The organism is Microbacterium sp. W1-4-2 (assembly GCF_058349885.2).
This window is the reverse complement of record NZ_JBYRJC020000001.1, coordinates 745905-799984: the sequence shown is the minus strand read 5'-3', so window position 1 is coordinate 799984 and position 54080 is coordinate 745905. Positions and strand designations below refer to the sequence as shown.

The following is a 54080-nucleotide window of genomic DNA, read 5'->3' as shown; positions in this document are numbered from 1 at the left end:
ATGTTCGTGGTGCGAAACGCCGGTCAGGTGGTCTCGAACTCGGCGCTGGGCAGCATTGAATTCGCCGTGGCGGTCCTGGACGTGCCGCTGCTGGTCGTGCTGAGCCACGAAGCCTGCGGGGCCGTCCGCGCCGCGATCGACAGCACCCGGGAGGACGCCCCCGAGCTGCCCGCGCAGATCTGGCGGCTGATCGCCCCGATCGTGCCCACCGTGCACCGGATCGCCCGCGCGGCGCACACCGCTCCCGCCGCCGCCGATGCCGACGAGGTCGGCCGCGAGCACCTGCGCGAGACGGTCGCCGAGCTGTTGCAGGCATCCCCGATCGTCTCCGACGCCGTCGCCTCGGGCCGCCTGGGCATCGTCGGGGCGATCTACCGCCTGGGCGAGGGCACCACCGTCCCGCACGTCGTCGAAGGCCCCATCTCGATCCCCGGGCTGTGAGCCCCACCCCGTCCGCGTTCAGGAGGAACGACGAAGTGACTGACATCGAATACCGCATCGAGCACGACACCATGGGCGAGGTCCGGGTGCCGGCATCCGCCCTGTACGGCGCGCAGACGCAGCGTGCGGTGGAGAACTTCCCGATCTCGGGCAAGGGGCTCGAGTCGACGCAGATCGCGGCCCTGGCGCGCATCAAGAAGGCCGCCGCGCTGGCGAACAAGAGCCTGGGCGTGCTCGACGCCGGCATCGCCGATGCGATCGCCGCCGCCGCCGACGAGGTCATCACCGGCGCGCACGATGACCAATTCCCCGTCGACACGTATCAGACCGGTTCGGGCACGAGCTCGAACATGAACATGAACGAGGTGCTGGCCACTCTCGCGACGCAGCGTCTGGGTGCCGCCGTGCACCCGAACGACCATGTGAACGCGTCGCAGTCGTCGAACGACGTCTTCCCGACCTCGGTGCACATCGCCGTCACCCAGGCGCTCATCGACGATCTGATCCCGGCCCTCGACCACCTCGCGGTCGCCTTCGAGGCGAAGGCCGAGCTGTGGAAGGATGCCGTCAAGTCCGGCCGGACGCACCTCATGGACGCGACCCCGGTGACGCTGGGGCAGGAGTTCGGCGGTTACGCCCGCCAGATGCGGCTGGGCATCGAGCGCGTGCGCGCCGCCCTCCCCCGCGTCGGCGAGATCCCGCTGGGCGGAACCGCGGTCGGCACCGGCATCAACACGCCGCTCGGATTCCCACAGAAGGTCATCGAGCTGCTCGCGGCCGAGACCGAGCTGCCGATCGTCGAAGCCAAGGATCACTTCGAGGCGCAGGCGAACCGCGACGGCCTGGTCGAGGCATCCGGCGCCCTGCGCACGATCGCCGTCTCGCTGACGAAGATCAACAACGACCTGCGCTGGATGGGTTCGGGCCCCAACACCGGCCTGGGCGAACTGCACATCCCCGACCTGCAGCCCGGGTCGTCGATCATGCCCGGCAAGGTCAACCCGGTGATCCCCGAGGCGACCCTCATGGTGTGCGCGCGCGTGATCGGCAACGACGCGACGGTCGCGTGGGCCGGCGCCTCGGGCGCGTTCGAGCTCAACGTCGCGATCCCGGTCATGGGCACCGCCCTGCTGGAGTCGATCCGGCTGCTGGCCAACGCGATCCGCGTCCTGGCCGACAAGACCGTCGACGGCCTCGAGGCGAACATCGAGCGCGCCGCCGCCTTCGCCGGCATGTCGCCGTCGATCGTCACCCCGCTGAACAAGATCATCGGGTACGAGGCGGCGGCCAAGATCGCCAAGCACGCGATCGCCAAGGGCATCACGGTGCGCGAGGCCGTCGTCGACCTCGGCTACGTCGAGCGCGGCGAAATCACCGAGGATCAGCTGGACGCCAAGCTCGACGTGCTGTCGATGACGCACGCCGGCTGAGGCGTCCCGCAGGCAGCCAGGCGATAATGGCGTGGTGCATCGTGCGCATCGCCCCGTCTCAGCGCGCACCCGGATCCTGGGTGCGATCCTCGCCGTCGCCGTCGTCGGCCTCGCCGTCGTCGGCGGCGTGACGTTCGTGGTGCAGCGCGAGCGCGTGATCGCGAGCGTCGACCAGCGCCTGAAGACCCAGGTGGCAGCGCTGCGCACCGTGGCCGCGACCGGCGGCGGCGCGCCGAGCGATGCCGGATCCGGGTCCGCGGCGACGGTGACCGAAGAGCTCGACCCGACCGACTTCACGTCGGTCTCGGCCTACCTGCGCGCCGCGGTGGCGCGCCTGGTGCCCGCGCAGAATGAGGCGGCCGTGGCGATCGTGGACGGACGGGCCCGGTACCGCCCGTCCACGCTCAGCGGCTTCGACATCTCGCGGCAGAAGGCTCTCATCACGCGCGCGTGGGACGAGGCCGAGAAGGCGAAGACCTCGGTCATGGGCACGGCCGGCACGGCGGAGGGCGCGCTGAGGTACATCGCCGTGCCGATCACGATGCCGGGCGACGCCACGAACGGCGTGTATCTGCGGGCGGTGAATCTCGACGACGAGCTGCAGCCGGTGACCGCCTCGATCCTCACCTACGCGGTCGCGGCGCTGATCATGGTCGCCGCGATCGGCGGCGTGGGCTGGTTCGTCGCAGGACGTCTGCTCTCGCCGATCCGGCATCTGCGCGAGACCGCCGACGCCATCACCCTCGCCGACTTCGGCGCGCGGCTGCCCGCCGACGGCGACGACGACATCTCCGACCTCACGCGCACGGTCAACTCCATGCTCGACCGGCTCGAGGGCTCGGTCGACGTGCAGCGGCAGCTGCTGGACGACGTGCGCCATGAGTTGAAGACGCCGATCACGATCGTGCGCGGTCACCTGGAGCTGATGGATGCCACGGACCCGGACGATGTGGCCAGCACACGCGCCCTCGGCATCGCCGAGCTCGACCGGATGACCCGTCTCGTGCAGGACATCGATCTGCTGGCGGCCGTCGAGGGCGGCGAGCAGTTCGAGATGCGCGAGGTCTCGATCGCCGACCTCACCCGCCGTCTCGGCGAACTGGTCGCCGTGATCCCCGGGCATGGCTGGGATGTCGAGGCCACCGCCGACGTTCGCATCAACGGCGATCCGGACCGGCTGCTGCAGGCGTGGCTGCAGCTGGCCGACAACGCGTCCAAGTACACGCCCCCGGGCGCCCCCGTGCACGTGGGCAGCGTCGCAACCGTCGACGAGGTCCGGCTGTGGGTGCGCGACCACGGGCCCGGCATCCCGGCGGCCGCCCGCCGTCGCATCTTCCGCCGATTCGACCGCGCCGGCGGCAAGCGTTCCGTGGGCGGCTCGGGCCTCGGCCTTGCCATCGTGGACGCGATCGTGAAAGCGCACGGGGGCAGCTGCGAGGTCGGTGACACCCCGGGCGGCGGGGCGACGTTCACGATCCGCGTCCCGGTGCAGACCGGCTCCGCCGCACTCCCCCGCCCCGTTCGCGCGGGCGACGTCCTTCTGCAGAGAGAGGCCGCTGAATGACCCGGATCCTGATCGCCGAGGACGAGCCCTCGATCTCTGCGTTCGTGCAGCGGGGACTGAAGTCCGCCGGCTACGACACCGTGATCGCCGAGGAGGGCGATCGCGCTCTCGAGCTCGCGCTCAGCGGCGACGTCGACCTCGTCCTGCTCGACATCGGCCTGCCTGTGATGGACGGCTTCGAGGTGCTGCGGGCGGTGCGCGCCGCCGGTTCCGCCGTCCCGGTGATCATGCTCACGGCCCGGACCAGCACCCGCGACACCGTGGAGGGGCTCGAAGGCGGCGCGAACGACTACGTCCCGAAGCCCTTCACGTTCGAAGAGCTGCTCGCGCGCGTACGCCGCCGCCTGACCGACTCCGCTCCACGGCCTTCGTACGCCCTCTCCCGCGACGACGTCGAGCTCGACCTGCTGGCGCGGCGCATCAGCGTCGGCGGGCGCGAGGTCGATCTCTCAGCGCGCGAGTTCACCCTGGCCGAGCAGTTCCTGCGCCACCCCGGCGAAGTGCTCACCCGCGAGTGGCTGCTCAGCGAGGTGTGGGGCATGAACTTCGACCCGGGCTCGAACGTCGTCGACGTATACGTCCGGTATCTGCGCGGCAAGCTCGGGCACGATCGGATCACCACCGTGCGCGGCGTCGGCTACCGCTGGGAGTGATGCAGAAAGCCCCCGGCGTCGGGGAAACACCGGGGGCTGGGATCGGGTGGGCGCTGGGGTCGCCCACCCGTTCAATCGCCGCTGTCTGGGGAACGGGACGATTGTTTCTGCCATCCGTCCCAGGTACGGGGATGAACCTGGTCGGACGTCTCGACCGCCTTTCGGGCGGAATCCTGTAACTGCCGGCTCGCGCGCCGCAGCTGCACGCTCATCTCGGAGCGCCACTGCTGGGCACGGCGCAGCAGGTCCTGCGCGTTGTCGTCGGCGCTCTGGCCGATCTGACCCTTTCGGGCACCCTGGTCGTTCTGGCCCTGGTCGTTCTGGCCCTGGCCGTTCTGGCCCTGGTCGTTCTGGCCCTGGCCGTTCCCGCTCTGTCCGCCACGACGCGCGTCGTCGCCGGCGGAGCCGGCACGCCGCCCGGTCTGGCTCGGTGTCGATGAACCGCCCGTGGCGTTCCTCGCCGCGGAGGCCGACGGGCGTGCCACAGGCCGCTGCGCGGGCTGCTCTGAGATCTCCTGGGCGTCGGGGGCGGGGACCGTGACCGGACCTGTCCTGGTCTCGCCGGCCGTCGAGGCCGCTGCGGTGGGCAGCGTGTGTCCGGGCACCACGATCGCCGCGTCCGCCAGCGGCGTGCCCGCGCGGTCGGCCAGCGCCGCGGCGCTGGTGATGCCGATCACGGACGCGACCGCCACGGTCACTGCGACAGCGGCGCCGCCGCCGGCGACGAGTGCCGCTCGAGCGTCCACATCCCACCTCTCCGGCGCACGACGATCGTGCGCTCCTCTATGGTGCCCCCTTTCGCACCGGGCACGGCATCGAGGGGGTGAGACTCTTCTCATGCGGTGGCGGGCATACGGGCGGCCGTGCGGTCTCATGACGCCCTCAGGACAGCTCCTCGCCCTCCAGCAGATCCGTCACCAGCGCGGCGATCTGGGACCGCTCCGACCGCGTCAGGGTCACATGCGCGAACAGGTCGTGGCCCTTCAGGGTCTCGATGACCGACGCGACGCCGTCGTGCCGGCCCACCCGCAGGTTGTCGCGCTGGCCGACGTCGTGCGTGAGCACCACGCGCGAGTTCTGCCCGATGCGGCTGAGCACGGTCAGCAGCACATTGCGCTCCAGGGACTGCGCCTCGTCGACGACGACGAATGCATCGTGCAGGGACCGGCCGCGGATGTGGGTCAGCGGCAGCACTTCGAGGATGCCGCGGGCCATGACCTCTTCGATGACGTTCGCCGACACGACCGAGCCGAGGGTGTCGTACACGGCCTGGCCCCACGGGTTCATCTTCTCCTGCTGGTCGCCGGGCAGGTAGCCGAGCTCCTGGCCGCCGACGGCGAACAGGGGCCGGAACACGATGATGCGCCGCTGCTGCTGCCGCTCCAGCACGGCCTCCAGCCCCGCACACAGGGCCAGGGCCGACTTGCCGGTGCCCGCCCGGCCGCCGAGCGAGACGATGCCCACGTCGGGGTCCAGCAGCAGATCGATCGCTATCCGCTGTTCGGCACTGCGCCCGTGCAGCCCGAACGCCTCACGGTCGCCGCGGACGAGCCGGTACTCGCCGTCGCCGGTGACCCGGCCGAGCGCCGAGCCGCGCTCGGAGTGGATGACCAGCCCGGTGTTCACCGGCAGCCCCTTCACGTCGTCGCCGACGCCGATCTCGGTCTCGTACAGGTCGCTCATCTCGTCGCCCGAGATGTCCAGCTCGGCGATACCGGTCCAGCCGGAGTCCACCGCCTGCTCGGCAAGGTACTCTTCTGCGCTGATCCCCAAAGACGCGGCCTTGACCCGCATCGGCAGATCCTTCGAAACGACCGTGACGCGCTGACCGTCGTCCATCAGGTGCATCGCCACGGAGAGGATGCGCGTGTCGTTGTCGCCCAGGCGAAGCCCAGCGGGCAGGACCGAGGCATCCGTGTTCGACAGCTCGACCCGAAGCGTCCCCCCGTGACCGACCGGCACCGGGAAGTCCAGCCGGCCGTGCTCGATCCGCAGCTCGTCGAGGTGCCGCAGCGCCCGGCGAGCGAAGTACCCGAGCTCGGGATCGTGCCGCTTGCCCTCGAGCTCGGTGATCACCACGACGGGGATCACGACGGAATGCTCGGCGAACCGGAAGAACGCCCGCGGATCGCTCAGCAGCACCGACGTGTCCAGCACGTAGGTGCGCAGATCCTGATCGAGGTCCTCGATCATCGCGTCGACGTCGTCCGGCTCCAGCCCGACCGTGGCCCGGTTCTGCTGTGATGCCCGTGTGGTCATGACCCGCTCCCCCATCCGGGACCGAAGTCCCAGGAGTCCCGTGTCGGCCGTGGGCCACGAGTCGCGATCCGATTGGCCGACCCGATCGGGCGACTTGCCCGATGCCATGACCGTATGACGCGCAGGCGCGCACGCGCGCGCTCGACACGCGAAACAGCGGGTTAACGGACCCGGACCGATCCGGTCACCAGGACCCCGCCGCCGCGAACCCGGCGAGCGCGTCGCCGAGCAGCATCAGCGTGTCCTCGCCGGTGCCCGCATGCACCGCGAGGCGGATGAGCCCGGCGCGCGCGGTGAACGCGACACCGCGATTGACCAGGGCCGCCGCCAGCGACGCGGCGCCGGCCGGCGACGGCGCCAGCGCGACGATGCCGGCGCGCCGGGTGCGGTCGGCGGGCGTGACGACCGGCACGCCGTAGCGTTCGGCCAGGAACAGGACCTCGTCTGCGCGGTCGCCCACGGCCCGGGCGATCCCGGCGACCCCGGCGGCCTGCACCTCGCCCAGCGCTGTGGCCAGGCGCCCGGCCGCGAGCTGATCGGGCGCGGTCACCCCGTACGCGCGGGCAGTCGGCGCGGGAGCGGGCACGCCGTCCAGCGGCAGACCGCCGTCGACGCCGGCGAAGCCCGACAGCACCGGTTCGATGCGGGCCCGGGCGCGATCGCCGAACCGCGCCCACCCGGTGCCGCGACCGGCCCGCAGCCACTTGTACCCGTTGCCGCAGACGACGTCGGCCGCCGCGTAGTCGGCGTCCACGACGCCGAACGCCTGGATCGCGTCGACGATCAGCAGCCGATCCCCGATGACGTCGCGCAGCCCGGACAGGTCGGCGAGGTAGCCGGTGCGGAAGTCGACGAGGCTCACGGCCACGGCCGTGGTCTCGTCGGTGAGCGCGGCGGCGACCGCGTCGACGCCGACCTGGCCGCCCTCGGGCTCGAACCACTGCACCCCGAGGTCCGCCCGCAGCGCGGCTGCCCGCGCCGCGGTCACCGACAGGCTCGGGAACTCGGCGCGCGAGACCAGAACCCGACCGCTGAGCCCGTACATGGCCTGCATCAGGCCGTACGACGTCGACGGCTGCAGGACGACCTCGTCCGCCGCGCAGCCCAGCAGCGTCGCCAGCCGTCCACGCGCCTCGTCGGCGCGAGACGAGACCAGATCGATGCTCGCCCGCCGGCCGGTGCCGAACAGTTCGGTGTCACCGTGCGTCTCGGAGCGCACCGCCCCCGACAGCGGCCCGAATGCCGCCCAGTCGAGATACCCCGGCTCGATGTCGAACGACGCCAGGTACGACTCAAGATCGGTCACGACGTCATTCTGGCACGCGGCCCCGACCTCGGTTCCGCCGGCGTTCTGCCCGGCTCAACCCCCGAAGCGCCGATCTCGGTCGGCGAAGTCGCGGATCGCGCGCAGGAAGTCGACCTCGCGCAGGTCGGGTCCGAGCGCTTCGACGAAGTAGAACTCGCTGTGCGCGGACTGCCAGAGCAGGAAGTCGCTCAGCCGCTGCTCGCCCGAGGTGCGGATCACCAGATCCGGATCGGGCTGGCCGCCGGTGTACAGGTGCTCGCCGATCTGCTCCGGGGTCAGGCTCGCCGCCAGCTCTTCGAGCGTCCCGCCGCGCTCGTCGTGCTGCTGGATGATGCTGCGCACCGCGTCGACGATCTCGCCGCGGCCGCCGTATCCGACCGCGAGGTTGACGTGCAGTCCGGTGTTCTCGCGCGTGCGCTCCTGTGCGTCGGCGAGCACACGGGCCAGGTCCGGCGGCAGCCCCTCGGTGCGCCCGACGTGCTGGACCCGCCAGTCGCGGGCATGCGACAGGCTGTCGGCGAGCTCGGCGATGATCTCGATGAGGTCGGAGATCTCGGCGGCGGTGCGCTTTCGGATGTTGTCGAGCGAGAGCAGGTAGAGCGAGACCACGCGCACGCCGATGTCGTCGCACCATTCCAGGAACTCGCGCATCTTCGCGGCGCCCGCGCGATGGCCCTCCGCGGCCGAGGGATACCCGAGCTGCCGCGCCCAGCGCCGGTTCCCGTCGATCATCATCGCGACGTGTGCAGGCACCGAGGCCGGGTCGATATGGCGCCGCAGCCGTCCGATGTACAGCCGATAGAGCGGGCCTTGGCCCCGGACCGACCGCGCAGACGTCACCCTCCAAAGGTACCGCGCGACGGCTATGTTCCGACGGCGGCATGCGACCACGCCTAGGCTCGTGAAGGTGAGCCGCCCACCCCGCCCCGAACAGACCCCGGCTTCGGCCGCGCCCGGCACGGGTGCCGCGATGCCCCAGCTCCCCCTGCTGGACGCTGCGGCCGTGGACGCGCAGACCGAGATCAAGCCGACGTGGCGCGGATGGATCCACGCCGCCACCTTCCCGGTCGCCGTCGCGGCGGGCATCGTGCTGATCGTGCTGGCCCACGGCACCCCGGCGAAGTGGTCGGCCGCCGTGTTCATGGCCACCTCGCTGCTGCTGTTCGGCAACTCGGCGCTGTATCACCGCTTCTCGTGGCGCCCGACCACCAAGGCCGTACTCAAGCGCATCGACCACGCGAACATCCTGCTGCTGATCGCCGGCACGTACACGCCGCTGTCGGTCCTGGCCCTGCCCACCGCGCAGACCGTCACGATCCTGTCGATCGTGTGGGGCGGGGCCGTGCTCGGCATCGTGTTCCGGGTGTTCTGGATCAACGCGCCGCGCTGGCTCTACGTCGCGCTCTACCTCGCGCTCGGCTGGGCGGCGGTCATGTACATCGTGCCCTTGTTCCACGCGAACACGGCGATGATGACGCTCGTGGTGATCGGCGGCCTGCTGTACACGATCGGGGCGGTCGTCTACGCGCTCAAGCGCCCGAACCCCTGGCCCGGCGCGTTCGGGTTCCACGAGATCTTCCACGTGTGCACCGTGCTCGCATTCCTGTGCCACTGGACCGCGTCGCTGCTGATCGCCCTGCATCCCGTCTTCCACGTGGGCTGACGGCGGGCACGGGGACCGAGGCCGACCAGGCCGACAGGCCTGACCCCGAACCACCGGGTCGGATCACCGGGTTCCGCGGTCGTCGCCCGACGCGTCCACGTCCTCGTCGTCGACGTCGGTGGCCGCCACGGCGGCATCGCCTTCGCGCTGCTGCGCGTCCAGCTCCTCCTGCACCTGCGCTCGATACCGGGCGCGACGGATGCGGCGCATCATGTCCCACAGCAGGAACGCGACCGCCACGGCCAGCAGCGCGATCGCGACGAACCCCCACACACCGGGATTGACCGTATCGGCCGGCGGGCCGGTCGGCGTGGGGCTGGGCGTGGCGGCGGCGAGAGCCCTCCCGGCGAAGACCCCGAAGGCGGCGATCGCAGCGTGCATTTTTCCTCATTCCGCGCGGAGCGCATAGCCTGGAATCCCAGCCTATTCCCCCGACGGAGCCGTGATGACAACGCAGCAGATGCTCGACGAGCGCTACGGCCGGGGCGGCTCCGCCCGCCGGCGGCTGTGGACATGGATCGTGATCGGGGCGGTGGCCGTGGTCGCCGTCGGCCTGCTGTCGTGGGGCACGATCGCCAACACCGTGAACGCCGCGGACGCCACCGCCACCGCCTACCAGGTCGTCGACGCGCACACTGTGACCGTCGACTTCCAGGTCACCGCGCCCGTGGGCGCGAAGACGGTCTGCGTGCTCGAGGCCGACGACTCCGACCACGGCATCGTCGGCTGGCTCGTGGTGGAGCTGCCGGCCTCCACCGGCCACACGCACGCGTACACCAAGGCCGTACCCACGGTCGGCGAGGCCACCACCGGTTTGGTGAACTCGTGCTGGGTGGCATAGGGTTTCGACCAGAGACAGACGCCCTGGCCGGTGCCGGGGCGTTTTGCCATATCCCCGCAGACCCCTCAACAGAAGGAGAGACGACGTGTCTGAAGATGCTCCGGTGACCTTCCTCACGCAGGAGGCCCACGACCGTCTCGCTGCCGAGCTCGAGCAGCTCTCGACCACCGGTCGGGAGGAGATCGCGAAGCGCATCGAGGCGGCGCGCGAAGAGGGCGACCTGAAGGAGAACGGCGGCTACCACGCCGCAAAGGACGAGCAGGGCAAGCAGGAGGCGCGCATCCGCACGCTGCAGGACCTGCTCAAGCACGCCGTCGTCGGCGAGGCTCCCGAGAGCAACGGCGTCGTGGAGTCGGGGACGGTCGTGACCGCGATCGTCGCCGGCGGCGAAGAGGTGTTCCTGCTGGGCAGCCGCGAGATCGCCGCGAACAGCGAACTCGACGTGTACAGCGAGGCGTCGCCCCTGGGCACCGCGATCCTGGGCCTGAAGGAGGGCGAGAAGACCTCGTACACGGCCCCCAACGGGCGTGACATCGCCGTCGAGGTCGTGAAGGTCGAGACCTACTCGGGCCAATGACCCGCAGCCGGGTCCGGCCCGTCAGTCCTCGACGACCGTCGGGTCGAACCCGGCCGACCGCAGGGTCTCGATCACCCGCGCCCGGTGCTCCGCGCCGCGGGTCTCGACGCTCAGCTGCAGCACCACTTCGCTGATCTGCATGCCCTGGCCGTGCCGGGTGTGCAGCACCTCGACGACGTTCGCGCCCGCCTGGGCGAGCAGCTCTGAGACCTGCGCGAGCTGACCGGGGCGGTCGGGCAGCCCGATCCGCAACGACATGTAGCGGCCGGATGCCGCGAGCCCGTGTGCGACGACGCGCTGCAGCAGCAGCGGGTCGATGTTGCCGCCGGACAGGATCACCGCGGTCGTGCCGGTCGCCTGCACCTTGCCCTCGAGGATCGCGGCGACCCCGACCGCGCCCGCAGGCTCCACGACCTGCTTCGCACGCTCGAGCAGCACCAGCAGGGCGCGTGCGATGTCGTCCTCGGTGACCGTGACGACCTCGTCGACGACGTCCCGGATGATCTCGAACGGGATGTCGCCGGGCCGGGCGACGGCGATGCCGTCGGCGATCGTGGGCGTGGTTGCCACCTGCACCGGATGCCCGGCCTGCAGCGAGGCCGGGTATGCGGCCGAATTGGCCGCCTGCACGCCGATCACCCGCACGGTGCGACCGGCGGCCGCGGCGCGCGCCTTCACGGCCGCTCCCACGCCGGCGATCAGACCGCCCCCGCCGATGCCCACGATGACGGTGTCGAGGTCGGGCAGCGCGTCCCACAGCTCGAGGCCGAGGGTCCCCTGGCCGACGATGACGTCGCGGTGGTCGAACGGGTGGATCAGCACCGCCCCGGTGCGCTCGGCGAACTCGGCCGCCAAGCGCAGCGGCGTCTCGACGGTGGCCCCTTCGAGCACGACGTCGGCGCCGTAGCCGCGGGTGGCCAGGAGCTTGGGCACCGGTACGCCCAGCGGCATGAAGATCGTCGCGGGGATGCCGAGCTGCTGTGCGGCAAGGGCGACGCCCTGTGCGTGGTTGCCCGCCGAGGCCGCTACGACGCCGCGCGCCCGCTCGCCTTCGGTGAGCCGGGAAAGACGGTAGCTCGCGCCGCGGATCTTGAACGAGCCGGTGCGCTGCAGGTTCTCGAGCTTGAGGTGCACGGGCACGCCCAGAAGGTCGGTCAGGTGCAGGGACTGATCGATGGGGGTGCGCGTGATGACGCCACGCAGCGTCGCCGCCGCGTCTTCGAACTCGGCGAGCGTGGGTGCGGTCATGCGCGCCCCTTCCTGGTGCGGGGCACCGTGTTCCAGATGAGATCGGCGGCGGCGAAGTCGCCGTCGTCCTGCCAGCCGCGGCGGCTGAGATACACCGCCACGACGTTGACGAAAGCGGCCAGCGGCACGGCGAACAGCGCCCCGGGGATGCCGGCGATCATGGCTCCCCCGGCGACCACGAGGACGACCGCCAGCGGGTGGACCTTGACGGCCGAGCCCATCAGCAGCGGCTGCAGGATGTGGCCTTCGAGCTGCTGCACGCCCAGGACGACCACAAGCATCCACAGCGCGATCCACCAGCCGTTGTAGACGAGGGCGAGGAAGACGGCCACGGCGCCGGTGACGACCGCCCCGACGATCGGCACGAACGAGCCGAGGAACACCAGCACGGCGACGGGCGCCGCCAGCGGCACTCCCAGCAGGAACGCGCCCAGGCCGATGCCGATCGCGTCGATCGTGGCGACCAGCAGCTGGGTGCGCGCGTAGTTGACGACCGTGCGCCATCCGGCCCGGGCCGCGCCGTCGACGGCCGGCCGTGCCGTGCGCGGGAACAGTCGCGTGGTCCACCGCCAGATGCCGCCGCCGTCGGCGAGCAGGGTCAGCAGGATGAACAGGCTCAGCACGCCGCCGGTGGCGATATGGCCGACCGTGCTGCCGATCGCGAGGGCCCCGGTCCACAAGAGCTCCGCCTGCTGCTGCAGGATCGACCAGGCGCCCGCCAGCAGCGAGTCGATCTGCGCCTCGGTGACCTGCAGGGGGCCGTGGACGAGATAGTCGCGCAGCTGCGCGACCGCCTCGACGGTGCGTCCGCGCACCGAGGCCCACTGCTGGGTGATCTGCCAGATGGCCAGCCAGAGCAGGCCAGCCACGATCGCGATCGTGCCGATCACCGAGATGACGATGGCCAGCCATCGCGGCATGCGCCGCCGCAGCATCCAGGAGAACACCGGCCACAGCAGTGCGGTGATCAGGATCGCCACCATCAGCGGGATGACGAGCATCTTCAGCTGGATGATGAGCCAGATGCCGAGACCGACCGCCCCGGCGATGACCAGGAACCGCCAGGAGAAGGCCGTGGCGACACGCAGGCCACGTGGAACGGTCGAGGTGATGTCGGTGCTCACCGTGCGGTGTCTCAGGGCGTCCAGGAACGAGCCGCGGGGCTTGTCGTCGGAGTCTGCCACCCGCTCAGTCTACGGGCCGCCTCTCCTCGTCCCCGCCGGTGCGACGACGGTCCAGCTAGAACGAGCCGCCGATCCTGTGCAGCCGTTCGATGCGGTCCGGGATCGGCGGGTGCGTCGAGAACAGGCGCTCCAGCGCGTTCGGGCGCAGCGGGTCGGCGATCCACAGGTGCGCCATCGAGGTGTTCGCCTTCTGCAGCGGCCGTGCGTGCTCGCCGATCTTGGCCAGGGCCGACGCCAGTCCGTCGGGATCGCGCGTGGTCAGGGCGCTGGTCGCGTCGGCCAGATACTCCCGCTGACGCGAGATCGCGGCCTGGACGACGCCGGCGAGCAGAGGAGCCACGATCGCGGCCACGATGCCGAAGAGCAGGAAGACGATCTGCGCTTGCCCGCCCCCGTTGCTGTTCGAGCGACGGCCGCCGCCGAAGAAGGTCAGCCGCAGCATGATGTCGGCGAGGATCCCGACGGCCACGACGAGGCCGAACACGATCATCGACACGCGGATGTCATAGTTGCGGATGTGGCCGAGCTCATGGGCCAGCACACCCTCCAGCTCGCGGTCTGTCATCGTCTCGAACAGACCCGTGGTCACCGTGATCGCGGCGTGCTCGGGGTCGCGGCCGGTGGCGAACGCGTTCGGCGCCGGATCCTCCACGACGTACAGCTGCGGCATCGGCGTGCCGGTCGTGATGCAGAGGTTCTCGACGATCCGGTAGTACCGGGGCGCGCTCTGCCGGTCCACCGCGAACGCGCCCGACAGAGCGAGCGCCTGCCGGTCGGCGAAGAAGTACTGCACCGTCGCGTACCCGCCCGCGAACACCAGGATGAACGCGGTGATCCACCAGTTGTTCGCGGCGAGCCACCCCGCCAGCAGCCCCAGCGCCCCGAGGATCAGCACGAACAGGGTCAGGATGAACCACGTGTTGCGCTTGTTGCGCGCAATGGCGGAGTACACCTAGCCCTCCGTCACCGGCCCGGCCCGCATCAGAATTGGACTCTGGGCGGCTCCGCGATCGCCGCGCCGTCCACGACCTCGAAGAACTCGCGCTCGTTGAAGCCGAGGTTGCGGGCGAACAGGTTGTTCGGGAAGACCTTGATCTTCGTGTTCAGCTCGCGCACACCGCCGTTGTAGAAGCGACGGGATGCCTGGATCTTGTCTTCGGTGTCGACGATCTGCTGCTGCAGGTGCAGGAAGTTCTGGCTCGCCTGCAGCTGCGGGTAGGCTTCGGCGACCGCGAACAGCGACTTCAGCGCCTGCTGCATGTGGCCCTCGGCGACCCCCGCATCGGCGGGACCGCCGGCGTTCAGCGTCTCGGCCCGCGCCTGGGTGACGTTCTCGAACACCGCCTTCTCGTGTGCGGCGTATCCCTTGACCGCCTCGATGAGGTTCGGCAGCAGGTCGGCGCGACGCTTGAGCTGCACCGTGATGTCGCTCCACGCCTCGTCGACGCGCACACCCAGCTGCACGAGCGAGTTGTACGTGGCCCACAGGTAGATCCCGATGATCAGGATCAGCGCGACCACGACGATGACAGGGATCAGCCATTCCATTGATGCAGTCTCCGTTTCGGTGTGTCCCCATCCTAACCGCGGGGGTACAGGGCCCCTGCGGCGGTCGGTCGTTCTCTCAGCGCTTACTCACCGAGCACACGACGGAGGTACGCGTTGCCGAATCGGCGCTCGGGATCGAGGCGGTCGCGCAGCGCGACGAAGTCGTCGAAGCGCGGGTACCGTTCACGCAGGGCCGTGGCATCCAGCGTGTGCATCTTGCCCCAGTGCGGGCGCCCGCCGTGCGCGAGCATGATCTCCTCCACCGCCGCGAAGTACTCGGTGGGATCCTCGCGCCAGTAACGGTGCACGGCGATGTAGCCCGAGGCGCGGCCGTGCGCGGTCGACATCCACAGGTCGTCGGCGGCGGCGAAGCGCACCTCGACCGGGAACGAGATGCGCCAGCCCCGCTCGTCGATGAGGGCGCGCAACGCGTCGAAAGCGGCGCGGACGGACTCGGCCGGCAGCGCGTACTCCATCTCGCGGAAGCGCACTCCCCGGTTCTGCGTGAACACCCGGTTCGACCAGTCCGTGTACTCGCGGTTGCCCGTCAGACGCACGGCGAGGCGCGAGAACGACGGGATGATCGCGGGGATCGCCGTCCCGGTCGCGCACACGGCCCGGTAGACGCCGTTGGACAGCAGCTCTTCGTCGATCCACTTGCCGACCGCCGGCAGCGGGTGGCGCGGGGCGTCGTCGGGCAGGCGGGTGTCGGTCTTGGTGAGCCCGACGTCGGTGTGCGGGAACCAGTAGAACTCGAAGTGGTCGGCCTCGGCCGCGCGCTGCGCGAGCGCGTCGAGCGTCGCCTCGAGCGGCCCGGGCTGGTCGATCGCGTGCATGATGAACGCCGGCACGCACTGCAGCGTGAGCTCGACCAGGATTCCCAGAGCGCCCAGGCCCAGTGCCACCGCCGGCAGCAGCTCGGCGTTCTGCTCCTCGTCGACGGTGAGCAGCTCGCCGTCGGCGGTGACCAGGACGACGCCCACCACCTGGGTCGCGATGCCGCCGAAGCGCGCGCCGGTGCCGTGCGTGCCGGTCGAGACGGCGCCCGCGAGTGTCTGACGGTCGATGTCGCCGAGGTTCTGCATCGCGAGTCCGTACGGACGCAGGAGCGCCGGGATGCTGTGCAGCGGCGTTCCGGCGCGCAGCGTCACCCGCTGCCGCTCGCGGTCGACGCGCACGACGCCGGTCAGCTCGCGCAGGTCGAGCATCACGCCCGGGGCCACGGCGATCCCGGTGAAGCTGTGCCCAGATCCGACGGCCTTGACGGCAAGGCCGCGGCGGTCGGCCGCCTGCACGGCCCGCCGCACCGCCTCGATGCTGGCGGGGAACTCGATGCGCTGCGGACGCACGCGGGCCGATCTGCCCCAGTTGCGCCATTCGCCGCCCGGTCGTGTCACAGGAACGCCTTCCCTTCGCCGCGGTACGTCGGCGTCTCGCCGACGACCTGACCCGATTCGACCAGGCGGTACGTGTCGATCCGCTCGGCCAGCTCGCCGCTCTTGGCGTGCCGGAACCACACCCGGTCCCCCACCGCGAGACCCCGGGCCGCCTCGCCCTGCAACGGTGTCTGCACTTCGCCCGCGCCCTCGCGTGCCAGGGTGCGCAGCCCAGCGGGCCACACCGGCAGAGGCTGACGCGAGGCCACCGGCGGGCCGGAGGCGATCCACCCGCCGCCGAGGACGGTGGCGATGTCGTCCGCGGGCTTGCGGACGACATCGAGGGCGAACGCCGCGGCCGGGGCGGGATCGAAGACGCGGTACCGGTCGAACAGGTGCCCGGCCAGCAGCCCGCTGCCGGCGGTGACCTCGGTGACGGACTGGTCGGATGCCGTGAGCTCGAGCGAGCCCGTTCCCCCGCCGTTCACGAACTCGAGCGGCGCGATCTCGCGCAGGGCGTCGACGATCGCGGCGCGGCGCTCGACGAGCTCGTGTCCGGATCGGCGCTGCATCCAGCGGATGACCGGGTCGCCGGCGCCCTCGTGATCGGGCTGGCCGGCGATCTGCGCCTCGTACATCATGAGCCCGACCAGGCGGAAGCCCGGTCGGTCCGCGATCGCGCGGGCGAGGGCCGCCACCTCGGCGACGTCGTGCACGGGCGATCGCCGCACGCCCACGTGGCCGAGCCCCGGCGCGCGCCACGACGCGTCGGCGTCGATGCACACTCGGATCTCGGACCGGCTGCCGCGGGCGGCGATCGCGTCGACCAGGTCGAGGTGGTCGGTCGCGTCCACCATGAGCGTGATGCGCCGTGCCGCGTCCGGGTCGGCGGCCAGCCGCGCGAGAGCCGCACGATCGGCGCTCGGATAGCCGACGACGACGTCGGTGTGTCCCGTGCCCGCGAGCCACAGCGCTTCGGGAAGCGTGAAGGCGAGGATGCCGCGATAACCCGGTATCGCGAGCACGGCGTCGACGATTTCGCGCACGCGCACGGACTTGCTGGCCACGCGGATCGGCACGCCGCCCGCGCGCACGGCCAGGTCCAGCGCGTTGTAGCGCAGCGCGCCGAGGTGAACGGCGCCGACGGGTCCGGACACGTCGGCGACGGCATCCGTCATCGACTGCCAGAACGCAGCCGGGTGCAGCCACGGACGATCCGGGGCAGCCTGCTGGGGGGCGAGCAGGTCGAGGCTCATCGGTTCGGGCTCCTTCGCGCGTCGACTCACCTTCAGCCTACGCGAACGTTGCGTCCGGTCCGCACGCGATCGGCCCGACGGGAGCACCCGGTGCCGGTGCGTCGCGTCCTGCCACCCGTGCCGCCCGCGCGACAGGGGGTTGACGCGCCCGGCCCGTCGGCGGCACAGTCTCGCCATGCGCCTGAACCGGGTCACGCCCCGAGAGGACGAGGGATTCACGCGGGTGGCCTGCGGAACAGGCTACCGCTTGCAGCGCGCCGACGGACGGCCCGTGCCGACGGCGGCCCGGTCCCGCGCCGAGAGTCTCGTGCTTCCGCCGGCGTGGACGCAGGTCTGGATCAGTGCAGATCCCCGCGGGCACATCCAGGCCGTCGGCGTCGATGCGGCCGGCCGGCAGCAGTACGTCTACCACCCGGACTGGGTCCGGCACCGCGACCGCGACAAGTACGCCCGGTCGCTGGCGCTCGCCGCCGACCTGCCGGGCGCGCGAGCACGGGTCACCCGCGCGCTCCGCGGCGAGGGCCTCGGGCGCGGGCGCGTCCTGGCCGCCGCCTTCCGCCTTCTCGACGACAGCGCGGTGCGCATCGGCTCGGAGGAATACCTGAACCGCTACGGCACCCGGGGCCTGACGACCCTGCGCTGCCAGGACCTGGTGCTGGACGACACGTCGATCACGCTGCAGTTCGTCGGCAAGGGCGGTGCGCGCATCCAGCGCCGGCTCGAGGACCCCGACGTGGCCGCCGTGGTCGAAGAACTCGCGCGGTCGCGACCGCGCGGCCGCCTGTTCGCCTTCCAGCGGGACGGCCACCGCGTCCCGCTGCGCGCCGCCGATGTGAACGAGTACATCCAGCAGAACACGTCCGACGACATCACGGCGAAGGACTTCCGTACGCTCCACGGCACCATCGTCGCGGCCCGGTCCCTGGCCCGCACGGGTCCGGCGGGCACGGCGCGTGATCGCCGGCTGGCCCAGCGGGAGGCGGTGGCGGAGGCCGCCCGGTTCCTCGGGAACACGCCGACGGTCGCACGACGCAGCTACATCGATCCGCGGGTCTTCACGCGCTACGAACAGGGCGAGACCCTGGATCTGCGCCGGTCGGCCGAGGGTGCGCTGCGCAGTCTGCTGGGGTGACGCGGCCGGCCGTACGCCACGTCGGCGCCGTGGTCAACCCCGTCGGCCGCGACGGACCGGTCGTCGATGCTGGTCTACAGGCGACGACGAGAGGAGCACGATCATGAGCGACCCGCAGGGCGACGAGGCCGCACGCGAGCCCCACGAGACCGAGACGATCCCCGAGGAGGACATCGAGGCGAGCGACGCGCGTCTGCAACCCGACACGCAGGGCGACGATCCCGAGGACGCGTGGCTGGGCGAGGACGGCCAGGGCGATCTCGCCCCGGAGGACGAGCCCCGCCACGACGAGGACGACGGCCCCGACGATCTGCGGGTGCAGGTCGAGGACCTGCCTTGAGCCTGCCTCAGCGTTCCATGTCCCGGCCGGGCTCGTCCGCGGCGGGCTCGTCCGAAAGGGCGGGCTCGTCGGAGTAGTCGGGCCGGGGCGGCTGGGTGGGCTGCATCGTCCCCTCGCCGCCCTGGCGCCCGCCGTAGGGACGGCCGTGGTCGGCGAACTCGTCGCGGGCGAACACGAACGTCCAGTCCCCCAGGGTGAACCGGGCGCCGGTGCGCAGGACCTCTCCGTCCTGGCCGCCCACGGTCGTCATCGGCTGCAGTCGCGCATTGGTCTCGCCGGGCGCGTAGGGAAGATAGACGAACTCGTCGTTCTCGTCGTGGCGGATCTCGGCCGCGAGCGTCTCGATGCCCTCCACGCGGATCTCGCTGTCGGCGCCGGAGCCGATGCGGAACGCACCGCCCTCCAGCACATGCTCCCGGTGCGATCCGTCGGGCCCGGTGATGATCAGATGCGGCCGTCCCGCACCCCAGCTCGCGTGCGTCGTCGTGGGCTTCGTCATCTCACATCACCCCCGCCACGACCGCCTCGTAGGAGAGGTGCTCGCCCGGATAGGACCACATCGGTGTGATGTGGATGCTGGGAGACCGGAACTCTTCGACATGGTCCATCACGAACAGCCACGCCGCCGCGAGATCGGGGACGACGAGGCTGTAGCTCACGTGCTTCTCGAGGACCGGGCTCTTGGCCTGTGGATCAGTCATGACACCAGGGCACTCCTGTGTCGCGTCGACGGCCAGGGGGTTGACAACCGCGGAGCAGCCCTGCGCCCGTTGTCAACCCGCTCGGCCGGGCGTCGGCACCGGACTACCGTGGTCGGTCCGTCGCCGCAGCATGGCGGCCGAAGTCGAGGAGGCAGAGGATGAGGAACAAGAGGACGAAGCATCCTGAATCCGACGCGCCGGAGGGTGACGCGCGCACCCACAAGACGCCGAGCGAGGCTCAGCAGCGGACGTACGGCGCCGAATCCGCCCCGGATGACACGACCTCGGACATCATCGCGCGCGGTGCCGCGAAGGACCAGCACGACGCGGAGGTGTCTGAGCGCAAGCAGCGCGGCGGTCCGGGGAAGACGCCATGACGGACGGAGCGAACCTCGATTACGAGAAGCCCGACCGGTCGGGCCGGCACGCCCAGACCCCACGCCCTGACATGGTCGGCCCCGACGCGCAGAAGGACCCTGCGGGCGAGCGGTCCGAGACCGAAGAGGACGACGAGGCCGCGGAGGACCGCGAGGAGGGCGACGGCGAGGACGTCGACGGCGCCGGATGACGGGGCGGTCCGGCCGCTGGGGAGGACCAGTCGGATCGCCCCTGGCTCAGGCGTCTTCGCGATCCGGGTTCTCGAGCCGGAAGAAGTTCGAGTCGGATCCGTCGGTGTGGGTCTGCTGGAAGAGGAAGTTGAGCCCCCGCTGCTCGAACGTGTCGAACCAGTCCTCCCACGAGACCGTGCGCACCCGTTCGGATCCCCCGCCGAAGTCGAACGTCAGCACGCCCAGGTGCCCGGAGTGCTCGGTGTTCTCGATCGTGGCGGGCTCGGCATCCCGATGCTCGGCCCACTTGCGGATCACATCGTGATCGACGGTGACCAGGGTGCGCCCGTCGCGCTCCTGCGTCTGGTCGGTCGATGAGATCACCTGCGCACCGTCCACCGACTTCGAGGTGCCGGGGCCGCGGCGGATGCCACCGCCGCCGGTCGTGTCCTTGGCCATTGTCACTCCCTTCCCGAACGAGCGCGCTCGTCGCCGGATCTGTCGGCGCGGTTGTCGCTCGTGCTCTCGCGCGACTCGAGTCCGATCGCCTCGTGGAGCTCCTTCTGTCCCTCCGGCTCGCCCTCGTCGCCCAGCAGGTCGCTGAGCGCATCGGCGATCCCGTTCAGCTTGTGCTGGAGGGCCTGGTCCGAGCGTGTCTGGCTGTTCTGCAGCAGCGCAACCATGAGGAAGGTCACCACGCTCGTGACCGTGTTGATGATCAGCTGCCAGGTGTCGATGCTGCCGAACACGAAGATCGACGGCGCCCACACGACGACGAGCACGACGCACAGGCAGAAGAACAACGCCCTGCTGACCACGCGCGAGGCGTACTCGGCGAATCGGTCGAACAGCCCCACCCGCTTCGACACCTCGTCCGGCAGGACGGGACGCGATTTCGCCTCCGACCTCGATTCGCCCACGGCGGCCGTCCCCTTCTCACTCACAGCACCCTCCCCCCGGTCACGGGCAGGATGGCCGCCGAGACGTACGAGGCGTCGTCGGACGCCAGATAGACGTAGGCGCCGGCCAGTTCCGCGGGCTGGCCGGCGCGTCCCAGGGGCGTGTCCCGACCGAACGAGGCCAGTTGATCCCCGTCCCACCCGGTCGCGGGGATCAGCGGCGTCCAGATCGGCCCGGGCGCCACGCCGTTGACGCGGATCCCGCGGGGGCCGAGCTCCTGGGCGAGCCCGCGGACGAACGCGACCTGCGCGGCCTTCGTCATGGCGTAGTCGATCAGTGGCGGCGCCGGCTGGAACGCCTCGATCGAGGTCGTCACGATGATCGAGGCGCCGGCGCGCAGTTTCGGCACGGCGGCGCGCGCCGTGAACATCAGGCCGTACAGGTTCGTGCGCATGACGCGGTCGAAGCCGTCCGTGGGAAGGTTCTCGAGGCCGTTCCGGTCCTTCTGGTAGCCGGCGTTGAGCACCAGGATCTCCAGGCCCCCCAGATTCGTGATCGTGCGGTCCACGATCTGGGTGGCGAAGGACTCGTCGCGCACATCCCCCGGCAGGCTCAGGCCGTCGCGTCCGGCCGCGTGGATGAACCGGAGCGTGTCGTCCGCGTCTTCCTGCTCCTCGGGCATGTGCACGATCGCGACGTCCGCGCCCTCGCGTGCGAACGCGATCGCGGCCGCGCGTCCGATGCCCGAGTCGCCGCCCGTGATCAGGGCGCGCTTTCCGGCCAGGCGGTCATGGCCTCGATAGCTCTGCTCGCCGTGGTCGGGACGTGGATGCTGCAGCCCGAGCTTTCCGGGCTGCTCCTGCGACTGCGGGGGGAACGCCGGCCCCTGCTCGTCGGTTGTCGACCCCTGGCTGCTCTCGGGCATGTCCCCTCCTCGGCTCGGTCTGCCTGGCTTGCGACGTTAGAGGGAACGGCTGCCCGTGCGGACCCCCTTGACATCGCCGCCGTCGTCGGTGCATCTCAGCCGGAACTCCGGCCCTGACGCCCGATGCGCTCGACGAGCGCCGTGGTCGAATACCGCGGAAAATAGCCGAGCGTCCGGACCTCTCCGCCGTAGGCCGTCACCACCGCGGTCTCATCGAGCATCTCGGGTGTGTAGTCCCCGCCCTTCACGTACAGCGCCGGGCGCAGCAGCGACAGCAGCCGCGCCGGCGAGCTCTCTGCGAATGGGATGACGAAGTCGACGGGGGCGAGGGCGGCCAGCACCCGGGCGCGGTCCTCGACGGGGTTGACCGGGCGCGACGGGCCCTTCAGCCCGCGCACCGACGCGTCGTCGTTGATCGCCACGACCAGCACATCCCCCAGCGACTTGGCCTGTTCGAGATAGGCGGCGTGGCCCGGGTGCAGAATGTCGAAGCATCCGTTCGTGAACACGACGCGCGCGCCGTGGGCGACCGCGTCGTGCAGCAGATCGCGAAGCCGGACGGCGTCGCTCACGATGCGCGCGTCGTGCGGCGAGCGATAGACGAGATCGTCGAGCCCGCACACCGTCGTGCCCTCGTGCGCGACGGCCACATCGGCGGCGCATTGCGCGAAGTCGGCGGCGTCCTGCGGCGCGCAGCCGACCGCCTCGGCGACCGTCAGCGCGGCCGCGAACGTGTCGCCGGCACCGGCGGTGCGCGCCTCGGGGGCGCGACCCCGGGGAGCCGTGCGCGCTTGGACGCCCTGCCGGTCGGCCATGACGGCGCCGTCGGCGTCGAGGGTGACCGCCACGTGACGGGCGGCGACCGCCCGCAGCACCCCGGCGGCCAGGGCGCCGGCCGCGGCGATGCGGTCCCCTGCGAGGGGCCTGCCGAGCAGGGCCTCGACCTCGGCGGCGTCGGGCGTGACGAGATCGGGGGCCACGGCCCGCCACCGTGCGAGGCGGTGGGCGTCGACCACGACGCGGGCGCGGATCCGGCGCCGCGCCATGCCCGCGACGAAAGCGTCGCTGAGGCACGGCTCGGTCGTGTCGCTGACGACGACCGTCCCGTCCTCTCCGAGCGCGGCCAGCTCGTCCAGCCAGCCCCGCTCGGCGTCGGGCGAGGCAGGCCCCTGCGGCGCGACGTCGGCACGCAGCAGGATCTGGCCGTTGCCGACCATGCGGGTCTTGCAGGCGGTGACGCCGGTCGCCGTCAGCTCGACGCCCGAGGTGTCGACGCCGTGCTCGGCCAGCAGCCGCATGAGGGACCGACCCGCGGCGTCGTCCGCCGCCGTCGCCAGCAGCCGTACGCGCGCCCCCAGGGCGCTGAGGTTCGCGGCCGCGTTCGCCGCACCCCCCGGCTGCTCGTCGGTGCGGGCGATGTCCACGACCGGGACGGGGGCCTCGCGGCTCACCCGCCGGACGCTGCCCTGCACCCAGCGATCCAGCACGAGGCCGCCCACGACCGTCACCCGCGGGCGCACCGATCGGATGGTGCGGATGATCTGCTCGATGTCTGCTGCCATACCTCTCGGGTACCCATCCGGACCGCCGCTGACACCTGGTTCCGTGCCCCCATTCCGTTGCGCAGCGCCCGTTTCACCTGGCGACGTCCGGGGAAAGGAGGAGCAGACGACGGAGGATGCATGACCTGCACGCGTTTCGAGGACGTCCGCACGATCGTCGTGCTGCGCGGCGGCGGCATCGGCGACCTCGTCGGAACCCTTCCGGCGCTGCAGGCACTGCACGACGCCTACCCGTCCGCCGCGATCACGCTGCTGGGCACGTCGGCGCACCGTGCGCTGCTGCACGGGCGCCCGGGCCCCGTGGACGAGGTCGAGGCGCTGCCCCAGGTACCCGGCGTGAACGACGGCGGTGCCGCCGCACCGGACGGCGACGACGTCGTCGGCGGGGTACGGGCGCAGGGTGTTGATCTGGCGTGTCAGCTGCACGGCGGCGGCCGCTTCTCCAACCCGTTCCTGCTCGGTCTCGGCGCCCGACACACGGTCGGCCTGCGCGCACCGGATGCAGTGCCGCTGGAGCGCGACCTGCCCTACGTGTACTACCAGTCCGAGGTGGTGCGGTGGCTCGAGGTCGCCGGCCTCGCCGGCGCCGACACCGCCGTCACCGCGCCGCGGCTGGTCCTGACCGCGCACGAGCGCGACCTCGGCCGTGGACCGTGGGTCCCCGACGGGACGCCTTACGTCGTGCTGCATCCGGGTGCGACCGATCCGCGTCGGCGCTGGCCGCTCGACCGCTTCGCCGCGCTCGCCCGGCGATGCGCCCGCAGCAGCCTCGGCGTCGTGGTGGTCGGCGACGGCGAGGACGCAGGCCTTGCCGACGCGGTGGCGGGCGAGGCGGATGCGCCGCGCGTGATCTCGGCCGGTGGGCGCCTGGGGCTGCCGGAGCTCGTCGCGCTGCTGCACCGCGCCGCAGGCTTCGTGGGCAACGACAGCGGGCCGCGCCACCTCGCCGGCGCCGTGGGCACTCCGACCGTCGGGGTCTTCTGGGTCGGCAACGCCATCAATGCCGCACCCATGGGCCGGGCGCGCGATCGGGTCGCCCTGGGTTGGATCACCCGGTGCCCAGTGTGCGGGCAGGATGCCACCGGCACCGGGTCGTCCGCGCAGCGCTGCCCGCACGACGTGTCGTTCGTCGCCGACGTCACCGTCGACACGGTCTGGGACGACCTGTGCGACCTCGCCGCATCACGGCCATGACGGCTCGTCGTCGGGGCAGATGGTGATCTCGCGCAGCTCGATCCCGGGCGGCTGATGCAGGGCGAACACGATCGCGTCCGCGACCCGCGCGGGGTCGATCAGGTGGGCGTCCCGCCCGGGCTTGTACTGCTCGCTTCGTCCTTCGAAGAAGTGCGTGGCCATCCCGGCGGGAAAGACCGTCGTCAGGCCGATCCGCCCCCGCGTCTCCTGCACGAGGGCGCGCGCGAACCCGACGAGACCGAACTTCGACGCGCAGTACGCCGTCGCATCGGGCACGGTCCTCAGCGCGAGCGACGACGCTATGAGCACGGCCCGGCCGTGGGACGCGACCAGCGCGGGCAGCGCGGCACGGACGACGGCCGCCGTTCCGAACAGGTTGACGGCGACGATGTGCTCCCACTCCCGACCGGACAGCTCGTCGAAGCGGGCCGGCCGGTCGATCCCGGCTGCCGTGACGACGGCGTCGAGGCCCCTCTCGTCCGCGGCGACGGCGGCGACCGTGCGCTCCACCGCCACGGTGTCGGACACGTCGACCCGGTACGTGTCGGGTCCGTCGTCGACGTCGCGATCCAGCACGATCGGCCGGGCGCCCTCGGCGCGGACGGCCGCGGCGACCGCCGCGCCCAGTCCCGAGGCGCCGCCGGTGATGAGGATGTTGCCCAGGGGGCGCGCGTCGGTCATGGCGGCCACCTCAACCAACCGAGCGCAGGGCCGGAGTGGGCACCGCCCGTGCGTCGGCGAACGCGGGCATCGTCACCGCGCATCCGCCCCATCCGGCCAGGGATCGTTCGTCGATGTCGTCGCCGGCTCCCTGCCCTCCCGCCGTGACCCAGACATCCGGACGAAGACGGTCCACGACGACCGGGAAGGCGTCGTCGCGCACCACGATCACCCCGTCGACGCTGCCGAGCGCCATCAGCACGTCACGCCGGTCCGCCTCGGGCAGCGGGACCGCGTGCCGGGGCTTGCGGTGCGACGCGGACAGGTCGCCGGAGCGGTCGCCCGACATGAGCACGATGAGGCAGTCGCCCAGCGCCCGAGCCGCCGCGAGCAGGTGGATGTGGTCAGCGCGAAGCGCTTCGAAGTCGCCTCTGAGCGCCACGACCCGCCCGCCCGCGGCGCGCACGGATTCCGCGAGCCCGTAGGCGTCCCCCGCTTCGCCTGCGGCGGCCGTCACCCGGTGACGGAGCGTCGCGACCCCGCCCGCCGCGACGAACGCGCTCGCTTCGGCGACCCCCCGTTCGACGGCGTCGGTGACGCTCGCCCCCGCGGCGAGCGCGCGCACGGTCGCCGCGGCCAGCCGGTCGCCCGCGCCGCATTCGTCGGCGTGGACGACCGGCCGCGTGGCGATCGTAAGCGCGGCGCAGTCGCGCCGGACCAGGACCGCCCCGGTTCCCCCCAGCGTGACGGCGACCGCGCCGACGTGCCACCGCGCCCGCAGCGCGGCCGCCGCCCGTCCCGCCGATGCCGCGGAGTCGCCGACGGGATGGCCGAACGCCGCCGCCTCCTTCGCGTCCGGCGTGACCACCTGTGCCGTCACGACCGGCCGGGGACCCCGGGGGTGCGGATCCCACACGATCGGGATCCGTGCCCCGCGGGACTCGAGCAGCCGGCGCAGGCGGGAGTCCTCGGTGACGCCGCGCCCATAGTCGGCGACCACGATCGCATCGCAGTCGGCGACGGCGGCGAGGGCGTCGATCCCGAACGGATCGACGTGGCAGAAGGGGTCGCCTTCGTCCAGCCGCGCCACCGCGTGCCCGTCGGCCTGAATGCGGGTCTTCACCGGCGTCTGCCCGTCCAGCCGCGTCGAGGCCAGCCGGATGCGTCCGCCGCCCTCGCTCACGTCCGACAGCGCTTCGAGCAGGTCGTTCGCCGGAGAGTCCTCGGCCAGCGCCGTCGCCATGGTGACCTCGGCGCCGTCGCGGGCGAGCAGGGCGGCGACCAGCGCCGCGCCCCCCGGCCGGCGCACGACGCGGTCGAACGCGATGACCGGCACCGGTCCGTCGGGGGCGAGCCTCTCGGCGGTTCCGATGAGGTCCACGTCCAGCAGGGCGTCTCCGACGACTGCGATCTTCATGTGAGCTCCTTCTCCGTCTCGGGCGTCCGGGTCGACGCGGCCCGGTCCCGTCCCACGGCCGCGTCGAACACGCGGCACAGCAGATGGATGACGACCAGGTGTGCCTCCTGCACCGCGGGAGCTGGTGCGGCGATCGCGAGGACGCGGCCCCCGAGGCCGGCCAGGGGGCTCGGTGCCGGTCCGGTGAGCGCCCACACGTCGGCTCCGGCATCCCGCGCCGCGCGCGCGGCCGTCAGCAGGTTGCGACTGCGACCGCTCGTCGACAGCAGCATCACCACGTCGCCGGGACGCGCGTGCGCCCGCACCTGCCGGGCGAACACGTCGGCGTAACCGTAGTCGTTGCCGATCGCGGTGACGCTGGCCGGGTCGGCCGGCAGCGCGATGGCCGAGAACGGGGCGCGGTCGCCGTCGAAGCGGCCGACGAGCTCGGCCGCCAGGTGCAGCGCCTCGGCCGCCGATCCGCCGTTGCCGGCCACGATGAGCCGACTGCCGGCGGTCAGCCGGGCGGCCAGCTCCCGCCCCCACGCGACGATGTCGGGAAGGACCTGACGCAGCGCCTCGACTGCTGCGACGTGCGCAGTGAGCTGGACCTCCAGCACCTGCGCGATCGGATCGGCGCGTGCGGCCTCGGCCTGTCGCAGCGCCATCACGACACCGCCTTCGCTGCAACCGCGTCGATGCCGTGCACGACCTGGCGGTAGATCTGTTCGGTGTCGTGCGCAACGCGTCCCCACGTGTAGCGGTCCTGCACGCGGCGGCGCCCGTTGGCGCCGAGTCTGCGAGCCAGGCCCGGGTCGGCGCGCAGCGCGAGGATCGCGTCGGCGATCGCCTCGGGGTCGCGCGGCGGCACGTGCAGCCCGGTCACCCCGGGGACCACGGTGTCGAGGAGCCCGCCGACGGCAGCCGCGATCACGGGACGGCCCGTGCTCATCGCCTCGAGCGGGACGATGCCGAACGGCTCGTACCAGGGCGTGCATGCGACGACGTCGGCGGAACGGACGATGGCGGGCAGCAGCTCGTGCGCGATCTGACCGAGGAAGCGGACCTGGGTGCGCACGCCCAAGGCGTCGGCGCTGGCCATCAGGCGCGCGACGTCCTCGTCGGACGCGGCCTGCTCCCGCGGCTCGGAGCCGCCGATCACCAGCAGCTCCACGTCGGCCACGCCCCGCGCGCGCAGCGAGGCGATCGCCTCGATGACCAGTTCCACGCCCTTGCGCGGCACCAGCCGGCCCATCGCGACCACGCGGAAGGCGTCCGTGCGTTCGGCCGCGGGGCCCTCAGGCGCGAACAGGTGGGTGTCGACCCCGCACGATGCGAACGAGATGCGCCCGGGTGGCACGCCCATCAGGTGCAGTTCGCGCGCTTCGTCAGAGCAGGTGGCGATCACCCGGTCGACGCGGCGTCCCACCCGCGGCTCGAGCACGCGCCGCTGGACGGGACTGGTGTCGGCCGCGCCCTGATGCCGGCGCTTGACCTGGCCGAGGGCGTGGAAGCTCTGCACGACCGGAGGCGCACCGTCGCCGAGCGCGTGCACGCCGCGCAGGGCGGCCAGTCCCGACATCCAGAAGTGCGCGTGCACCACGTCGGGCGGATCGTCGGCCCAGGTGCGGGCCAGGTCGTCGCCGAAGTCGTCCATCCACGGCAGCAGGTCGTCCCGCGCGATCGGATGCGCGGGCCCTGCGTCCACGTGCACGACCGCGACGCGCTCGCCCAACGGCACCCGGCGGGGCAGATCCTGCGCATCCCGTCTCGTGTACACCGAGATGACGTGCCCGCGCGCGGCCAGCGCCGCAGACAGGGCCGCCACGTGCACGTTCTGTCCGCCCGCGTCCGGGCTGCCGAGCGTCGCGAGCGGGCTCGCGTGCTCCGAGATCATCGCGATCCTCATGATCGCGCCTCCTTGCCGTTGTGGACGGCATCCCGAATGCCGCTGGCCCGGACCCGCTGTGCATGCCGTCGGCGCCGCGCGAACCCGTCGACGGCCTGTGCCAGGACGTCGTCCCAGTCCGCGAGGAACCGCTCCAGCCCGTAGCACCTGAGCGCATGCGCCCGGGCGTGCCGTCCGGCGTCTGCCGCGAGCTCGGGGTCGGCCAGGTACGCGCGCACTCCGCGCGTGAGCTCGGCAAGCTCCGTAGATATGATGCCGGCGCCCGGCGGCACGGCGCGGATCGCCTCCGTCCCAGCGACCGCGATCACCGGCATCCCGAGCATCATGGCCTCCAGCAGCGAGAGTCCGAGCGAGGTCCACCGGTAGGGGTGCACATAGGCGCGGCGTCGCGCCAGCTCGGCGTGCAGCGTCGCGGGCGGCAGATCGCCGCCGTCGTGCACGCCGTGGCCGACCGTCGGCTCGGCGATCCCGCCCGCGGCGATGCCGAACACGTCCATCGGCGCCGACTGCGCGAACACCGGCAGCAGGTCGGCACCCACCCATCGGCCGCGCCGGGCCGGTTCGTTGATGACGACGCCGATCCGCTCCAGGCCGCCCGAATACAGCGGACCCGGGTCGGGGATCCCGTGCTCGACGACGTGCGTGACGGCGTCGCCGGTGTCCCAGTACAAGTCATTGAAGTGCGTCACGTGCACGATCGGCAGCTCCCGCTGGTCGGCGAGTGGATGCCGCGACACGGCCGCACGCGGATGCGGGGCGTTGTGCTCGAGATAGACGGCAGGCACATCGGCACCGGCGCGGCGACCGGTCATCGACAGCGTCAGCTCGAACTCCGCCGGCCGCTGCAGGACGACGACGTCGATGTCCTCGTCGACGAGCTCGCGCGGTGCGATCGAGCGGACCTGCGGCAGGTCGGGGCGCACCGGGGACTGTCCCGGCTCGGTCGGGACGAGATACGTATGGCGTCCGCGCAGGAAGCTGTCGGCGTATCCGCCGTGCATGTGCCAGAACAGGATCCTCATGCCGGCATCGCCTCCCGCACCGACCGCCTGGTCAGGCGCTCGCAGGCGCCGACGACCTCGAGCGGCGTGACGCCGTTGAGGCACGTGTGGCCCGCGTACGGACAGTCCACGGCGCGACTGTCGCGGCACGGCGCCGCCTGATCGCCCAGGAGCAGGTGCGGCACCCGGTACGGCGCCCAGCAGACCGCCGAGACGACCGGGGCGAACAGCGACACCACCGGCGTTCCCACCGCGGCGGCCAGATGCGCCGGTCCCGTGTTGCCGCTGACCAGCACGTCCGCCCGGGCGAGCAGGGTCGCCAGCTGGGCGAGCGTCAGGGCGCCGCCCGCGTCCTGCGCGTACCGCCCCTCCCCCGACACCTGGGCGGTGAGCGCGGCCTCGGCGGCGCCGCCGGTGACGACGACCCGATGGCCGCGGGTGTGCAGCAGCCGCACGGCCGCCGCGAACCGCTCGGGCGCCCACCGGCGCGCAGAGGCGTGCGCGCCGGGATGCACGACGACGGTCCGTCCGGCTGCGGCCAGCCGCTCCGGCAACGGCTCCAGCCCCTCCACCGCCAGCTGCCCGTCGTCGCCGACGGGCAGCGCGTACCCGCCCGCTGCGGCGATCGCCAGCGCCCGCTCGGCTTCGGGGATCTGCTCGTCCAGGCTCTCGCCCGGCACGAGCCGGGCGTCCAGCAGCGCGCCTGCGTGGTCGATCGACGCGCCGACGATCTGGCCGACCCCCGCCAGGCGCAGCACCAGGGCCGTCGGCAGCGAGGACTGGTGGAACGACGTGAGGACGACGGCGCGGTCGAACCCGGCGTCGCGGATGGTCGCGATCACGCCGAACATCTCCGCGACCTGCACCGGCGTATCGCCCCGGACGATCCACGGGCACTCCCAGACGATCGTCCGGTGCACACCGGGCAGCAGCTCGGCCGCCTCCGCACCCGCGTCGCTGCACAGCATCCACACCTCGTCGACCGTCGGCGAGGACGCGATCGCCCGCACGGCGGGGCCGGCGAGCAGGACGTCCCCGACGCTGTCAAGGCGCACCACGAGCACTCTGCGCATCACGGCGCCCTCGTCCCGGCAGGCTCCGGCTCGAGCACCGCCTGCACCGCCGCGAGCAGGTCGGCGGCGCTCTCGTGCGCGCGCGTCACCTCGACGTCGAGGGTCTGGGCGTTCGGGACCAGGATGCCGCGGGCGCCCGCCGCCGCCGCGGCGAGCATGTCGGCCTCGGTATCGCCGATGACGACCGCCGCACCGGGGGCGATGCCCAGGATGTCGCACGCGACGAGCACGAGGCCCGGCGCCGGCTTGCGGCAGTGGCACCCGTCCGACGGCAGGTGCGGGCAGTAGACGCACACGTCGAACCGGCCGAGCTCGCGTTCGATGCGCCGGTTGACGGCCGCGACCTGCCGATGCGTGAGCAGCCGCCGTCCGATCCCCGACTGGTTGGAGACGAGCCCCGTGCGCACCCCGGCACGGCGCAGCCGCTGCAGCGCCTGGGCAGCCCTCGGCATGAGGCGCACGAGATCCGGGTCGCCGTTGTACGGGACGTCTTCGACGATGGTCCCGTCCCGATCGAACAGGACGGCCGCCGTGCGCGAGGAGGCCATGCTCATGTCGACACCGTTCCCCGATCGCGGGAGCCCGCAAACCCCCTGGACAAGGCACCGCCCGCCGTGCCTATCGTGGCCGCATGACGCGAACGCTGCTGGTGCTGCGGGCCCTGAACCTCGGCGACCTCCTGGTCGCGGTGCCCGCGATCCGGGGACTGCGTCGCGCGTTCGGGGACCACCGACTGGTGCTGGCCACGAACGGCTGGCTGCGTCCGATCGTGGAGCTCATCGGCGGCGTGGACCGTCTGGTCCCCGTGCACGGGCTGGACTCGGAGTGGCTGCACCATCCGGGTGCGGTGGATGTCGCGGTGAACCTGCACGGTTCCGGAGCGTGCAGCCGCCGCATCGTGCAGGAGTGGCGGGCGCGGCTGACGATCGCGCACCGGGTGCCCGAGGTCGACGGAGCCGATCGGAGCCTTCCGGACTGGCGCGACGACCTGCACGAGCGAGAGCGCTGGACGCGGCTGGTGTCGGCGTTCGGGGTCGACGCCGACCCGCGCGACCTCTTCCTGCGCACGCCCGTGCTCGCCCCGGCGGTGTGCGGCGCCACCATCGTGCATGTCGGAGCGGGGTACGGCGCGCGGCGCTGGCCGGCCGAGCGGTTCGCGGCGGTGATGCGCGCGCTCGGCGATGCCGGTCACGAGGTCGTCGTCACCGGGAGCGCGTCCGAGCGCGCGCGGGCCTTGAGCATCGCGGCCGCAGCCGGATGCGGTCGCGACGCCGTCCTCGCGGGGCGCACGAGCCTGGCCGACCTCGTGGCGCTGATCGCGTCGGCCCGGCTGGTCGTGTCGGCCGACACCGGTGCCGCGCACCTCGCCTCGGCCTACCGGCGTCCCTCGGTGGTCCTGTTCGGGCCGGCGCTCGCCGCGGAGTGGGGTCCGCCGCCCGGTCCGCACATCGTGCTCACCGACGAGCGCGTGCGGCGCGGCGAGGCCTTCGCCGATGAGCCGGACCCGGCACTGCTGGCCGTCGAGGTCTCGGACGTCCTGGATGCCGTGCAGGAGCTTCATCTCGACGACCTCACGACACCAATTCCGTCTGCAGCAACGCCATCGTCCGCCGTAGCAGACGCGACACGTGCATCTGCGAGATCCCGACCCGATCCGCGATGACCCGCTGCGGCAGGTCCTCGAAGAATCGCAGATACACGATCTGGCGCTCCCGCACCGGCAGCGCCCGCACCGCCGCGCGCACCATCGCCCGCAGCTCGGAGGACGCCGGGTCGGCCCGGTCGTCGGCCAGCACGTCGCCGAGCGACGCGGCCGAATCGGCGCCGGTTGCGGCATCCAACGACGCGGGGCGCAGCCCTGCCGCGCACGCGACCGCACCGTCGATGCGATCGCGTGGCTCGCCGAGCGCGACGGCCAGGTCGTCGTGGTCGGGCTGCCGCCCGAGCTCCTGCATCAGCTGCGGCAGCCGGCGGGCGATGCGACGGTTCAGATCCTGCTGCGGACGCGGCGGACGCACGAACCAGCCGTGGTCGCGCAGGTAGCGCTTGACCTCGCCGTCGATCGTGGGCACCGCGTATGCCGCGAACCCGGCCCCGGCCCCGGCCCGATAGCCGCGCACGGCCTTGACCAGGCCGACGTAGGCGACCTGCACGAGGTCCTCGTCGCGTGCGGGGTCCTGACGGAAGTACCGTCGGGCCCGTGAGCGGGCCAGTGGGATGTTCTCGATCACGAGCGCCTGCTGCTCCGCGGTGTCCCACTCGTTCGATGTCCTGACCATCCGATCGACCTCCTTCGCATCGATCGACATGGTCACCGCCGACGGAGACGATCACGAAGGGGGTTGAAGAAGCAGGAGAAGCAGGCTACTGCTCCGGCCGGAGCGTGTGGTCGGGTGCGTCCACCCGTCGATCCGGCAGCGTCGTGGCGGATTCGAGGTGCACCGCCCCGCTCGGAAGGATGCCCGCACCGCCGAAGCGCTCCATCACGCGCCATTGCGCGACGACGTCTTCGCCGACGTGTGCGGCGGGCAGATCCCGCCAGAAGCCGAAGCCGCCGCATGCCTCCAGAGCGTCACGGCGGTACAGGACGCAGCCGCCGATCCAGGCGACGTGGTACGGCAGCCAGTGGCCGTCGGTCAACCCCCGGGCCAGGGCGATGTGCGCGAGGTTCGCCGCGTTGTGCAGTCGCGACCGCGCGTGCGCGGGGCTGTCCCGGCGGATGCGCTCGGGGGCGACGGGGCCGGTCCACAGCAGGAACTCCGCCTGTTCTTCGGGCCGCACGTCGTCGAGGTACGACAGCCCCTGCACGGCCATGCCCACGAATCCGCATCCGAGCGCGCCCAGCGCGGAATGCATCGTGGACAGGGCGCCCGGTTCGAGCCACACGTCGTCGTCGAGGAACAGGACCGCCGCGGCTCGTGCGCGATCGAGCAGGAACTGACGCTGTTCGGCCATGCCGCGGCGGGGCAGGTGACGGACGATCTCGACCTGCCGGCCCTGCGCCCGCAGCACGCGGACCATCGCGGCCAGGGCCGGTGCCTGCAGGGTATCCGGGTCCTCGGACTGGTCGCTGACCACGACCCGGAACGCGGGATCGTCCTGTGCCGCCAGGCCCGCGAGCGTGACCGCGAGCTCCGCAGGCCGGTCGGCCGTCGGAATGAGCACGTCCACGAGCGCCGGCGGCCGATCGGGTCGGGCCCAACGGGCCGCCGGCGCCCGGGCACTGCTCCGGGAGGGGGCGCGCGCTCCCCCGGATGCGGACACAGGCGTGCTCGGCTCCCGGATCAGGACGTGAACTCCGTCGTCGGCGCCGTCTCCGGCTCGGCTGCCGGCGATGCCTCCCGCTCGGCCGGCTCGGCGACGACGTACAGACCGGCGGGCGAGTTCGCAGCCATCGCGAGCGCGTCGATCCAGGCCGCGTTCAGTTTCGGACGGCGGCTGCCGTAGAACTTGTAGACCAGCGACGCGTGCGGGTGCATCCAGACCGTCGTGCGCCCGTCGCCGACGCTGGCGTCATCGCGCCAGCTGAAATTGAACGCCTCTCCGCGGCGGAGCTTCGAGGCGATCACCACCAGCAGATGCGCGAGGGTCCGGTCCTCGAAGTCGACCTTCACCGACCCCTCGTAGGTGAACTTCCCCATGGCGTGGACCTCCTCTGCGTCCCTCGGCAACCGCGACCTGCCCTCCGGGCCCACGGCGTGCGGAACTCTCAGGCGGTCACTCAGTGGAATCGGATCGCGCATCAGGGGTCGCGCTTCGTCCTCATTGTCCCCCCTGACAGCCGAAAGGGCACCCGGTTGATTTGTCAAGGGGGAACGCCCCATACCGGTGGACATGCGAGCCTCGGTGGACGCAATCGACGACAGAAGCAGACGATGAGGAAGGTGGTTCGCATGTTCGAGCACTTCGACACTCCGCGGGAGCTGTTCGAGTACCAGATCGGAATGGCCCTGAGCATGGAGGACGACTCGCTCAAGATGCTCGGAGACCTCGAGGAGAACGCTCGGTCCGAAGAGCTCAAGGCGATGTTCCGGCACCATGCCGACGAGACCCGTCAGCAGGTCGAGAATCTGCACACCGTGTGCGCAGAGCTCGGCATCGCCGTGGACGAAGCGCCGAGCCCGACCACGCGGGGCCTCGCGAAGGAGGGTGATGCGCTGCTGCGCAAGTCCAGCCAGGACCTCGCCGACACCGTGGTCGTCGGCGCGGCGCTGGGCACCGAGCACTACGAGATCGCGGCCTACGAGGTCCTGATCGCCGCGGCCACCGGGCTGGGCGAGTTGAATGCTGCCGAGCTGCTCACGGCGAACTGCGACCAGGAGCGCCACACCAGCGAGGAGCTGACCGCGAAGGCCCGGCAGCTCGCCGGGGTGGCATGACCCGGCCCGCATGATCTGAGGCCGCATGACTCGGGCGGCGCGACCCGGGCCCCGCGGCATCGGAAGAGGGTGACACGAGGATGACGGGCGTCGTCGAGACCGTCCACAAGGACGGCGCATGGATGAACCGGCTCGCCGGCGAACGGGACCTGGGCTACCCGCAGCCGCGAGGAGGCGCGTCTGTCGGGCGTGCAGCTCGCGTTGCGCCTGCGCTACGAGTACCGGATCGTGGACGCGGGCGGCGGCGACGGCTGAGCGGCCGTCGCCGCCGCCGGCCGCTGGTCACTGGCCGGCGGCCTTGTCGTACGCCCGCATCGCCGTGGCCTGCGCGTCGTGCAGAGCCTGCGTGATGCTCTTCTCGCCGAGCAGCGCCGAGGTGACGGCGTTGGTCAGCTCGGTGTCGATCGTCTGACCGGCCGGCGACGAGCCGTACGTGGTGCCGTAGCCCACCACGTCGTAGTACGTGGCGATCACCTGGTCGAAGTCCTTGTTCCCCGAGGGCTTCACCCACGTGTCGCGGACCTGCTTGTCGGCCTCGGGCGAACCGGTGAACAGTCCGGTGTTCACCCCGTGCTCCTTCGCGGTGGTGTTCGCGCGCGCCTGGCCTGCGGCCAGCCACGAGTCGAGCGACGTGATGTCGTTCATCCACGCGCACGCCGCCGACGGATTCTTGGCCCCCACGGGGATCACGAACGCCGTGCCGCCGGCGACCGAGAAGGGCTTGCCGTCCTTGCCGCGGAACGGCACGGCGCGGATGTCGATCTTGCCGATGTACGGCGAGAGCACGTTCGGGTACCACTGGGCGTTGACCTGAGCGCCCACCTGACCGGCGACGTACTGGTTCTTGTCACCGAACGTGTCGAACGCGTCGCTGAAGCTCTTCACCTTCGCGAAACCGCCCTGCGCGTCGACGAGCTTCTTCAGCAGGTCGATGCCGGCGGCGTTGGCCGGGTCGTCGAGGGTCGGCTTGCCGTCGGCGTCGGCGAGTCTGCCGCCCTGGCTGAGCACCCACAGGCCCGCCTGGCCGGTGGCCACCGGATCGAAGCCGAGGACGGTGGGCACGCCACCCGAGCTCTTGTACATCTTGCCGACGGCCGCCATCAGCTCGTCGGGCTTTGACGTGTCGATCTGGTCGGGGCTGACGCCGGCGGCGTTCAGCACCTTCATGTTCACGATGATGGCCGGCGGCTGGTAGAACTGCGGCACCGCCCACACCTTCTTCTTGTAGGTGACGTCGGCGACCACCGCCCGGTACCAGCGCTGCGCCGGGTCGACCTTCTGCGCGGTGAAGCACGCGTCCAACGGCTGGATGAGACCCTGCGCGGCGTACTGGGTGACGAACCGGCGGTCCATCTGCACGACGTCGGGGACGTTGCCGCCGGCCATGCGGGTCGTGAACTTCTGCGCGTCGAAGGTCGTGGTGTCCATGTCGATCGTGACGCCCTTGAGCTGGGCGGCCGCATAGTCCAGGCGCGCCTTGCCGACGTCGTCGGCGTTGTCGAACGCCCAGGCCTTGAGCGTGCCGGTGGGCTTGGCGGTGAACGCGGAGCCGGCGGCGGCCGCGGTGCCGGCGGTGCTGCCGGTGCATCCGGTCAGGGCGAGCGCTGCCATGCCGACGACGGCGATGGCGACGATGCGCGTGCGCATGGGTGTCTCCTGATCCTCCGGCCGACGACGCCGGGTGAGAAGTGTCGAGGCGAAGCTATGGGCGGGGTGGATGCCGCACCCAGACCCTTTCTTCTCCTCCTGCGTTGTGCTACTGCTCGGGTAAGGACGCAGGAACCGTCATCCCTTCGTCCCCGTCGTGGCGATCCCCTGCACGAAGTAGCGCTGCCCGAACGCGAACAGGATCAACATCGGGATGGTCACCACGAGCGCGGCCACCATCACGTACTGGTAGTCGCCGTGTCCGCCGGCGGTGGGACTGTACTTCGTCATGGCGTAGGCGATGCCCAGCGGCGCGGTGAAATCCGACGGGGAACCCGCGTTCAGGTAGATCAGCGCCGCCTGCAGGTTGTTCCAACTGGCCTGGAACTCGAACAGGAACACGATGATGAACGACGGGATCGACAGCGGCATCGCGATCCGCCAGAACTGCGTCCAGGCGCCGGCGCCGTCGAGTGTGGCGGCGTCGAACAGATCCGAGGGCAGCGCGAGGAAGAACTGCCGTTGCAGGAAGATGTAGAACGCCGAGCCGAACAGGTTCATGCCCCACAGCGGCACCCAGGTCCCCAGCATCCCGAGCTCTTTCCAGATCAGGTAGATCGGGATCATGGTGACCGCGCCGGGCAGCATCATCGTGGCCAGCACCAGCCCGAACAGCACCTGGCGGCCCGGAAAGCGGAAGCGCGCGAACCCGAAGGCGACCAGCGAGCTCGACACGGCCACGGTGGTCGCCGCCAGCAGCGCGATCGAGACGCTGTTGAACATCCAGCTCAGCAGCGGCAGCTGGTTCCACACCTCGACGTAGTTCTGCGGCTGCAGCGTCTGCGGGATGAGCCAGTTGTCGAACACCTCGCCGCGGGGCTTCAGGCTCGCCGAGATGAGCCAAACCAGCGGGTACAGGAACAGCAGGGTCACCGCGAGCGCGACGGCGCCCAGGATGAACCGGCCGAGGAACGTCTGCGGACGCCACCCCTGGCGCCGGCGCCCGGGAACCGCGGCGGCGAGCGCCTCGGCGTGGGCGGGGACGGCGGTTCCGACGGTCTCCTGCGACACGGCCATCATCGGCTCCCCTCGTAGTAGACGAATCGGCTGCCGACCTTCGTCTGGATGAGCGAGATCACCAGGATGATCACGAACAGCAGCCAGGCCATCGCTGCGGCGAACCCGAAGTCGAACTGCCGGAAGGCCTGCTGGAACAGGTAGATCGCATAGAACAGCGACGCGTCGGGCGACGCGTTGGTCTGATCGCGCCAGAACAGCACGTAGGCCTGATCGAAGATCTGGAACGCGGCGATCGACAGCACGATGACGTTGAAGAACATCGCTCCTGAGATCATCGGCAGAGTGATGGAGAAGAACGTGCGAACGGGTCCGGCCCCGTCGAGGGCTGCGACCTCGTACAGCTCGGCACCGACGTTCTTCAGTGCGGCCAGGAAGATCACCATCGTCCCGCCCACGGTCCACAGCGTCATCAGCACGATGCTGGGCTTGATCCAGGCCGGGTCCACGAGCCACTGCGGCCCCTGGATGCCGAACACGGCCAGCAGCCGGTTCACGGCTCCGGTGTTGCCGTTCAGCAGCAGGAAGAACACGGATGCCGTGGCAACCGCCGGCGTCATCTTGGGCAGGTAGTACACGGTGCGGAAGAAACCGGTGCCCCGCGTCAGCCGGTCGAGCACGAGGGCGAGAGCGAGGGCCACGACGATCTCGGCGGGAACGGCCATGACCGCGTAGAACAGCGTGTTGCCCAGTGACATCGCCACCTTCGGATCCTGGAACAGCTCGGCGTAGTTGCTGAGCCCCGCGGGCGTGGCCTGACCGGTGGCCAGGCTGTAGTGGGTGAACGAGATCACCAGGCTGTAGACCATGGCCCCGGCCGTGAACACGAGGAACCCGATGATCCACGGCGAGATGAACAGGTATCCCGTCACCGCCTCCCGCCTGCGATTGTTCATCGTGAGAGCCCCTTCCTCGCGGAAATCTGGAATTTAGGCGGGCCGCCGGGCGCGGGCCAGCCGGGTGACAGAAGCGCTTCTCCTGTGCTAGCGGTCGGCGCCGCCCACCTCGTACACCTCGCGGGCTTCATTCGCCACCCCCTTGCCGGGCTGCGCGGGCACGCGCACGCTCTCAAGGACGCTGTGTCCATTCCCCGTGTCAGGAGGGTGAGTAGCCATGTTCCGGAACCGTTCCGTCGTCGGCGTCGACGAGGCCGTCTACGGCATCGACCGGATGCTGCGCAATGTGCGCACCGGACGATTCGAGCGCAGCCTTGCGGGGATGACGGCGGCCGGGGCCGTCGTCACGGCGGCCGAGATCTTCTTCGAGCACGACAAAGCCAGCTTCGGCAACCGCTGGATGTGGGCGCCGATCATGCTCGGCCCGGTCGGCGCGGTCGCCGGCGTGGCGGGGGCGTGCAGCCGGCGCGCCGCCAAGACGCTGCTTCCGCTCGCGTCGGCCACGGTGATCGCCAACGGCCTCCAGGGCGTGTGGCTGCACGCCCGCGGCATCGGGCAGAAGCCCGGCGGGTGGCGCAACTTCCGCTACAACATGGAGATGGGCCCGCCCCTGATGGCGCCACTGCTGGTGACGCTCGTCGGCGGGATGGGAATCCTCGCGGCGGTGCTGAGGCGCGAGAAGTGAGCGCTCTGCCCCTGGAACCTGAGCACGGCGGCGGGCGGTATCCCGGGTTCGACGTGGCCGCGCACGCGCGGCACTGGGACGACGTGACGCGCACGGTCGTGCAGGGCAGGCTCGGACGCCAGCCCGCGACGCGCTTCTTCACCGAGGCCGAAGAGGCGGCGGCCGCGGCGCTGTTCGACCAGCTGCTGTACCAGCGGACCGACCCCCGGGTGCCGGTCGTGCAGATGGTGGACGCCCGCCTGGCCGAAGGGCAGACCGACGGCTGGCACTACGAGTCGATGCCCACTGACGGCCAGGCGTGGCGCGACAGCCTGGGGAGTCTGGACGACGACGCGCGCGCCGCCCACGGCACGACGTTCGCGCAGTCCGGGTGGGAGCAGCAGGAGCAGATCCTGAGAGCGGTCCAGGAGCGCGACACGGGACGATGGCACGGCATGATCGCCGCCCAGGTGTGGAGCCTGTGGATGCGCTACGCCTGCACGGCGTTCTATTCGCACCCCTGGGCCTGGAACGAGATCGGATTCGACGGGCCCGCCTACCCGCGCGGGTACAAGAACCTCGGGGTCGACCGGCTGGAGTCGTTCGAGGTGCACGACGTGCGCCCCCGCCACGATCCGGTGCGACCGGCGGAACGGGAAGCACCATGACCGCAGTGCGCGAGCGCAACGAATCCGCGTGGCTGCTCAGTCGCGACGGGCTGCAGCTGGCGCCGGGCCTGCGCGAGGACATGCGCACGTTCGACGACGACGACGAGATCGACCTCGTGATCGTCGGCTGCGGCGCCGGCGGCTCGACGCTGATGCAGCGCGTCGCGCGCACGGGCATGACGGTGGCGGGCCTGGACGCCGGGCCCTTCTGGGACCCGCAGGCCGACTGGGTCAGCGACGAGGCCGGATCGCATAACCTCTATTGGACCGAGCCGCGCGAGATCGGCGGCGATGACCCTGTGCCCCTCGGATCGAACAACTCCGGCCGGGGCGTGGGCGGCTCGATGATCCACTACGCGGGCTACACGCCGCGCTTTCACCCCAGCGACTTCCGCACCCGCTCCCAGGACGGCGTCGGCGCCGACTGGCCGATCGGCTACGACGACCTGCGCGAGCACTACGAGCTGATCGAGGCCGAGCTGCCGGTCGCCGGCGAGCACTGGCCCTGGGGCGACCCGCACTCCTACCCGCACCGCCCCCACCCGGTCTCAGGCAACGGCGAGCTGTTCCAGCGCGGCGCCGAAGCCGCCGGCATCGCCACCCGCGTCGGTCCCGTCGCCATCTCGAACGGCCGCTTCGGCAACCGGCCGCACTGCATCTATCGCGGCTTCTGCCTGCAGGGATGCAAGGTCGACGCCAAGGCGTCGCCGCTGATCACGCACATCCCCGACGCCCTCGCGCACGGCGCCGAGGTGCGAGCGGACTCGATGGTCACGCGCATCGAGATCGACCCGCGCACCGGCCGGGCCACGGGCGTGCACTATGTGCGCCGCGGCGTGCAGCGCTTTCAGCGCGCCCGGGCGGTGGCCCTGGCGGGCTACTCCATCGAGACGCCGCGACTGCTGCTGAACTCGGCGTGCGACCGCTTTCCGGACGGCCTGTGCAACGACTTCGACCTGGTCGGCCGCTACCTCATGGTGCAGGGCGCCCCGCAGACCGGCGGCCGCTTCGCGAGCGAGGTGCGGATGTGGAAGGGGCCGCCGCCCGAGGTCAGCACCGAGGAGTTCTACGAGACCGACCCCGACGCACCCTACCGGCGCGGCTTCTCGGTGCAGACGGTCTCGCCGCTGCCGATCACCTGGGCCGAGCACGTCGCGGCGCAGGGACACTGGGGCGCGACCCTCCGCGATTACATGAGCGACTACGTGCACTGGGCGTGCCTGGGCGCGCTGTGCGAGTTTCTGCCACAGCCCGAGAACCGGGTGACGCTGGCCGACGAGAAGGACCGCCACGGCATGCCGATCGCACGGTTCGACTACACGCAGTGCGAGAACGACCGGGCCCTCGTGCGGGCGGCGACCGCCGTGATGGAGCGCATCCTCACCGCGGCCGGCGCCGAAGAGGTCATCACGATCGAGCGGTACGCGCACCTGGTCGGGGGCGCGCGGATGGCGGCCTCACCCGAGGACGGCGTCGTCGACGGGGACTGCCGCAGCTTCGCGGTGCCGAACCTGCTGATCGTCGACGGGAGCGTGCTGCCCACCCAGGGCAGTGCGAATCCGGCCCTGACGATCATGGCGATCGCGGCGCGCGCGGCATCCCGTTTCATCCGGGATGGCGCAACCGGCCGATGAGAAGGAAGGAACGGACATGGCAACGGTGAGCGACTTCGTGATTCAGCGCATCAGGGAGTGGGGTGTCAGTCGGGTCTTCGCCTTCCCAGGAGACGGCATCGGAGAGTTCGACGGCGCGCTCGGCGACGCGCAGCGGGCCGAGCACGGCCTGCAGTACGTGCGCCCGACGCACGAGGAGATCTGCGCGCTGATGGCCACCGCGCACGCCAAGTTCACCGGCGAGGTCGGCGTGTGCATCGCCACCTCGAGCCCCGGTGCCTTCCACCTGATCAACGGGCTCTACGACGCGCAGATGGACAACCAGCCGGTCGTGGCCATCGTCGGCCAGCAGGGGCTCAGCGCCCTCGGCACGTTCACGCAGCAGCAGAGCAACCTCGAGCGCACGATGGCGGACGTTGCCGTCTACGTGCAGACGGTGGTCTCGCCGGCCCAGGCGCAGGCGGTCATCGACACCGCGTTCCGCACCGCCCGGGTGCGGCTGGGGCCGGCCGTGGTCATCCTGCCGCACGACGTGCAGGGGATGCCGATGCCCGAGCTCGAGCCTGCGAACTGGGTGTCCCGCTCCAGCGCCGTGGCCCCGTCGACCGCCATCACGCCGCCGGCGGACGAGATCCGGCAGGCGGCGGCGATCGTCAACGCCGGAAGCCGGGTGACGTTCTTCGTCGGCAACGGCGCCGACGGCGCCACCGACGAGGTGCTGGAGGCCGCCCGGCTGTGCGGCGCCGGTATCATCACGTCGCTGCGGGCCAAGCAGGTCGTGCCCTCCGACGTCCCCTACCACTCGCAGCAGCTGGGGCTGCTGGGGTCGCTCCCCAGCGTCCACCAGATGAACGAGTGCGACACGCTCGTCCTGCTGGGCACGAACTATCCGTACGGCCAGTTCCTGCCCCCGAGTGGCCAGGCACGCGCCGTGCAGGTGGACCTCAAGCCCGAGCAGATGGGGCTGCGCTACCCCACCGAGCTGAACCTGTGGGGCGACGTGAAGGCCACCCTGACGGCGCTCATCCCCCACCTGGAGGAGAAGGCCGACCACAGCTGGCAGGACAAGGTCGCCGAAGAGATGGCCGAGTGGGAGGACGAGATGCAGGCCCAGGCGCTCGTCGGCTACGACGACGGCGTCAACCCGCGCCGGGTGTACCACGAGCTCAACAAGCGGCTGCCGCCGCAGGCCATCGTCACCGCCGACGCCGGGTCGACCGCGGACTGGTACGGCCATCACATCCGGCTGCGCCGCGGCATGAAGGGCGACCTGTCGGGACGCCTGGCCAGCATGCTGGCGGCCATGCCGTATGCGACGGCGGCGAAGTTCGCGTACCCCGACCGGTGCGTGGTCTGCACGATCGGCGACGGCGCGTTCCAGATGCTCGGCCTGAACGAGCTGATCACGGTGAAGAAGTACGCGCAGCAGTGGTCCGACCCGCAGCTGATCATCCTGGTGCTGCACAACGACGACCTCACCCAGGTGTCGTGGGAGATGCGCACCGAGGACGCCAACCCGGTGTGGCCGGTCTCGCAGGACGTCGAGTCGGTCGACTACGCCGGCTGGGCCGAGCTGCTGGGGTTCGAGGGCATCCGGGTCAGAAGCGACGACGACGTCGCCGCCGCGTGGGAGACCGCGTTCGCCCGCCGCGGCGTGACGCTGATCGACGCGTACACGAGCAAGAACGTGCCGCCGCTGCCGCCCGACATCACCCGCGAGTTCGCGAAGAACACGGCCGAGGCGCTGCTGCACGGCGACCCCGAGCTGCCGACGGTCGTGGTCGACACGGCCAAGGCGCTGGTCACCGAGGGCATCGAACGCGTCAAGGGCACGCTGCACCACGGCAGGAAGCGCGACGCCGACCACGACGACTGAACCGGGTCGACGGCGAGGCGGCGAGAACATGGACGGGGTGACGGATGCGCGCATCGAGGGCCTCGACGTCCGCGTGTACACGATCCCGACCGACGACCCCGAGGCGGACGGCACGATCGCGTGGGACTCCACGACGATGGTGCTCGTCCAGGCGCACTCCGGCGGGGTCGTCGGCACCGGGTGGACCTACGGCGCGCAGGAGTGCGGCGCGGTGGCCGGCAGGACGCTGGCGCCGCTGGTGGTCGGGCTCGATGCGCTCGAGACAGGCCGCTGCTTCGAGGCGATGGTCGCTGCGGTGCGCAACAGCGGACGTCAGGGCGCGATCGGCTACGCCGTCTCGGCGGTGGACACCGCCCTGTGGGACCTCAAGGCCCGGCTTCTCGGCATCCCCCTGCACCGACTGCTGGGCGCGGTGCGCGACGTGGTCCCGGTGTACGGCAGCGGAGGCTTCACCACCTATTCCGACCAGCGGCTGGCCGAACAGCTGGGCGGGTGGGTGCACGACGAGGGCATCCCGCGCGTGAAGATCAAGATCGGCCAGTCCTGGGGCGGCGAGGTGCCGCGGGATCTGGAGCGGATGCGGCAGGCACGCGACGTGATCGGGCCGGCGGCCGAGCTCTACGTGGACGCGAACGGCGCCTACACCCGCAAGCAGGCCATCCGGCTCGCGCATGCGGCCGCAGACCTCGACGTGCGCTGGTTCGAGGAGCCGGTCTCGTCGGACGACCTCGACGGGCTGCGCGAGGTCCGGGACGCGATCGATGCGGATGTCGCAGCCGGCGAATACGGTTTCGACCTCATCTACTTCCAGCGCATGTGCCGGGCGCAGGCCGTCGACTGCCTGCAGATCGACGCCTCACGATGCGGCGGGATCACGGAGTGGCTGCGTGCGGCGGCAGTCGCCGCAGCGCACGGTCTGGACGTCTCGGCGCACTGCAGCCCGCACCTGCACGCGTACGTGGCGGCGGCGACGCCGAACCTGCGCCACCTGGAATGGTTCCACGACCATGTGCGGATCGAGACGCGCCTGTTCGACGGCACGCTCGATCCGCGCGGCGGGACGCTGCACCTCGACGGCACGGCGCCCGGGACGGGCCTGACGCTGCGCGAGCGCGACGCCGAGCGCTACCGCGTGGCGTAGGACGCGCTATCACGCCCGTCGGGGATGTTCAAGAGGGTGTCGGTACGGCCGCCGAACAGGAACAGTGGGACACCTGACGTTCCATCGGACTCACATCGAACAACGGAGAACCTCATGAGCATCGCACTGATCATCATCGTCATCATCGCGATCATCGTCGCGATCGTCAGCGGCCTGAATGCGGCATTGCAGTGGCTGCTGTGGGTCGCCATCATCGTGGGCGTGATCGCGCTCATCGCCTTCCTGCTGCGGGTGCTCAGCGGGCGCAACCGGACCTGAGGCATCATCCTCCCCCGGCCGACAGCGCCCCCACCAGGACCAGCGACACGACGGCCGTCACTGCGATCGTGCCCATCAGGCACGCGAGCAGCACGAGCCGCATGCGAGACGAGGGCACCGCGAAACGCACGACGACCATGGTCAGATACAGGGCCGCGATCAGGGCGCACGCCGCCCACGCGGCCGGTTCACGCGTGACGGCGAGCGTCACCAGGATCGCGAGCGTCACGGCGGCAAGCACTCCGCCCCACACCAGCCACCGACGTCCGGTGGACGTGGTGAGGGCGGGTTGCGCGGTGACCTGCGTGGGATCGCGTCGCGGGCGCGCCATCACAGCGCTCCGTGCTCCGCCAGGGTCGCACGGGCGGCGCGCACGACATCGCCGACCCCGATGCCGGCCTGGCTCATGAGCTCGGCTGCGGTGCCCGAGCCGGGCATGCCCCGCACCGCGAGGAGGGTCGCGTGCAGGGGCTCGTCGCCGTCGGCGAGCGCCTCGAGGACGGCCGAGCCGACGCCGCCCTCGATGTGATGGTCTTCGACGATCACGAACCGCCCCCCGACAGCGGCAGCGGCGTCCACGAGCGCGTCGCGATCGACGGGTTTGACGGAGTAGAGGTCGATGACGCGCGCCGTGATCCCCTGCTGCGCGAGCTCGTCCGCCGCCGCCAGGCAGGTGTGGACGGTGACCCCCGCTCCGATCAGGGCGACCTGATCGCCGTCGCCGGATCGCAGCGTCTTGCTGCCGCCGATCGGGAAGGTCTCGTCGTTCGGGTACAGCACCGGGTACGCTCCGCGCGTCGTGCGCAGATACGAGATGCCCGACATCCCGACCATCTCGCGCGTCAGGGCCGCGGCGCTGACAGCGTCGCACGGATACAGCACGGTGGAGCCGTGGATCGCACGGAGCGCGGCGATGTCTTCGAGGGCCATCTGCGACGGCCCGTCCTCGCCGATCTCGACGCCGGCGTGCGAGCCGCACAGCCTCAGGTCGGATCCCGAGATCGCGGCCATGCGGATGAAGTCGTACGCGCGCGAGAAGAAGGCCGCGAACGTCGACGCGAACGGGCGGAAGCCGCGCACGTCCAGCGCCACGGCCACCGAGATCAGCTGCTGCTCGGCGATGCCGACCTCGAAGAACCTGTCCGGCGACGCGGGCGCGAACAGGCCTGCGTGCGTGGAGTTGCCGACATCCCCGTCCACCACCGCGATGTCGTCGACGCTCGCGAGGGCCGCGAGGGCCTCGCCGAATGCGGTGCGGGTCGCCACCTCGTCGCCCAGCTCGTAGACGGGCGCCCCGGGCGCGTCGACGACACGCGTGGGCTGGTCCCCCGTCGCCCGCTGCGGCGGGGGTGTGCGGAAGGTCTCGTGGTGGACTCCGCCCAGCGCCTCGATGGCGCTGTGCGCGAGGTCTTCGGGAAGGGGCTTGCCGTGCCATCCGTTCGTGTCCTCGACCTCGGGCACGCCCTTGCCCTTGATCGTCCGGGCGATGACCGCCGTCGGGTGCGCGGACTCGCGCGCCGCCGCCAGCGCGTCGTCGATGGCGACGAGGTCGTGGCCGTCGACGACGATCGGCTCGACGTCGAACCCGCGCACGCGGCGGGCATAGGCATCCACGTCCCACTCGAGAGCCGTGCTTCCGCTCTGACCCAGCCGGTTGACGTCGATGATGACGGTCAGATTGCCCAGCTCCTGCTGGCCGGCGGTCTCCAGCGCCTCCCAGACCGACCCTTCGGCGAACTCGCCGTCACCGCACAGCACCCAGACGTGGTTGGCGCGGTGCTCGAGCCGGCGGATCACCCAGGCAAGGCCGACGCCGATCGGCAGGCCCTGGCCGAGAGAGCCGGTGGCGACGTCGACCCAGGGCAGCACGGGGGTGGGGTGCCCCTGCAGCCTCGACCCGAATCGCCGGTAGGTGCTGGTCAGCTCGGTATCGGTGATCGCTCCGACCGCGGCGTAGAGGGCGTACAGCAGCGGGGACGCGTGGCCCTTCGAGAAGATCAGGTGGTCGTTGTCGGGGTCGTCCGGCGCCACCCAGTCGTACCGCAGGTGCCGCGCGGCGAGCACCGCGATGAGATCCGCGGCGGACAGGCTCGAGGTCACGTGTCCCGACTGCGCCTGTCCCGTGGCGCGGATGGAGTCCACCCGCAGCTGGGCGGCCAGGCGCGCCAGTGCATCCACGTCGCGTCCGGCATCCTGTGCGGTCGTGTGCATATCCATGTCGCCTCCTCCCGGCGCCGCGCTCCACGGTTGCGGGCGCGCGCCGGGCTGCCAGGGTTGCTCGCAGACACCTCGATGCCAACCCCCTTGCGCCGGCCCGTTCGATGGCTTAGCCGGCGAGGGCGGCGGGATGCTCGTGCGCGCTAGCTCTCCTGCGGGACGCGGTCGTCGCGCACGGGGATCGACATCGTGTCGAGATGTTCGGCGACGAGCATGATGCCGCCGGAGGTGTTCGCGGAATTCGCCAGATCGTGGATCCACTTCCGGCTCAGTTCGGGCGGCTCCGGCTCGTCGAACACGAACCGCAGCGGGATCGACGGGTGCAGCCAGATCGTCGAACGCCCCTCGGGCTCGCCGTCGGGATGGCGCCACGAGAGCGTGAAGCTCTCGCCGCGTCGCAGCTTCGTCGCGATGACGACCTTCAGGTGCGCCAAAGCCCGATCCTCGATGTGGATCGGGGTGCCCGGCCCTCCGTAATACATCGTGCCCACAGTGCCTCCAGACCGGTCGCCCGCCGTCGGGTCAGTGGGCACTCCTCATCACTCAGTATGAGCCCGCCGAGGGCGCAGGTGGGCGTCGAATGCGCGAGACAGCATGTGCAGGGCGACGGCGTGGGCGTTCTGCACCGCTGCAGCCGAGCCGGTCAGCGCGATCGCGCTGTCGCAGGCCGAGACCAGCGGGTCGGGTTCGGGCCGAGTGATGGCCCAGACTGCCGCCCCGCACCGGTGGGCACGGCGGGTCGCACGGACGAGGTCGCTGCGACCGCACGAGGACAGGAGGATCACCACGTCCCCCGCGTGCACGCCTGCGGCGACCTGCCGTGCGAGGGTCTCGCCACCACCGGGGCCGTCGTCGATCGCCAGGGCGGCCGAATCCTCGCCGTCGCAGCGCCAGACCAGCTCGCCGGCGATCCGCCGCGCTTCGGACATCGCCCCGCCGTCGTCGGCGATGATCAGGCACTGGCCGCGCTCGCAGCGCCGGGCCAGTTCGTGACCCCACTGCACGATGGTCGGGATCGCAGGTTCCAGCTCCCGCAGGACCTCGGCCCGGTCGTCGATGGGCGCGGTGAGCACGCTGCGCGCGCTGCCCATGGTCTGAACGCTCGTCCGCGACGCGTTCGCCGTCTGTCCGTCCCCTGGTGCGCCCATGTGCATGCCCGTCATCGTCACGGACGATTGTCGTGCGCATTCGGCACTGCGGCGAGGGGGTTGACTTCGTGCGCGGTCGAAGTCGATCAGTCCACGATCTCGGTCTGCTGCGCGACGAACTGCCGGTCGCGCTCGTCCAGCCGAGTGCCCTCTGCGAGGTCTGCTCCGGTACGCTGCGCGATCTCCTCACGCACGCGTGCGGTGAGCGGGGCGTTGGGATCACGCAGCACGTCGTTCCGAGCCTCGGCGGTCAGATAGGGCCACCAGGTGTGGATAGGGGGAAGGGAATCGGACATGTCGGGCGCTCCTCTCCATGAGATTCGATTCACACGATTCGATTCTCGCAATTCGACGACGCGCCAGACTCACGTCCGCTCCGGCGGCCGCCGTCGTCATCCTGTCCGCATGCCCGATCCGAGCGGACCCCCTTGACAAAGCGCCGATCGTCGATCCGCACGATCCGTGAGGCCGCCTGCCGCATGTAACCCGCATTGCGCCGTCGTCGTCGGTCATCGACGTCTGTTATCACCCATCGGCGGATACGACGGGATCGACGTCGGTGGTCCACTGCGAGACGGTTCCTTGGGATCATCGACAGACACCGTGCGATCCACTTCACCCGTGGCCTCACGAGCCGGCCGTGCCCCGGCGACGATGAGGAATCGCCGACCGGTGATCGACGTCGCTGTGAGGCGAATCGATCGCGTCTTGGTCCCGGGGAACCAGGAAGGCGCCTGCGAACGGGACGACGGCGAGTCGCTGTCGTCCACGATCACCTCTGCCGTTGCGTGGACGATGACGCTCCAACGCACTCGGAGGGTCCCGCCGTCGACCTCGATGGCGACATGCGGACGCGCGGCGACCGCTCGCGCCTTCGCATCATCGGCCGAGCGGATGATGACGCCGCCTTGAGCCGTCTGGGTGTTCACCGGGTAGATCTCGGGGTTGCCGTTCTCGTCGATGAATGCCAGGCGGGCCAGGGATGCGTCTTGCAGCAGCCGCCAGCATTCGTCCGTGTCGAGTTGCTCCACGTGCAGCTCTTCCTCGATGCCGGGCCGACTTCTCGTGTTGTCACTGGAACTCATCGTGTCCCTCTCCGTGATCGATATCGCGTTTCTGAGCTACGGCACGGATGTGTAGCTGAGCAGCTGGCCCCACTCGCGCGCCCGGTCGAGTTCGCCGTCCACGAGCGGGCCCTGGTAGCCGTGCACGAAGAAGCTCTCGGGTGCGCGGACGGTGAATCCTCGTCGCCGTGCGAGACGCGTGGCGCTTCGTGATGCTGCTCCGGGAAGCAGCGGCATCTCCACTCTGGTGTCGAATGCCGCGAACGCCTGATCCGGTCTGCTTGCCGGGAGCTCCTTCAGCCATTCTCGGATGCCCTTGTCGACATCGTTCCTGGCGCCGCCGCGTCGCTCGGCGTCATGCCGAGTGGAATAGCGCGACATCGAGAAAGCATGTGTAGGGCCGCCGACGACGACAAGGTCGACGTCCGACGGCACCTCGGCCGGGGCATCGACGACATCCGTGAGAGTGACCTCCCGGTTGGCGGAGAGACCATCGGCGACTGCGCGGGCGATCTTGCCGGTGTTGCCGAACATGGTCTCGTAGACAACGAGTGCTCGCATCGTGTTCCTCGATTCGGGGAGGGTCTTCGTCTTCACGATCGTGCCTGAGCCGGCTGCCCCGCACCCGGGTCCTTGGTCCCTTCGTGACAGGACAATCCGTGGGACCAATGTCACACGATGCCGTCGTGCGGTGACGCACTCTTATCGTCGTGATGTGGTTGGTGAAGCGCGGGCCTGGGGTGCCAAGTGAGTCTTCTGTCGGGCACATCTCCCTCGGGTTCGACATAGTGCGAGACGTCGGGAGTCTCGCCTCTCCCTGAGGGTTCCAAGGAGGACGTCGCATGAGGCGGCGTCCTCCTTGTCATTCGCGGGTTCGCATCCCCCGATCTCGGAGGACTTCAGTCCCCTCCCGCGCCGATCCACGTGCATCGGCCGGCGTGGATCAGCCGTCGGATGAATTCCGCGCGCCACGCGTAGAACTCGTCAGTGCCGTGCGAAACCTCTCCGATCGCGCCCATCGCGACTTCAGGCCAACGGGGGCAGGCCGAGCTTGCGCACCACGATCACGTCCAGCGGTGCCTCCAGCAGGCGCACAACCTGCGCGGCGACGGTCCCGGAACCACCAGGCCCTGCTCATCGTCCCTCCATGGGAGTCAGCCGTCTGTCGGACCGACCTGGTCGTGATATACCAGCACAGGGCACTGTGCTCGTTCCGCACATTGCGCGCTGACCGATCCGAGAAGGAGTCCAGCCACCCCCGCGTGTCCTCGGCTTCCCACGACGAGTAGGTCGCCCGGCTCGCCTTCAGCGATCAGGACGTCAGCGGGATTCCCTTCGTGGACGACACCGGTGACCCGATCGGGCGGTCGGTTCGCGAACGCGCGGGTGATCGACTCCTCGATGCCGCAGAGGGCCTCTTCCCGCAGGTCAGGTCTGCCGAGCGAGAATCCCATGTAGGTGGTCTGCGGGCCCCACGCTCGGATCGCGAGAACGTCGATGTCGAGAAGATCACCCAACTGAGCCGCGTGGCGTAGTGCGCCCAGAGACTGCGCCGAACCGTCGACGCCGACCAGGATGCGCCGGTACATCATCGATGTTGGTCCCCGTCCCGGCATGATGTCCGCAGGTTCTCTCATACGACGAGTGTGAGCGTTCGTCTCCCCATTGCCGGGACGAAGGTCCCACGCCATCCTCGTCTTCTCATGGATCGCGAAGCGGTGATCACGACCGTGATCACCGCTTCGCGATCTCGTTCACCGCCCGCTGTCCACGGTCGCTCTTCGACTTCGGTGTGGTGTGCTCCGGCGGAACTCGCGAGTCGTCCAAGCGATCGTCTGGCCCGTGCACGTCCTCTACGACAGGTTCGGTCTGCTGCGGGCCTCGACCCCAAGAAGAGGCAGACATGCCGGCGGATGCGGCGCGCACCGTGCGTCACGTGTCACAGGACTTTGGTCCCCAAACGGGTGCTTGCCATCGTCATACCGTGGTCGCACGGGTCGTACCCGGACAACCGAGACAGATGGCATCGCCGACGAACTGCATCGCGATCGCCGAGGTTGGTGCAGTCAGGGGAGGCGCCCTCTCGCGGAGGGGGCCTCCCCGTCCCACTGTTCGTGCCGAGCATGGCGGCCCGACGACCTCGCATGCGCTCACAAGACGACGGCGAGCAGGTCTGAATCCGGGGTGCGCTCGCAACCGGGACGCGGGACGTTTGGCCCTGTCAGACTCGACTCTCCGGAGTGATGCTCGCGGAAACGAAGGAGGTCGACGTGGACGTCGTCGCAGCCACTCCAGGCGTATACGTCGGATGGGGGCCGTTCATCATCCAGCTCGGCAACCTGATCGTGATCGCCGTCATGCTCACCCTGTTCATCTTGGCGCTGGTGCTCCCGTTCCCAGGAACCAAGCGTCAGGCCGCCACAGGGCGCCCGAGTGCCCCTGTGGGAGTCGTGCCAGAATCGGCGCCGCCGACGTCATCGACGCCCGACACGGACGACGAGGAGGAGTACTTCACGTGGACGGGGCGCCTGCGCGGCTGGCTTCTTCGCAAGCTGCCGCCTTCCGAACTGCTGCCACAGGAGCAGCCGAGCTACGTCGCCTCCTGGATCTACGCATTCGGCATGGGCTCTCTCGCCGCGTTCGCCGTCGTGATCCTGTCGGGCCTCGTCCTGAGCCTCAACGGACCCTCCTGGTACCACACCTCGGCGCTCGGTCATTTCACCAACAGCGTGCACCTGTGGAGCGTCGAGATGTTCTTCCTCCTCATGGTCGTCCATCTGTGGGGCAAATACTGGATGGCCGCGTGGCGGGGCGGACGCGTACTGACGTGGATCACGGGTGTCGCTGCGTTCGCTGTCTCGATCGCAGCGGGTTTCACCGGCTATCTGCTGCAGACCAACTTCGATTCGCAGTGGATCGCGTTCGAGGGCAAGGATGCACTGAATGCGGTCGGAATCGGCGCCTGGTTCAACGTGGCCGATCTCGGTCAGATGTTCATGTGGCACATCGCACTGCTGCCACTGGCTATCGGCGTCGTCGTCGCCTTTCACGTTCTGCTCGTGCGCAGTCACGGTGTCGTGCCCCCGATCGATGCCTCCGACGCCGACGACCAAGCGCGTCGGCCGCGCCGCACATCGGACCAACCGCGATGAACGCGACGAAGCACACGCCGAACCTGACCTGGAAGGCTCAAGGGGACCTCGCGAGCAGGCGGTGGACCGGCCGTGTGCGCCACTATGACCTGATCAAAGAGGTGGTGATCGGTTTCGCAGTGGTAGCCCTCGTCGTGCTCGCACTCGCTGCAGTCGTGGGCTCACCTGATGAGCCGAATGTGACCTTCCGCTCATGGTCTACCAGCGCTCCGGTCGACTTTGCGACGACAGCGACGGCGGAGCTGGGCAGAACCAGCGATACAGCGCAATACGGCCCCCCGTACAACGACACCCCGGGCGCCACGCAGACGCTCGGTCCTCTCGACCTCCAGAGCCTCTCCGGAGTCCGGCTGCCCGTGGATACCGCGCAGGCCTTCGTGCTGGGACCGCTGGAGACGATGCCCGGGCGGATACCTGCGATCTCCCGCTGGAACGGCGCATCGACGGCGCAGCGGGCGCGATGGACCGAGACCTACTCGAATGCCCTGGCGGCTGACAAAGGGAGCACGCTGCCGAACCCGGCCAGCGGCGACTTCGGTCCGGTACCCGCACTGATCGGACAGCTTTCGGCGATGGCCCGCAGCGGCGCGCTCGACGGCGCGCTCACAAGTCGCAGTGATTCCTACGGGCTCGATGACACCTTGGCCATCCTCTTCCTCGGCGACGGTCAGTACTTCCAGAATCTCGCCGCTGATCAGCACCTCACCGGTGACCAGTGGGGAATGATGAATGAGACCGGGAACACCCCTGGACAGTCCTGGCTCTGGTTGTTCTCGCTCTTCTACCAGGTCGAGCCGTTCTCGTCGGCGCCGAATGCCGATCTCGTCATCGTCCTCATCATGGCCTTGCTGACGCTGATGCTCGCTCTGCTGCCCTTCATACCGGGCCTGCGCACGATCCCTCGATGGATCCCTCTGCACAAGCTCATCTGGCGGGACTACTACCGTCGGCGCGTCCCCACCCCGAAAGCATGGGAACGCCGATAACTGACACCGCCGCCGCAGTTCCCCTTCTTTGAGATCTCCGCCGCCTGGCGCAGCGCGGGACCTTAGACCCCATGGGTGCCGCGACGTGCGGGCAACCTGTGCACATGACTTCCGGTCACATCCATCCCGAGGACCTCGAGATCGCCTATGCCGACCAGCTGAACCCGGGGCTCGGAGAGGCCCAGCGTGAAATGTCTCACACCGCCCGGTATCTTCAGATCGCGTCGGCGCTGCGCCGTCACGGCTTCACTTTCGCTCTCGGCCTTCTCGGTCTCGACCATGTGATTCCTTGGTGGCGGAGCGCGGGGGGAAAAGCGCCGCGGCAGCCCTCCAGCCGAGCTCCGTCGCAACTGCGGGCAGCACTCGAGGAGCTGGGCCCCACATTCATCAAGCTCGGCCAGGTGCTGTCCACAAGATCGGATCTGCTCCCACCGGCGTTCATCACCGAACTCGCCAAGCTCCAGGATGCTGCTCCCCCGGTCCCCGTCGACGAGATCCGCGCAGTGATCCGCAGCGAACTCGGCGCAGACCCGGAGAACGTGTTCGCCTCGTTCGAGGATCGGCCGCTGGCCTCGGCATCCATCGG

At 70.7% G+C, this 54080-nt stretch carries 61 protein-coding genes (2 of these 61 cut by a window edge); 23 read left to right on the top strand and 38 right to left on the bottom strand.

The features are described 5' to 3' along the window. The 4 genes in view from AC3RX0_RS03555 to AC3RX0_RS03540 are tightly spaced (at most 35 nt apart) and all read left to right on the top strand, a layout consistent with a single transcriptional unit that may run on beyond the window. On the top strand, positions 1-441 hold the 3' portion of the coding sequence (locus tag AC3RX0_RS03555) for a carbonic anhydrase (protein ID WP_491504557.1). It extends 216 nt beyond the left edge of the window; the window shows 441 of its 657 coding nt (coding positions 217-657); the start codon falls outside the window, past its left edge; the stop codon is at positions 439-441. A gap of 35 nt (positions 442-476) precedes the next feature. Then, the gene (locus tag AC3RX0_RS03550; RefSeq protein WP_491504556.1) at positions 477-1871 is read left to right on the top strand and encodes a class II fumarate hydratase; all 1395 of its coding nucleotides are present in this window, start codon (positions 477-479) and stop codon (positions 1869-1871) included. Positions 1872-1905: 34 nt separating this feature from the next. Further along, the gene (locus AC3RX0_RS03545) at positions 1906-3435 is read left to right on the top strand and encodes a sensor histidine kinase (RefSeq protein WP_491504555.1); all 1530 of its coding nucleotides are present in this window, start codon (positions 1906-1908) and stop codon (positions 3433-3435) included. Continuing rightward, positions 3432-4088: a response regulator transcription factor gene (locus AC3RX0_RS03540; protein WP_491504554.1), complete on the top strand. Its 657-nt coding sequence runs from the start codon at positions 3432-3434 to the stop codon at positions 4086-4088. The genes AC3RX0_RS03545 and AC3RX0_RS03540 overlap by 4 nt, the downstream gene beginning before the upstream one ends. Positions 4089-4159: 71 nt before the next feature. On the opposite strand, the gene AC3RX0_RS03535 is transcribed toward AC3RX0_RS03540, so the two are convergent. The 4 genes from AC3RX0_RS03535 to AC3RX0_RS03520 form a co-directional block, all read right to left on the bottom strand. Continuing rightward, complete coding sequence (locus AC3RX0_RS03535) at positions 4160-4834, bottom strand: hypothetical protein (protein WP_491504553.1); 675 nt, start codon at positions 4832-4834, stop codon at positions 4160-4162. 136 nt (positions 4835-4970) lie between these two features. Continuing rightward, complete coding sequence (phoH2, locus tag AC3RX0_RS03530) at positions 4971-6347, bottom strand: RNA 5'-3' helicase PhoH2 (protein WP_491504552.1); 1377 nt, start codon at positions 6345-6347, stop codon at positions 4971-4973. A 184-nt stretch (positions 6348-6531) separates the two neighbouring features. Continuing rightward, positions 6532-7653, bottom strand: a complete 1122-nt coding sequence (locus AC3RX0_RS03525; protein ID WP_491504551.1) for an aminotransferase class V-fold PLP-dependent enzyme — start codon at positions 7651-7653, stop codon at positions 6532-6534. 54 nt (positions 7654-7707) lie between these two features. After that, the gene (locus AC3RX0_RS03520; protein WP_491504550.1) at positions 7708-8493 is read right to left on the bottom strand and encodes an isoprenyl transferase; all 786 of its coding nucleotides are present in this window, start codon (positions 8491-8493) and stop codon (positions 7708-7710) included. A gap of 130 nt (positions 8494-8623) precedes the next feature. On the opposite strand from AC3RX0_RS03520, the gene trhA reads away from it, so the two are divergent. Beyond that, positions 8624-9316, top strand: coding sequence for a PAQR family membrane homeostasis protein TrhA (trhA, locus tag AC3RX0_RS03515; protein ID WP_491504549.1), 693 nt, complete (start codon positions 8624-8626; stop codon positions 9314-9316). Positions 9317-9379: 63 nt separating this feature from the next. On the opposite strand, the gene AC3RX0_RS03510 is transcribed toward trhA, so the two are convergent. Continuing rightward, on the bottom strand, positions 9380-9697 hold the full coding sequence (locus AC3RX0_RS03510; RefSeq protein ID WP_491504548.1) for a hypothetical protein: 318 nt from the start codon (positions 9695-9697) through the stop codon (positions 9380-9382). A gap of 64 nt (positions 9698-9761) precedes the next feature. On the opposite strand from AC3RX0_RS03510, the gene AC3RX0_RS03505 reads away from it, so the two are divergent. Then, a complete protein-coding gene (locus tag AC3RX0_RS03505) occupies positions 9762-10157 on the top strand; it encodes a DUF4307 domain-containing protein (protein ID WP_491504547.1) in 396 nt (131 codons plus the stop codon). An 85-nt stretch (positions 10158-10242) separates the two neighbouring features. Further along, positions 10243-10734, top strand: a complete 492-nt coding sequence (greA, locus tag AC3RX0_RS03500) for a transcription elongation factor GreA (RefSeq protein WP_491504546.1) — start codon at positions 10243-10245, stop codon at positions 10732-10734. 21 nt (positions 10735-10755) lie between these two features. On the opposite strand, the gene ilvA is transcribed toward greA, so the two are convergent. The 6 genes from ilvA to AC3RX0_RS03470 all read right to left on the bottom strand — a co-directional run bounded on the left by ilvA (position 10756) and on the right by AC3RX0_RS03470 (position 17346). Beyond that, positions 10756-11982: a threonine ammonia-lyase gene (gene ilvA, locus AC3RX0_RS03495; RefSeq protein WP_491504545.1), complete on the bottom strand. Its 1227-nt coding sequence runs from the start codon at positions 11980-11982 to the stop codon at positions 10756-10758. Next, positions 11979-13166 carry an AI-2E family transporter gene (locus AC3RX0_RS03490; protein WP_491504544.1) on the bottom strand — a complete coding sequence of 396 codons (1188 nt, stop codon included), beginning with the start codon at positions 13164-13166 and terminating at the stop codon, positions 11979-11981. The genes ilvA and AC3RX0_RS03490 overlap by 4 nt, the downstream gene beginning before the upstream one ends. Before the next feature lie 55 nt (positions 13167-13221). Continuing rightward, entirely contained in the window at positions 13222-14118 is an 897-nt protein-coding gene (locus AC3RX0_RS03485) for a M48 family metallopeptidase (protein WP_491504543.1), read from the bottom strand. Positions 14119-14147: 29 nt separating this feature from the next. Beyond that, entirely contained in the window at positions 14148-14714 is a 567-nt protein-coding gene (locus tag AC3RX0_RS03480) for a LemA family protein (protein ID WP_491504542.1), read from the bottom strand. Between the two features lie 83 nt (positions 14715-14797). After that, complete coding sequence (locus AC3RX0_RS03475; RefSeq protein ID WP_491504541.1) at positions 14798-16111, bottom strand: D-arabinono-1,4-lactone oxidase; 1314 nt, start codon at positions 16109-16111, stop codon at positions 14798-14800. Continuing rightward, on the bottom strand, positions 16108-17346 hold the full coding sequence (locus AC3RX0_RS03470; protein ID WP_491504540.1) for an alanine racemase: 1239 nt from the start codon (positions 17344-17346) through the stop codon (positions 16108-16110). The genes AC3RX0_RS03475 and AC3RX0_RS03470 overlap by 4 nt, the downstream gene beginning before the upstream one ends. Before the next feature lie 175 nt (positions 17347-17521). Between AC3RX0_RS03470 and AC3RX0_RS03465 the strand changes: the two genes are divergently transcribed. Together AC3RX0_RS03465 and AC3RX0_RS03460 are read left to right on the top strand one after the other, a co-directional pair. After that, a complete protein-coding gene (locus AC3RX0_RS03465; protein WP_491504539.1) occupies positions 17522-18478 on the top strand; it encodes a DNA topoisomerase IB in 957 nt (318 codons plus the stop codon). 103 nt (positions 18479-18581) lie between these two features. Beyond that, a complete protein-coding gene (locus tag AC3RX0_RS03460) occupies positions 18582-18818 on the top strand; it encodes a hypothetical protein (RefSeq protein ID WP_491504538.1) in 237 nt (78 codons plus the stop codon). Positions 18819-18825: 7 nt separating this feature from the next. Here AC3RX0_RS03460 and AC3RX0_RS03455 read toward each other — a convergent pair whose 3' ends face one another. Further along, positions 18826-19317, bottom strand: a complete 492-nt coding sequence (locus AC3RX0_RS03455; RefSeq protein WP_491504537.1) for an FHA domain-containing protein — start codon at positions 19315-19317, stop codon at positions 18826-18828. 1 nt (position 19318) lies between these two features. Next, complete coding sequence (locus AC3RX0_RS03450; RefSeq protein WP_491504536.1) at positions 19319-19519, bottom strand: hypothetical protein; 201 nt, start codon at positions 19517-19519, stop codon at positions 19319-19321. Positions 19520-19677: 158 nt separating this feature from the next. Between AC3RX0_RS03450 and AC3RX0_RS03445 the strand changes: the two genes are divergently transcribed. Both AC3RX0_RS03445 and AC3RX0_RS03440 read left to right on the top strand, forming a co-directional pair. Beyond that, the gene (locus AC3RX0_RS03445) at positions 19678-19896 is read left to right on the top strand and encodes a hypothetical protein (RefSeq protein WP_491504535.1); all 219 of its coding nucleotides are present in this window, start codon (positions 19678-19680) and stop codon (positions 19894-19896) included. Further along, positions 19893-20087, top strand: coding sequence for a hypothetical protein (locus AC3RX0_RS03440; protein WP_491504534.1), 195 nt, complete (start codon positions 19893-19895; stop codon positions 20085-20087). Before AC3RX0_RS03445 ends, AC3RX0_RS03440 begins: the two co-directional genes overlap by 4 nt. Before the next feature lie 46 nt (positions 20088-20133). On the opposite strand, the gene AC3RX0_RS03435 is transcribed toward AC3RX0_RS03440, so the two are convergent. The 4 genes from AC3RX0_RS03435 to rfaE2 all read right to left on the bottom strand — a co-directional run bounded on the left by AC3RX0_RS03435 (position 20134) and on the right by rfaE2 (position 23454). Beyond that, positions 20134-20526: a hypothetical protein gene (locus AC3RX0_RS03435; protein WP_491504533.1), complete on the bottom strand. Its 393-nt coding sequence runs from the start codon at positions 20524-20526 to the stop codon at positions 20134-20136. Positions 20527-20528: 2 nt separating this feature from the next. After that, a complete protein-coding gene (locus tag AC3RX0_RS03430; RefSeq protein WP_491504532.1) occupies positions 20529-21011 on the bottom strand; it encodes a low affinity iron permease family protein in 483 nt (160 codons plus the stop codon). Continuing rightward, complete coding sequence (locus AC3RX0_RS03425) at positions 21008-21892, bottom strand: SDR family oxidoreductase (protein WP_491504531.1); 885 nt, start codon at positions 21890-21892, stop codon at positions 21008-21010. Before AC3RX0_RS03425 ends, AC3RX0_RS03430 begins: the two co-directional genes overlap by 4 nt. 95 nt (positions 21893-21987) lie before the next feature. Continuing rightward, a complete protein-coding gene (gene rfaE2, locus AC3RX0_RS03420) occupies positions 21988-23454 on the bottom strand; it encodes a D-glycero-beta-D-manno-heptose 1-phosphate adenylyltransferase (protein WP_491504530.1) in 1467 nt (488 codons plus the stop codon). Between the two features lie 120 nt (positions 23455-23574). Between rfaE2 and AC3RX0_RS03415 the strand changes: the two genes are divergently transcribed. Further along, on the top strand, positions 23575-24648 hold the full coding sequence (locus AC3RX0_RS03415) for a glycosyltransferase family 9 protein (protein ID WP_491504529.1): 1074 nt from the start codon (positions 23575-23577) through the stop codon (positions 24646-24648). Here AC3RX0_RS03415 and AC3RX0_RS03410 read toward each other — a convergent pair. The 7 genes from AC3RX0_RS03410 to AC3RX0_RS03380 are packed head-to-tail and all read right to left on the bottom strand — an operon-like array spanning position 24637 to position 31241. Further along, positions 24637-25329, bottom strand: a complete 693-nt coding sequence (locus AC3RX0_RS03410; RefSeq protein ID WP_491504528.1) for an SDR family oxidoreductase — start codon at positions 25327-25329, stop codon at positions 24637-24639. The genes AC3RX0_RS03415 and AC3RX0_RS03410 overlap by 12 nt on opposite strands. Before the next feature lie 10 nt (positions 25330-25339). Beyond that, positions 25340-26725: a PfkB family carbohydrate kinase gene (locus tag AC3RX0_RS03405; RefSeq protein WP_491504527.1), complete on the bottom strand. Its 1386-nt coding sequence runs from the start codon at positions 26723-26725 to the stop codon at positions 25340-25342. After that, complete coding sequence (locus tag AC3RX0_RS03400) at positions 26722-27372, bottom strand: D-sedoheptulose-7-phosphate isomerase (RefSeq protein WP_491504526.1); 651 nt, start codon at positions 27370-27372, stop codon at positions 26722-26724. Before AC3RX0_RS03400 ends, AC3RX0_RS03405 begins: the two co-directional genes overlap by 4 nt. Then, positions 27372-28613: a glycosyltransferase gene (locus AC3RX0_RS03395; RefSeq protein ID WP_491504525.1), complete on the bottom strand. Its 1242-nt coding sequence runs from the start codon at positions 28611-28613 to the stop codon at positions 27372-27374. Before AC3RX0_RS03395 ends, AC3RX0_RS03400 begins: the two co-directional genes overlap by 1 nt. Then, a complete protein-coding gene (locus AC3RX0_RS03390) occupies positions 28610-29635 on the bottom strand; it encodes a glycosyltransferase (protein WP_491504524.1) in 1026 nt (341 codons plus the stop codon). Before AC3RX0_RS03390 ends, AC3RX0_RS03395 begins: the two co-directional genes overlap by 4 nt. Continuing rightward, positions 29632-30687 carry a glycosyltransferase family 9 protein gene (locus tag AC3RX0_RS03385; protein ID WP_491505371.1) on the bottom strand — a complete coding sequence of 352 codons (1056 nt, stop codon included), beginning with the start codon at positions 30685-30687 and terminating at the stop codon, positions 29632-29634. The genes AC3RX0_RS03390 and AC3RX0_RS03385 overlap by 4 nt, the downstream gene beginning before the upstream one ends. Then, entirely contained in the window at positions 30687-31241 is a 555-nt protein-coding gene (locus AC3RX0_RS03380; RefSeq protein WP_491504523.1) for a D-glycero-alpha-D-manno-heptose-1,7-bisphosphate 7-phosphatase, read from the bottom strand. Before AC3RX0_RS03380 ends, AC3RX0_RS03385 begins: the two co-directional genes overlap by 1 nt. Before the next feature lie 77 nt (positions 31242-31318). Here AC3RX0_RS03380 and AC3RX0_RS03375 point away from each other — a divergent pair, with 77 nt between their 5' ends. After that, the gene (locus AC3RX0_RS03375; protein ID WP_491504522.1) at positions 31319-32350 is read left to right on the top strand and encodes a glycosyltransferase family 9 protein; all 1032 of its coding nucleotides are present in this window, start codon (positions 31319-31321) and stop codon (positions 32348-32350) included. Here the strand turns inward: AC3RX0_RS03375 and AC3RX0_RS03370 are convergent. The 3 genes from AC3RX0_RS03370 to AC3RX0_RS03360 form a co-directional block, all read right to left on the bottom strand. Next, complete coding sequence (locus tag AC3RX0_RS03370) at positions 32259-32966, bottom strand: sigma-70 family RNA polymerase sigma factor (protein WP_491504521.1); 708 nt, start codon at positions 32964-32966, stop codon at positions 32259-32261. The genes AC3RX0_RS03375 and AC3RX0_RS03370 overlap by 92 nt on opposite strands. An 85-nt stretch (positions 32967-33051) precedes the next feature. Beyond that, the gene (locus AC3RX0_RS03365) at positions 33052-33951 is read right to left on the bottom strand and encodes a glycosyltransferase (protein WP_498165875.1); all 900 of its coding nucleotides are present in this window, start codon (positions 33949-33951) and stop codon (positions 33052-33054) included. A 20-nt stretch (positions 33952-33971) separates the two neighbouring features. Then, complete coding sequence (locus AC3RX0_RS03360) at positions 33972-34328, bottom strand: DUF7882 family protein (RefSeq protein ID WP_491504519.1); 357 nt, start codon at positions 34326-34328, stop codon at positions 33972-33974. Between the two features lie 234 nt (positions 34329-34562). Between AC3RX0_RS03360 and AC3RX0_RS03355 the strand changes: the two genes are divergently transcribed. Continuing rightward, positions 34563-35066 carry a YciE/YciF ferroxidase family protein gene (locus tag AC3RX0_RS03355; protein ID WP_491504518.1) on the top strand — a complete coding sequence of 168 codons (504 nt, stop codon included), beginning with the start codon at positions 34563-34565 and terminating at the stop codon, positions 35064-35066. 282 nt (positions 35067-35348) lie between these two features. Here the strand turns inward: AC3RX0_RS03355 and AC3RX0_RS03350 are convergent, their stop codons facing one another. The 3 genes from AC3RX0_RS03350 to AC3RX0_RS03340 all read right to left on the bottom strand — a co-directional run bounded on the left by AC3RX0_RS03350 (position 35349) and on the right by AC3RX0_RS03340 (position 38686). Further along, the gene (locus tag AC3RX0_RS03350; protein ID WP_491504517.1) at positions 35349-36713 is read right to left on the bottom strand and encodes an ABC transporter substrate-binding protein; all 1365 of its coding nucleotides are present in this window, start codon (positions 36711-36713) and stop codon (positions 35349-35351) included. Positions 36714-36851: 138 nt separating this feature from the next. Continuing rightward, the gene (locus AC3RX0_RS03345) at positions 36852-37793 is read right to left on the bottom strand and encodes a carbohydrate ABC transporter permease (protein ID WP_491504516.1); all 942 of its coding nucleotides are present in this window, start codon (positions 37791-37793) and stop codon (positions 36852-36854) included. Continuing rightward, on the bottom strand, positions 37790-38686 hold the full coding sequence (locus AC3RX0_RS03340; RefSeq protein WP_491504515.1) for a carbohydrate ABC transporter permease: 897 nt from the start codon (positions 38684-38686) through the stop codon (positions 37790-37792). The genes AC3RX0_RS03345 and AC3RX0_RS03340 overlap by 4 nt, the downstream gene beginning before the upstream one ends. A 217-nt stretch (positions 38687-38903) precedes the next feature. On the opposite strand from AC3RX0_RS03340, the gene AC3RX0_RS03335 reads away from it, so the two are divergent. The 6 genes from AC3RX0_RS03335 (at position 38904) to AC3RX0_RS03310 (ending at position 44927) form a co-directional block, all read left to right on the top strand. Continuing rightward, positions 38904-39371 carry a hypothetical protein gene (locus AC3RX0_RS03335; RefSeq protein WP_491504514.1) on the top strand — a complete coding sequence of 156 codons (468 nt, stop codon included), beginning with the start codon at positions 38904-38906 and terminating at the stop codon, positions 39369-39371. Further along, a complete protein-coding gene (locus AC3RX0_RS03330; RefSeq protein ID WP_491504513.1) occupies positions 39368-40018 on the top strand; it encodes a gluconate 2-dehydrogenase subunit 3 family protein in 651 nt (216 codons plus the stop codon). Before AC3RX0_RS03335 ends, AC3RX0_RS03330 begins: the two co-directional genes overlap by 4 nt. Continuing rightward, a complete protein-coding gene (locus AC3RX0_RS03325; protein ID WP_491504512.1) occupies positions 40015-41652 on the top strand; it encodes a GMC family oxidoreductase in 1638 nt (545 codons plus the stop codon). The genes AC3RX0_RS03330 and AC3RX0_RS03325 overlap by 4 nt, the downstream gene beginning before the upstream one ends. Positions 41653-41668: 16 nt before the next feature. Continuing rightward, positions 41669-43507, top strand: a complete 1839-nt coding sequence (locus tag AC3RX0_RS03320; RefSeq protein WP_491504511.1) for a thiamine pyrophosphate-requiring protein — start codon at positions 41669-41671, stop codon at positions 43505-43507. Positions 43508-43535: 28 nt separating this feature from the next. Continuing rightward, complete coding sequence (locus AC3RX0_RS03315) at positions 43536-44648, top strand: enolase C-terminal domain-like protein (RefSeq protein WP_491504510.1); 1113 nt, start codon at positions 43536-43538, stop codon at positions 44646-44648. A 114-nt stretch (positions 44649-44762) separates the two neighbouring features. Next, positions 44763-44927: a hypothetical protein gene (locus AC3RX0_RS03310; RefSeq protein ID WP_491504509.1), complete on the top strand. Its 165-nt coding sequence runs from the start codon at positions 44763-44765 to the stop codon at positions 44925-44927. 4 nt (positions 44928-44931) lie between these two features. On the opposite strand, the gene AC3RX0_RS03305 is transcribed toward AC3RX0_RS03310, so the two are convergent. The 8 genes from AC3RX0_RS03305 to AC3RX0_RS03270 all read right to left on the bottom strand — a co-directional run bounded on the left by AC3RX0_RS03305 (position 44932) and on the right by AC3RX0_RS03270 (position 50993). Beyond that, the gene (locus AC3RX0_RS03305) at positions 44932-45258 is read right to left on the bottom strand and encodes a hypothetical protein (RefSeq protein ID WP_491504508.1); all 327 of its coding nucleotides are present in this window, start codon (positions 45256-45258) and stop codon (positions 44932-44934) included. Further along, positions 45258-47144 (bottom strand): transketolase, encoded by a 1887-nt coding sequence (locus tag AC3RX0_RS03300; protein ID WP_491504507.1) that lies wholly within the window; start codon positions 47142-47144, stop codon positions 45258-45260. The genes AC3RX0_RS03305 and AC3RX0_RS03300 overlap by 1 nt, the downstream gene beginning before the upstream one ends. Positions 47145-47287: 143 nt before the next feature. Beyond that, the gene (locus tag AC3RX0_RS03295) at positions 47288-47635 is read right to left on the bottom strand and encodes a DUF7882 family protein (RefSeq protein WP_491504506.1); all 348 of its coding nucleotides are present in this window, start codon (positions 47633-47635) and stop codon (positions 47288-47290) included. A 48-nt stretch (positions 47636-47683) separates the two neighbouring features. Then, complete coding sequence (locus AC3RX0_RS03290; RefSeq protein ID WP_491504505.1) at positions 47684-48235, bottom strand: phosphoheptose isomerase; 552 nt, start codon at positions 48233-48235, stop codon at positions 47684-47686. A 143-nt stretch (positions 48236-48378) separates the two neighbouring features. Beyond that, positions 48379-48588, bottom strand: a complete 210-nt coding sequence (locus AC3RX0_RS03285; protein WP_491504504.1) for a hypothetical protein — start codon at positions 48586-48588, stop codon at positions 48379-48381. Between the two features lie 213 nt (positions 48589-48801). Further along, positions 48802-49377, bottom strand: coding sequence for a pyridoxamine 5'-phosphate oxidase family protein (locus AC3RX0_RS03280; protein WP_491504503.1), 576 nt, complete (start codon positions 49375-49377; stop codon positions 48802-48804). A 36-nt stretch (positions 49378-49413) separates the two neighbouring features. Then, on the bottom strand, positions 49414-49917 hold the full coding sequence (locus tag AC3RX0_RS03275) for a flavodoxin family protein (protein ID WP_491504502.1): 504 nt from the start codon (positions 49915-49917) through the stop codon (positions 49414-49416). A gap of 593 nt (positions 49918-50510) precedes the next feature. Further along, positions 50511-50993, bottom strand: coding sequence for a universal stress protein (locus AC3RX0_RS03270; protein ID WP_491504501.1), 483 nt, complete (start codon positions 50991-50993; stop codon positions 50511-50513). Positions 50994-51626: 633 nt separating this feature from the next. Between AC3RX0_RS03270 and AC3RX0_RS03265 the strand changes: the two genes are divergently transcribed. The 3 genes from AC3RX0_RS03265 to AC3RX0_RS03255 all read left to right on the top strand — a co-directional run. Next, positions 51627-52508 (top strand): cytochrome b N-terminal domain-containing protein, encoded by an 882-nt coding sequence (locus AC3RX0_RS03265; protein WP_491504500.1) that lies wholly within the window; start codon positions 51627-51629, stop codon positions 52506-52508. Beyond that, positions 52505-53494 (top strand): hypothetical protein, encoded by a 990-nt coding sequence (locus tag AC3RX0_RS03260; RefSeq protein ID WP_491504499.1) that lies wholly within the window; start codon positions 52505-52507, stop codon positions 53492-53494. The genes AC3RX0_RS03265 and AC3RX0_RS03260 overlap by 4 nt, the downstream gene beginning before the upstream one ends. A gap of 104 nt (positions 53495-53598) precedes the next feature. Further along, positions 53599-54080, top strand: partial view of an ABC1 kinase family protein gene (locus AC3RX0_RS03255; protein ID WP_491504498.1) — the start only. The gene runs 1252 nt beyond the window's last position; only the first 482 of its 1734 coding nucleotides appear in the window; its start codon is at positions 53599-53601; its stop codon lies off the right edge, out of view.

Excerpts from the sequence above, each read along its gene's own strand:
- AC3RX0_RS03540 (WP_491504554.1), top strand. The coding sequence starts at position 3,432 with ATGACCCGGATCCTGATCGCCGAGGACGAGCCCTCGATCTCTGCGTTC.
- phoH2 (WP_491504552.1), bottom strand. The coding sequence starts at position 6,347 with ATGACCACACGGGCATCACAGCAGAACCGGGCCACGGTCGGGCTGGAG.
- trhA (WP_491504549.1), top strand. The coding sequence starts at position 8,624 with ATGCCCCAGCTCCCCCTGCTGGACGCTGCGGCCGTGGACGCGCAGACC.
- AC3RX0_RS03510 (WP_491504548.1), bottom strand. The coding sequence starts at position 9,697 with ATGCACGCTGCGATCGCCGCCTTCGGGGTCTTCGCCGGGAGGGCTCTC.
- AC3RX0_RS03505 (WP_491504547.1), top strand. The coding sequence starts at position 9,762 with ATGACAACGCAGCAGATGCTCGACGAGCGCTACGGCCGGGGCGGCTCC.
- ilvA (WP_491504545.1), bottom strand. The coding sequence starts at position 11,982 with ATGACCGCACCCACGCTCGCCGAGTTCGAAGACGCGGCGGCGACGCTG.
- AC3RX0_RS03480 (WP_491504542.1), bottom strand. The coding sequence starts at position 14,714 with ATGGAATGGCTGATCCCTGTCATCGTCGTGGTCGCGCTGATCCTGATC.
- AC3RX0_RS03470 (WP_491504540.1), bottom strand. The coding sequence starts at position 17,346 with ATGAGCCTCGACCTGCTCGCCCCCCAGCAGGCTGCCCCGGATCGTCCG.
- AC3RX0_RS03465 (WP_491504539.1), top strand. The coding sequence starts at position 17,522 with ATGCGCCTGAACCGGGTCACGCCCCGAGAGGACGAGGGATTCACGCGG.
- AC3RX0_RS03460 (WP_491504538.1), top strand. The coding sequence starts at position 18,582 with ATGAGCGACCCGCAGGGCGACGAGGCCGCACGCGAGCCCCACGAGACC.
- AC3RX0_RS03455 (WP_491504537.1), bottom strand. The coding sequence starts at position 19,317 with ATGACGAAGCCCACGACGACGCACGCGAGCTGGGGTGCGGGACGGCCG.
- AC3RX0_RS03450 (WP_491504536.1), bottom strand. The coding sequence starts at position 19,519 with ATGACTGATCCACAGGCCAAGAGCCCGGTCCTCGAGAAGCACGTGAGC.
- AC3RX0_RS03445 (WP_491504535.1), top strand. The coding sequence starts at position 19,678 with ATGAGGAACAAGAGGACGAAGCATCCTGAATCCGACGCGCCGGAGGGT.
- AC3RX0_RS03440 (WP_491504534.1), top strand. The coding sequence starts at position 19,893 with ATGACGGACGGAGCGAACCTCGATTACGAGAAGCCCGACCGGTCGGGC.
- AC3RX0_RS03435 (WP_491504533.1), bottom strand. The coding sequence starts at position 20,526 with ATGGCCAAGGACACGACCGGCGGCGGTGGCATCCGCCGCGGCCCCGGC.
- AC3RX0_RS03425 (WP_491504531.1), bottom strand. The coding sequence starts at position 21,892 with ATGCCCGAGAGCAGCCAGGGGTCGACAACCGACGAGCAGGGGCCGGCG.
- rfaE2 (WP_491504530.1), bottom strand. The coding sequence starts at position 23,454 with ATGGCAGCAGACATCGAGCAGATCATCCGCACCATCCGATCGGTGCGC.
- AC3RX0_RS03415 (WP_491504529.1), top strand. The coding sequence starts at position 23,575 with ATGACCTGCACGCGTTTCGAGGACGTCCGCACGATCGTCGTGCTGCGC.
- AC3RX0_RS03410 (WP_491504528.1), bottom strand. The coding sequence starts at position 25,329 with ATGACCGACGCGCGCCCCCTGGGCAACATCCTCATCACCGGCGGCGCC.
- AC3RX0_RS03405 (WP_491504527.1), bottom strand. The coding sequence starts at position 26,725 with ATGAAGATCGCAGTCGTCGGAGACGCCCTGCTGGACGTGGACCTCATC.
- AC3RX0_RS03400 (WP_491504526.1), bottom strand. The coding sequence starts at position 27,372 with ATGGCGCTGCGACAGGCCGAGGCCGCACGCGCCGATCCGATCGCGCAG.
- AC3RX0_RS03395 (WP_491504525.1), bottom strand. The coding sequence starts at position 28,613 with ATGAGGATCGCGATGATCTCGGAGCACGCGAGCCCGCTCGCGACGCTC.
- AC3RX0_RS03390 (WP_491504524.1), bottom strand. The coding sequence starts at position 29,635 with ATGAGGATCCTGTTCTGGCACATGCACGGCGGATACGCCGACAGCTTC.
- AC3RX0_RS03385 (WP_491505371.1), bottom strand. The coding sequence starts at position 30,687 with ATGCGCAGAGTGCTCGTGGTGCGCCTTGACAGCGTCGGGGACGTCCTG.
- AC3RX0_RS03380 (WP_491504523.1), bottom strand. The coding sequence starts at position 31,241 with ATGAGCATGGCCTCCTCGCGCACGGCGGCCGTCCTGTTCGATCGGGAC.
- AC3RX0_RS03375 (WP_491504522.1), top strand. The coding sequence starts at position 31,319 with ATGACGCGAACGCTGCTGGTGCTGCGGGCCCTGAACCTCGGCGACCTC.
- AC3RX0_RS03370 (WP_491504521.1), bottom strand. The coding sequence starts at position 32,966 with ATGGTCAGGACATCGAACGAGTGGGACACCGCGGAGCAGCAGGCGCTC.
- AC3RX0_RS03360 (WP_491504519.1), bottom strand. The coding sequence starts at position 34,328 with ATGGGGAAGTTCACCTACGAGGGGTCGGTGAAGGTCGACTTCGAGGAC.
- AC3RX0_RS03355 (WP_491504518.1), top strand. The coding sequence starts at position 34,563 with ATGAGGAAGGTGGTTCGCATGTTCGAGCACTTCGACACTCCGCGGGAG.
- AC3RX0_RS03350 (WP_491504517.1), bottom strand. The coding sequence starts at position 36,713 with ATGCGCACGCGCATCGTCGCCATCGCCGTCGTCGGCATGGCAGCGCTC.
- AC3RX0_RS03345 (WP_491504516.1), bottom strand. The coding sequence starts at position 37,793 with ATGATGGCCGTGTCGCAGGAGACCGTCGGAACCGCCGTCCCCGCCCAC.
- AC3RX0_RS03340 (WP_491504515.1), bottom strand. The coding sequence starts at position 38,686 with ATGAACAATCGCAGGCGGGAGGCGGTGACGGGATACCTGTTCATCTCG.
- AC3RX0_RS03335 (WP_491504514.1), top strand. The coding sequence starts at position 38,904 with ATGTTCCGGAACCGTTCCGTCGTCGGCGTCGACGAGGCCGTCTACGGC.
- AC3RX0_RS03325 (WP_491504512.1), top strand. The coding sequence starts at position 40,015 with ATGACCGCAGTGCGCGAGCGCAACGAATCCGCGTGGCTGCTCAGTCGC.
- AC3RX0_RS03320 (WP_491504511.1), top strand. The coding sequence starts at position 41,669 with ATGGCAACGGTGAGCGACTTCGTGATTCAGCGCATCAGGGAGTGGGGT.
- AC3RX0_RS03315 (WP_491504510.1), top strand. The coding sequence starts at position 43,536 with ATGGACGGGGTGACGGATGCGCGCATCGAGGGCCTCGACGTCCGCGTG.
- AC3RX0_RS03310 (WP_491504509.1), top strand. The coding sequence starts at position 44,763 with ATGAGCATCGCACTGATCATCATCGTCATCATCGCGATCATCGTCGCG.
- AC3RX0_RS03305 (WP_491504508.1), bottom strand. The coding sequence starts at position 45,258 with ATGGCGCGCCCGCGACGCGATCCCACGCAGGTCACCGCGCAACCCGCC.
- AC3RX0_RS03300 (WP_491504507.1), bottom strand. The coding sequence starts at position 47,144 with ATGGATATGCACACGACCGCACAGGATGCCGGACGCGACGTGGATGCA.
- AC3RX0_RS03290 (WP_491504505.1), bottom strand. The coding sequence starts at position 48,235 with ATGGGCAGCGCGCGCAGCGTGCTCACCGCGCCCATCGACGACCGGGCC.
- AC3RX0_RS03285 (WP_491504504.1), bottom strand. The coding sequence starts at position 48,588 with ATGTCCGATTCCCTTCCCCCTATCCACACCTGGTGGCCCTATCTGACC.
- AC3RX0_RS03280 (WP_491504503.1), bottom strand. The coding sequence starts at position 49,377 with ATGAGTTCCAGTGACAACACGAGAAGTCGGCCCGGCATCGAGGAAGAG.
- AC3RX0_RS03275 (WP_491504502.1), bottom strand. The coding sequence starts at position 49,917 with ATGCGAGCACTCGTTGTCTACGAGACCATGTTCGGCAACACCGGCAAG.
- AC3RX0_RS03270 (WP_491504501.1), bottom strand. The coding sequence starts at position 50,993 with ATGAGAGAACCTGCGGACATCATGCCGGGACGGGGACCAACATCGATG.
- AC3RX0_RS03260 (WP_491504499.1), top strand. The coding sequence starts at position 52,505 with ATGAACGCGACGAAGCACACGCCGAACCTGACCTGGAAGGCTCAAGGG.